The 57,671-nt window shown below is 35.7% G+C and carries 37 protein-coding genes (2 of these 37 running past the window's edge); 28 read left to right on the top strand and 9 right to left on the bottom strand.

Features of this window, described 5'->3' with window-relative positions; translation table 11 throughout:
- The 5 genes from efp to QM512_RS07310 all read left to right on the top strand — a co-directional run.
- On the top strand, positions 1-382 hold the 3' portion of the coding sequence (gene efp, locus QM512_RS07330) for an elongation factor P (RefSeq protein WP_282805073.1). Its footprint begins 191 nt before the window's first position; 382 of the gene's 573 nt are visible here — the last part of the coding sequence; its start codon lies off the left edge, out of view; the stop codon is at positions 380-382.
- A gap of 371 nt (positions 383-753) precedes the next feature.
- Positions 754-1,008 carry a YSIRK-type signal peptide-containing protein gene (locus tag QM512_RS07325; protein WP_282805072.1) on the top strand — a complete coding sequence of 85 codons (255 nt, stop codon included), beginning with the start codon at positions 754-756 and terminating at the stop codon, positions 1,006-1,008.
- Positions 1,009-1,103: 95 nt separating this feature from the next.
- Positions 1,104-10,007 (top strand): Rib/alpha-like domain-containing protein, encoded by an 8,904-nt coding sequence (locus QM512_RS07320; RefSeq protein WP_282805071.1) that lies wholly within the window; start codon positions 1,104-1,106, stop codon positions 10,005-10,007.
- A 379-nt stretch (positions 10,008-10,386) separates the two neighbouring features.
- On the top strand, positions 10,387-11,862 hold the full coding sequence (locus QM512_RS07315; protein ID WP_282805070.1) for a glycoside hydrolase family 1 protein: 1,476 nt from the start codon (positions 10,387-10,389) through the stop codon (positions 11,860-11,862).
- Positions 11,863-11,983: 121 nt separating this feature from the next.
- Positions 11,984-12,907, top strand: a complete 924-nt coding sequence (locus tag QM512_RS07310) for an EamA family transporter (RefSeq protein ID WP_282805069.1) — start codon at positions 11,984-11,986, stop codon at positions 12,905-12,907.
- A 63-nt stretch (positions 12,908-12,970) separates the two neighbouring features.
- On the opposite strand, the gene QM512_RS07305 is transcribed toward QM512_RS07310, so the two are convergent.
- Entirely contained in the window at positions 12,971-13,171 is a 201-nt protein-coding gene (locus QM512_RS07305) for a hypothetical protein (protein ID WP_282805068.1), read from the bottom strand.
- Positions 13,172-13,706: 535 nt separating this feature from the next.
- On the opposite strand from QM512_RS07305, the gene QM512_RS07300 reads away from it, so the two are divergent.
- The 7 genes from QM512_RS07300 to QM512_RS07270 all read left to right on the top strand — a co-directional run bounded on the left by QM512_RS07300 (position 13,707) and on the right by QM512_RS07270 (position 29,699).
- Complete coding sequence (locus tag QM512_RS07300; protein WP_282805067.1) at positions 13,707-15,464, top strand: oligopeptide ABC transporter substrate-binding protein; 1,758 nt, start codon at positions 13,707-13,709, stop codon at positions 15,462-15,464.
- Positions 15,465-15,754: 290 nt separating this feature from the next.
- A complete protein-coding gene (locus QM512_RS07295) occupies positions 15,755-16,675 on the top strand; it encodes a PTS mannose/fructose/sorbose transporter subunit IIAB (RefSeq protein WP_282805066.1) in 921 nt (306 codons plus the stop codon).
- Between the two features lie 10 nt (positions 16,676-16,685).
- A complete protein-coding gene (locus QM512_RS07290) occupies positions 16,686-17,495 on the top strand; it encodes a PTS mannose/fructose/sorbose/N-acetylgalactosamine transporter subunit IIC (protein ID WP_282805065.1) in 810 nt (269 codons plus the stop codon).
- Positions 17,485-18,288, top strand: coding sequence for a PTS system mannose/fructose/sorbose family transporter subunit IID (locus QM512_RS07285; protein ID WP_282805064.1), 804 nt, complete (start codon positions 17,485-17,487; stop codon positions 18,286-18,288). Before QM512_RS07290 ends, QM512_RS07285 begins: the two co-directional genes overlap by 11 nt.
- A 104-nt stretch (positions 18,289-18,392) precedes the next feature.
- The gene (locus tag QM512_RS07280; RefSeq protein WP_282805063.1) at positions 18,393-20,906 is read left to right on the top strand and encodes an excinuclease ABC subunit UvrA; all 2,514 of its coding nucleotides are present in this window, start codon (positions 18,393-18,395) and stop codon (positions 20,904-20,906) included.
- A 67-nt stretch (positions 20,907-20,973) separates the two neighbouring features.
- On the top strand, positions 20,974-21,375 hold the full coding sequence (locus QM512_RS07275) for a hypothetical protein (protein ID WP_282805062.1): 402 nt from the start codon (positions 20,974-20,976) through the stop codon (positions 21,373-21,375).
- Between the two features lie 227 nt (positions 21,376-21,602).
- Entirely contained in the window at positions 21,603-29,699 is an 8,097-nt protein-coding gene (locus QM512_RS07270) for a mucin-binding protein (RefSeq protein ID WP_282805061.1), read from the top strand.
- A 75-nt stretch (positions 29,700-29,774) separates the two neighbouring features.
- Here QM512_RS07270 and QM512_RS07265 read toward each other — a convergent pair whose 3' ends face one another.
- The 3 genes from QM512_RS07265 to QM512_RS07255 form a co-directional block, all read right to left on the bottom strand.
- On the bottom strand, positions 29,775-30,251 hold the full coding sequence (locus QM512_RS07265) for an S-ribosylhomocysteine lyase (RefSeq protein ID WP_282805060.1): 477 nt from the start codon (positions 30,249-30,251) through the stop codon (positions 29,775-29,777).
- A gap of 28 nt (positions 30,252-30,279) precedes the next feature.
- On the bottom strand, positions 30,280-31,380 hold the full coding sequence (locus QM512_RS07260; RefSeq protein WP_282805059.1) for a vitamin B12 independent methionine synthase: 1,101 nt from the start codon (positions 31,378-31,380) through the stop codon (positions 30,280-30,282).
- A gap of 515 nt (positions 31,381-31,895) precedes the next feature.
- Positions 31,896-33,284 (bottom strand): L-cystine transporter, encoded by a 1,389-nt coding sequence (locus tag QM512_RS07255; protein ID WP_282805058.1) that lies wholly within the window; start codon positions 33,282-33,284, stop codon positions 31,896-31,898.
- A 409-nt stretch (positions 33,285-33,693) separates the two neighbouring features.
- On the opposite strand from QM512_RS07255, the gene QM512_RS07250 reads away from it, so the two are divergent.
- The 6 genes from QM512_RS07250 to QM512_RS07225 all read left to right on the top strand — a co-directional run bounded on the left by QM512_RS07250 (position 33,694) and on the right by QM512_RS07225 (position 40,018).
- Positions 33,694-34,431 (top strand): PAS domain-containing protein, encoded by a 738-nt coding sequence (locus QM512_RS07250; protein WP_282805057.1) that lies wholly within the window; start codon positions 33,694-33,696, stop codon positions 34,429-34,431.
- A 390-nt stretch (positions 34,432-34,821) separates the two neighbouring features.
- Positions 34,822-36,165 (top strand): family 4 glycosyl hydrolase, encoded by a 1,344-nt coding sequence (locus tag QM512_RS07245; RefSeq protein ID WP_049149822.1) that lies wholly within the window; start codon positions 34,822-34,824, stop codon positions 36,163-36,165.
- Between the two features lie 85 nt (positions 36,166-36,250).
- Positions 36,251-38,137 (top strand): alpha-glucoside-specific PTS transporter subunit IIBC, encoded by a 1,887-nt coding sequence (locus QM512_RS07240; RefSeq protein WP_282805056.1) that lies wholly within the window; start codon positions 36,251-36,253, stop codon positions 38,135-38,137.
- A gap of 88 nt (positions 38,138-38,225) precedes the next feature.
- The gene (locus tag QM512_RS07235; RefSeq protein WP_282805055.1) at positions 38,226-39,035 is read left to right on the top strand and encodes a MurR/RpiR family transcriptional regulator; all 810 of its coding nucleotides are present in this window, start codon (positions 38,226-38,228) and stop codon (positions 39,033-39,035) included.
- Positions 39,013-39,522 (top strand): hypothetical protein, encoded by a 510-nt coding sequence (locus tag QM512_RS07230; RefSeq protein ID WP_282805054.1) that lies wholly within the window; start codon positions 39,013-39,015, stop codon positions 39,520-39,522. Before QM512_RS07235 ends, QM512_RS07230 begins: the two co-directional genes overlap by 23 nt.
- A gap of 4 nt (positions 39,523-39,526) precedes the next feature.
- Positions 39,527-40,018 (top strand): PTS sugar transporter subunit IIA, encoded by a 492-nt coding sequence (locus QM512_RS07225; protein ID WP_282805053.1) that lies wholly within the window; start codon positions 39,527-39,529, stop codon positions 40,016-40,018.
- Positions 40,019-40,087: 69 nt separating this feature from the next.
- Here the strand turns inward: QM512_RS07225 and QM512_RS07220 are convergent, their stop codons facing one another.
- From QM512_RS07220 to QM512_RS07210, 3 genes are all read right to left on the bottom strand, one after another.
- Complete coding sequence (locus QM512_RS07220; protein WP_282805052.1) at positions 40,088-40,924, bottom strand: Rpn family recombination-promoting nuclease/putative transposase; 837 nt, start codon at positions 40,922-40,924, stop codon at positions 40,088-40,090.
- 111 nt (positions 40,925-41,035) lie between these two features.
- The gene (mscL, locus tag QM512_RS07215) at positions 41,036-41,413 is read right to left on the bottom strand and encodes a large-conductance mechanosensitive channel protein MscL (RefSeq protein WP_282805051.1); all 378 of its coding nucleotides are present in this window, start codon (positions 41,411-41,413) and stop codon (positions 41,036-41,038) included.
- A gap of 130 nt (positions 41,414-41,543) precedes the next feature.
- Complete coding sequence (locus QM512_RS07210) at positions 41,544-45,752, bottom strand: mucin-binding protein (RefSeq protein ID WP_282805050.1); 4,209 nt, start codon at positions 45,750-45,752, stop codon at positions 41,544-41,546.
- 492 nt (positions 45,753-46,244) lie between these two features.
- Between QM512_RS07210 and pnuC the strand changes: the two genes are divergently transcribed.
- The 7 genes from pnuC (at position 46,245) to QM512_RS07175 (ending at position 51,852) form a co-directional block, all read left to right on the top strand.
- On the top strand, positions 46,245-47,015 hold the full coding sequence (gene pnuC, locus QM512_RS07205) for a nicotinamide riboside transporter PnuC (protein ID WP_282805049.1): 771 nt from the start codon (positions 46,245-46,247) through the stop codon (positions 47,013-47,015).
- A gap of 74 nt (positions 47,016-47,089) precedes the next feature.
- Entirely contained in the window at positions 47,090-47,626 is a 537-nt protein-coding gene (locus QM512_RS07200) for a PAS domain-containing protein (RefSeq protein ID WP_282805048.1), read from the top strand.
- A gap of 62 nt (positions 47,627-47,688) precedes the next feature.
- On the top strand, positions 47,689-48,963 hold the full coding sequence (gene pepT / locus QM512_RS07195; RefSeq protein ID WP_282805047.1) for a peptidase T: 1,275 nt from the start codon (positions 47,689-47,691) through the stop codon (positions 48,961-48,963).
- Between the two features lie 4 nt (positions 48,964-48,967).
- Entirely contained in the window at positions 48,968-49,417 is a 450-nt protein-coding gene (locus QM512_RS07190) for a DUF3290 domain-containing protein (RefSeq protein ID WP_282805046.1), read from the top strand.
- 7 nt (positions 49,418-49,424) lie between these two features.
- Complete coding sequence (locus QM512_RS07185) at positions 49,425-50,060, top strand: DUF421 domain-containing protein (RefSeq protein WP_282805045.1); 636 nt, start codon at positions 49,425-49,427, stop codon at positions 50,058-50,060.
- 16 nt (positions 50,061-50,076) lie between these two features.
- The gene (locus tag QM512_RS07180; RefSeq protein WP_282805044.1) at positions 50,077-50,886 is read left to right on the top strand and encodes an SIR2 family NAD-dependent protein deacylase; all 810 of its coding nucleotides are present in this window, start codon (positions 50,077-50,079) and stop codon (positions 50,884-50,886) included.
- 3 nt (positions 50,887-50,889) lie between these two features.
- A complete protein-coding gene (locus QM512_RS07175; RefSeq protein WP_282805043.1) occupies positions 50,890-51,852 on the top strand; it encodes an exonuclease domain-containing protein in 963 nt (320 codons plus the stop codon).
- A 20-nt stretch (positions 51,853-51,872) separates the two neighbouring features.
- On the opposite strand, the gene QM512_RS07170 is transcribed toward QM512_RS07175, so the two are convergent.
- Together QM512_RS07170 and QM512_RS07165 are read right to left on the bottom strand one after the other, a co-directional pair.
- Positions 51,873-52,997, bottom strand: a complete 1,125-nt coding sequence (locus QM512_RS07170; RefSeq protein ID WP_282805042.1) for a low temperature requirement protein A — start codon at positions 52,995-52,997, stop codon at positions 51,873-51,875.
- A gap of 20 nt (positions 52,998-53,017) precedes the next feature.
- Positions 53,018-53,842, bottom strand: coding sequence for an aldo/keto reductase (locus tag QM512_RS07165; protein WP_282805041.1), 825 nt, complete (start codon positions 53,840-53,842; stop codon positions 53,018-53,020).
- A gap of 140 nt (positions 53,843-53,982) precedes the next feature.
- Here QM512_RS07165 and QM512_RS07160 point away from each other — a divergent pair, with 140 nt between their 5' ends.
- The 3 genes from QM512_RS07160 to QM512_RS07150 form a co-directional block, all read left to right on the top strand.
- Positions 53,983-54,831 carry a DNA/RNA non-specific endonuclease gene (locus QM512_RS07160; RefSeq protein WP_282805040.1) on the top strand — a complete coding sequence of 283 codons (849 nt, stop codon included), beginning with the start codon at positions 53,983-53,985 and terminating at the stop codon, positions 54,829-54,831.
- Between the two features lie 23 nt (positions 54,832-54,854).
- Complete coding sequence (locus QM512_RS07155) at positions 54,855-56,288, top strand: C69 family dipeptidase (RefSeq protein WP_282805039.1); 1,434 nt, start codon at positions 54,855-54,857, stop codon at positions 56,286-56,288.
- A gap of 307 nt (positions 56,289-56,595) precedes the next feature.
- Positions 56,596-57,671, top strand: the 5' portion of a protein-coding gene (locus QM512_RS07150; protein WP_282805038.1) for an ABC transporter ATP-binding protein. Its footprint extends 10 nt past the window's final position; 1,076 of the gene's 1,086 nt are visible here — the first part of the coding sequence; the start codon lies at positions 56,596-56,598; its stop codon lies beyond the right edge, outside the window.

Raw genomic sequence — 57,671 nt, 5'->3', positions numbered from 1 at the left:
TGCTCTGAAGAAAGCACAATATCTCTATGATGATGACGCTAACTTTATCTTTATGGACACTGATACTTATGAACAATACTTAATTCCTAAGGAACATCTTGAAGCAGAAGCTAAATTCTTGATGCCAAATATTGATGTTGATCTTAAGTTTACTGACGAAGGTAAATTAATTGGAATTAACTTACCGTCAACTGTAAAGATGACTGTTAAAGAAACTCAACCAGAAATCAAAGGAGCCACTGCTGCTGGTGGTGGAAAACCCGCAACTATGGATACTGGTTTAGTTGTAACGGTGCCAGACTTTATTAAGGAAGGCGAAGAATTAATTATCGGGACTGAAAATGGCGACTATAAAGGTCGCGCTGATAGTATTAGTAGATAAGATAAAAAAGAGCTGCTTAGGTATAGCAGCTCTTTTTTATATAAGTGGTATTGACACAAAAATCTAAGGGGGGGGGTACAATAGGCTTGCATTTACCGTTATTTTAATATTAATATATGTAAATCCAAACTGCTGTTATGTAATATGAATTATAATTTATACTTTACGTTATATTATATATTAAGCATTCACTAAATAATGAATACTTATTAGCGATATATATAGAAAATAATAATTTCGCATATAAACATATCACATATGAATATTTATATTAATATTGTTATTTAATCTTTTATTTTCTTAAAAAAAGAACTATAATAAGGCTTATGAGGTAAATGTTATATTAGATTTACTAAAGGAGAAAGTAAATAATGCTATCAAAAAATAATTATAAAGAAAAACTTCGGAAAATGGAGCCAAGAAAAGAACGTTTCTCTATTAGAAAATTTTCTATTGGAGCTGCTTCTGTTTTAATTGGTTTTAGTTTTATGAGTATAGCTGGAAATCAAAAAGCTCAAGCTGCTGAGCAACAAGAAAAACCAGCAGTAGTGCAAAATGCAAAAGATAATGAGCAAAGCCAAAGTAGCGCTGGAGCTACTCTAGCAGACAAAATGGGGGGGGGGTAAGCTCAGCCACTACAGCTAATAAAACAGCTACTGATAGCAAACTTACTCAATCTCCTATTCAAGAATCTTCTAAAGATGTATCAGCTGATACTAAGATGGATTCAGACTCATCAAAAACTACCACTGCTAACGATAAGATAGAACAAACTAAGCATGAAGATGCTGGGGACAATAATGTAAGTACTCCTCAAACTACTACCCTAGCTATTAATAACACTAACACAAATGGTTCTCAATCTCGTGATAAAAAGGTAGATTCTCATACTACACTTTCTTCAAGTCTTGCAGCTGTTCCTACAGCTCATTCTAGCCAAGGTCAAACTCTAGAAGTATCCGACTGGAATTCATTTGGTGCAGCTTTAATTAATCCCAATGTTGGTAATATTGTTTTAACAAACAACATCACTGCTAATGGCAACGTGGCTAATGCTATTAAGGACAACTTCGGGGAATTGGATGTAACTGCATCTAATATTGCTCGTAAGCTGACAATTGATGGTCAAGGACAACATTCCATTGACTTTGGTACTAACTTTTTAGCATTTACCAATGCTAACCAAGGGACTAATAATTCTGCATGGGACTTAACTTTAAAAGGTATTACTGTTAATGGTGATGGTTATCAACGGACTATTTATGGTGGTGGATATGGTACTTTCTATTTTGGTAATGTAAGTACCGAGAACGGTCAAAAAGATACTATTACTTTAGATGGAGTTACTGCTAATATCAAGCAAGGACCATTTATTGCAGGTGATAGCCATAGAGTTGGTGGTGGTCATAACGCAGTGATTAATGTTGTCTTAAAGGGTGACAACACGATTAACAATAATGGGGTTAACGCAGATAACAGTCAATTAGTTAACTATGGTTCTACTATTCAAACTGGTACCTTAACAGTTGAATCTGGTACCACCACTATGAATGTTGGTACTTACAAGACTAACAATGTAGATAACTTTGGTGGTAACATGTTTGAAATCGACAGGGGTACCTTTACCATTAATGAAGGTGCTACCCTAAACCTAAATGCAGTTGCCTTAGATAAGGATGCTACAGTAACTGATGTTCGTGGTATCTGGACTAATGATAATCCTGCTAACACTACCCAATTTGGGTTAAACGGTACTGTTACGATTAATGGTAATCTTAATGCTAACATGGGTAATGGTCACTCCTCTGCTATTGTTACAGGTAATGTAGCCATTGGTAAGACTGGTGTCGTTAATATTAATACGAAGCAAGATAATAATGGTGTGGCTGTAGGTACTAACGGAGTAACAAACTTCAATGGTTACCACTATGCACCAATTTCAATTGCAGTTGGTAATGTCGGTAATATAGCAAGCCATGATGCTAGCTTAATTAACGAAGGTAGTTTAACAATTAAACGTGATACTACTGACGCCAGTGGCACCATCTTACCAGCAGCAGAACCACTAATTGCCTTTGGTTCTGGTGGTGCTAACAATAATACCTATATTGTTAAGGTTGGTGATGGCGCTACCTTAGACTTACAAGATAACGCAGCTGTACCTTCCGGTTGGGACTCTGTTGGTTTAAATAATCCTAAGATTTCCAAAGCTGGTTTAATTAGCCTCTTTGGGACAAGCAATGAAGCTGTCTTAGATATTACTAACCCTTATTACTTAAACTTCCAACGGGTAGGTAAGGATACTGTTGGTAACTTTATCCGCCTTGAAGGTACGGTTAACGGTGCCTACTTGAATTACAATGGTGTTAAAGTTAACAGCGATAAGAATAAGATCTCAGGAACTGCTTCAGGCCAATACAATACTCCAACTGCACAATGGGAACAAGGTAATACTAGCGATGCTCCATCATTTGTTTGGTACTTACAAAACTTGATGACAACCAATCAATGGGGAAACTACGCTGATGCTTATACTCCGGGTACTAGTAATCCTGCAGCTAAGCAAGGAACTGACAAGTTAATAAACTCTAATACTAATGGCGTTACTCTTGGTAAGAACCAAGGTGGTCAAAGTGTTACTACAGGTATTGATTTGAGTAACTTATCTGATAAGACAGTTCAAATGCTTTACTTAAACCAATTGCTCAACAACTTCAGCTGGTGGCAACCACAGCGTTTAGCAATGGGTACTAAGTTGAACCAAGATAAAAACATTAAGGATAATATTAAGTATCAACCAACAGTAAAAGAAATTGATACTAATACGCAACATAAGTTAACTGATTTTACAGTTAAAGATGGTATTGAAAATATTCAAGGACCAAATGGTATTGTTGCAGATGCTTTGGACAACAATAAGACGGTAGATTGGACAAAAACTCACTGGTACGACGCTACTACCGATGGCGCTGAATTCACCAACCAATACAAGAATTATCCATTAATTCAACCAAAATCGGTTCCAACAAGTAGTAATGGTAATTTTGAAGTAACTGGTGATACTCCAGCACATCAAACTGCAACAATTGTTTATGCTGATGGTTCAATTGACTTTGTTGATGTTCCATTTGTTGTAACCAATCAGATTGATGCAAACCTTTACACACCATCATATAAGCCAGTAAATGTTGAACAAGGTCAATCTGCTACTGATGATCCAGCATTTACTGATCAAGATGGTAAGGATATTACTGCGCCAACTGGAACTACATTTACTACAGGTACTGATACCCCTGATTGGGCAACCATTGATCCATCAAATGGTACTGTAACTATTGAACCAAATACCGATGTAACTCCAGGTGCTTACAATATTCCAGTAACTGTAACTTACCCAGACAAGAGTACTGATGAAACTACTGTGCCAGTAATTGTTACTAAGGCAGGACAAACTATAACTTGGGGTGATAATGGTGCAGTTGTAACTACTGTTGATACTTCTAAACTTAACGCTCACGAAACTACTGAAAATTCACAAGTACTTTCTCCAGCAACTGTTGTAACTGCAGAAGGCTACGAATTAACAGATGGTAAGATTTCAACTACTGCTACGCCAATTACGATTGATCCATCAACTGTTAGCTGGACTACAACTCCAGATACTAATGTTGATACAGCAACTGCAGCTGGTAAGCAAATTGAAAATAATACTATTAAGATTGACCTCACTAACAATGATGCCGCTAATAACATCCTAGGCTCAAAGAATGGTGTTGTAACTACTAACCCATTTACCATTGATGCTAAAGGTGCTGGTGCTAAGGCTGTAACTGCTCCAGTTGATATTAAACTTGGCTCAGATTTGACTAGTGAACAATTTGGACAATTAGTAGAAAACAATATTCCAACTGACGAAATTGCAACTACTACTTGGGCAACTAAACCTGATGAACAAGGTCAAGGCGGCGTAATTAAGATCACCTTTACTGATAAGGATACTAATGGTAATCCAACTTACTTGAACGTTAACATTCCAGCAAATTCAATCAAGGTAACTACTGATGCAGAAAACCATAATCCACAAGGGCAAGATGTTTCAACTAAGGTTGGAGAAGTTCCTGATGCTAAAAAGGGCATTAAGAATCCAGATACTTTACCAAGTGGTACAACTTATACTTGGGAAAATACTCCAGATACAAATACTCCAGGTAAGAAACCAGCAGTTATTGTAGTAACTTACCCAGATGGTTCTAAGGACGAAGTTCCAACTAATGTAGTTGTTAATGCTAAGCCAGAGATTAAATCAATTACTACTACTGTTGGCGGTAATCCAGCTGCCACTGAAGGAATTGCCAACTTGAATAATGGTGGTACTACTCCAGTTGACGGTTATCCATCAGCTGCAACTTGGACTACTAAACCAGATACTTCAAAGCCTGGTGCAACTACTGGTACGGCAACTGTAACTTATCCAGATGGTACTACTGAAACAGTAACAATTCCGGTTGCTGTAAATGGTCAAGGAGATGTTACTGTTATCGATAATGGTCATGTCTTCAGTCTACATGCTAATGATGTAGTAACTCACAAGACCTCAGATAAGAACATTATCGGTGAACCAGTAATTGAAAACTTCAAGTTAAGTTATTACCAAGGTGGTCAAAACTACAGCAAGCCATACATTTACACTTTGAATGCCGACAAGACTGTATATGTTCTTACCCAAACTGGTGATAATCCGGCTGGTGTAACTATTAATGCTCCACAAACTATTAATGCTAGTGACATTAAGATTAGTTGGACTGAAGCAGGCAAGGTTCTATTCAATAATGCATTAGGTGCAATCGAAGGTAATGGTCAACCATCAAGCTTAGTATCAGACAACAATGGTGGAACCAAGACGATTACTTATACTAACTGGGTCAATAATCAATTTGGTTATCCTAAGTATTCAGCTGTTGTTAACAGCTCAAGTGTAAACTGGCCAATTTATGGAAAAGGTCCAGTATCAACTTATCCATTCCCATCAGTTTACATTTATGGTGCAGAAGCTAATGGTACTATTCCAAGCGTTAACTCCGACGTTAGCGATTTGAAGACTGCTTTAGGAGATGCTTCCAAGCTTGTAAATACTAATGATTTAACTGCTGATCATAATTCTGAAATTAGTTCAGTTAACTGGCAAACTTTACCAAGTCTTGCTGAAGCTAATGCTAAGGCTCCTGCAACAGTACGAATTAACTTCACTGATGGTAGTTATCTTGATGTTCCAGTAGCTGTAAATGTAATCAAGGTTGATCAAGGTGTTGATGATAAGACTAACCACGACATTTATCGTGATATTACTCGTACGATTAATGTTGAAGGCGAAAGTACTCCAGTTGTTCAACACGTAATTTACAGTCGTGCTAAGATAACTGATCTTTCTAAGCCAGCAGATCAACAAATCAGTTACACTGATTGGGCAGCTTCTAAGAATAGTGAAGGTCAAGCAGTAACGAACTTCCCACAATATGAAGTAACTAAACCTGGCTACACTGCTACTGCAACTGGTGCAACTATTGAAACTGTTAATGGTAAGCAATATGTTCCAGCTTCAGCAACAATTACTCCAGATTCATCAAATGAAACTGTTAATGTAACTTACACTGCTAACGAACATACTTTAGTAATTAATTATGTTGATGGTAATGGTACTGTAGTAGGTACTTACAATGTTCCTGGTAAGACTGATGAAACTGTTAATGTTGATGTACCTGGACATGTTCCAACTAACTGGAAATTAGTTCCAAAGCAACAAGTTATCGGATCTTACAAGTTCGGTTCAAATGATCCACAACCTGTAGACTACAAAGTTGAACACGGTACTAAAGTCGTTCCTGTTGACAAGAATAACAAAGATACTTACCGGAAGATTACCCAAACCATCCAAGAAGTACCAGCTGGCAAGACTAATGCCGATATGCATGTTGTAAGAACTGCTTCAGTTGAATTTGAACGTACTGGTGTGAAGGACTTAGTAACTGGTGATATTGCTTGGAATGCATGGAATTCAAACAGTGAAACTTTCCCAGTTTACAACATTAAAGAACAAAAGGGCTATGACAGCTATGTAAATGGTGTTAAGGCAACCGAAGTAGCAGCAGTAACAGTAAATCCGGATTCAAGCAATATTACTGATAGCATTACTTATGTAAAACAAGCTGCAACTCCAGTGCCATATGATCCTTCAAACAAGGATATGAATAAGTCAGTAACCCGTACCATTAACTACGAAGTACCAGCAGGACATGAAGCAATTGCCCCTGTAACACAAACTGTAGAATACACTCGTGATGTTAACGGTGTCGCAGGTTACCAGGATCCAGTGACTGGTGAGATTACTTGGAACCCATGGCACGTTAAGAGTGGTAAAGCAGAATTTGCTTCAGCTAGTGTAGAACAAATTAAAGGTTATGATTCATATGTAGATGGTACAAAGTCAACCGAAGTACCAGCAGCTGCAGTAACAGAAAAAGATGGCGAACCACAAAATGGTGCAAACGTCACAGTAAGTTACCAAAAGCAAGCTGATACTCCAGTACCATATGATCCTTCAAATAAGGATATGAATAAGTCAGTAACCCGTACCATTAACTACGAAGTACCAGCAGGACATGAAGCAATTGCCCCAGTAACGCAAACCGTAGACTACACTCGTGATGTTAATGGCGTCGCAGGTTACCAGGATCCAGTGACTGGCGAGATTACTTGGAACGCATGGCACGTTAAGAGTGGTAAAGCAGAATTTGCTTCAACTAGTGTAGAACAAATTAAAGGTTACGATTCATACGTAGATGGTACAAAGTCAACCGAAGTACCAGCAGCTGCAGTAACAGAAAAAGATGGCGAACCACAAAATGGTGCAAACGTCACAGTAAGTTACCAAAAGCAAGCTGATACTCCAGTACCATACAAGCCAGGTCAAGAAGGCGTAAACGATGACATGAACCAGTACGTAACTCGTACGATTGTGGTTCATGAACCAGGTCAAGATCCAGTAAGTCATGAGCAAACCGTTCACTTTACTCGTGAAGATGCTCAAGGTAATGCCGGTTACACTGATCCAGTGACTGGCAAGATTACTTGGAACGCATGGCATGTGGCAGGTGAACTTAACCAAGCAAATGGTACTTGGGCAGAATTTAATGCACCAACTGTTAAAGGGTACACTCCAAGTCAAGCTAAAGTAGCAGCTGAAGAAGTTACTGCTGAAACTAAGAATGTCACTGTTGACATTAAATATGCTCCAGTAGCTCCAACTGGTCAAAATGTAACTACTAAGGTCGGTGAAGTACCAGATGCAAACCAAGGTATTGCCAACAAAGATGATTTACCAGATGGTACTAAGTACTCATGGAAGACAACACCAGATGTATCTACTGAAGGTGAAAAACCAGCTGTAGTTATTGTAACTTACCCAGATGGCTCACCTGTTGAAGTACCAGTTACCGTAACTGTAACTAAGAACCCAACCGATGCAGACAAGTACACTCCAGAAGGCCAAGACGTAAATACTAAGACTGGCGTTGTACCAAATCCAGCAGAAGGTATCAAGAACAAGAGTGACTTACCAGATGGTACTAAGTACACTTGGAAGGACACCCCAGATGTAACTACTGCAGGAGACAAGCCAGCAACTGTTGTTGTAAGCTACCCAGATGGCTCAAAGGACGAAGTCCCAGTAACCATCCACGTAACCAACCCAGCAACCGATGCAGACAAGTACACTCCAGAAGGCCAAGACGTAAATACTAAGACTGGCGTTGTACCAAATCCAGCAGAAGGTATCAAGAACAAGAGTGACTTACCAGATGGCACTAAATACACTTGGAAGGACACTCCAGATGTAACTAAGCCAGGTGAAAGTACTGGTGTGATTGTAGTAACTTACCCAGACGGTTCAAAGGACGAAGTCCCAGTAACCATCCACGTAACCAACCCAGCAACCGATGCAGACAAGTACACTCCAGAAGGCCAAGACGTAAATACTAAGACTGGCGTTGTACCAGATCCAGCAGAAGGCATCAAGAACAAGAGTGACTTACCAGATGGTACTAAGTACACTTGGAAGGACACCCCAGATGTAACTACTGCAGGAGACAAGCCAGCAACTGTTGTTGTAAGCTACCCAGATGGCTCAAAGGACGAAGTCCCAGTAACCATCCACGTAACCAACCCAGCAACCGATGCAGACAAGTACACTCCAGAAGGCCAAGACGTAAATACTAAGACTGGCGTTGTACCAGATCCAGCAGAAGGCATCAAGAACAAGAGTGACTTACCAGATGGCACTAAGTACACATGGAAAGACACCCCAGATGTAACTACAGCAGGAGACAAGCCAGCAACTGTTGTTGTAAGCTACCCAGATGGCTCAAAGGACGAAGTCCCAGTAACCATCCACGTAACTAACCCAGCAACCGATGCAGACAAGTACACTCCAGAAGGACAAGATGTGAACACTAAGACTGGCGTTGTACCAGATCCAGCAGAAGGCATCAAGAACAAGAGTGACTTACCAGATGGCACTAAGTACACATGGAAAGACACCCCAGATGTAACTACAGCAGGAGACAAGCCAGCAACTGTTGTTGTAAGCTACCCAGATGGCTCAAAGGACGAAGTCCCAGTAACCATCCACGTAACCAACCCAGCAACCGATGCAGACAAGTACACTCCAGAAGGACAAGACGTAGACACTAAGACTGGCGTTGTACCAAATCCAGCAGAAGGTATCAAGAACAAGAGTGACTTACCAGATGGCACTAAGTACACTTGGAAGGACACTCCAGATGTAACTAAGCCAGGTGAAAGTACTGGTGTGATTGTAGTAACTTACCCAGACGGTTCAAAGGACGAAGTCCCAGTAACCATCCACGTAACCAATCCAGCAACCGATGCAGACAAGTACACTCCAGAAGGACAAGACGTAGACACTAAGACTGGCGTTGTACCAAATCCAGCAGAAGGCATCAAGAACAAGAGTGACTTACCAGATGGCACTAAGTACACATGGGAGAAGACCCCAGATGTAACTAAGCCAGGTGAAAGTACTGGTGTGATTGTAGTAACTTACCCAGATGGTTCAAAGGATGAAGTAACTGTGAAGGTAGTTGTTAATACAAACAATGTAACACCAGAAACACAGCCAATTCACACTACTCCAGGCGTTCTTCCAAACCCAGCAGATGCTATTAAGAACAAGGATGAAATGCCAGCAGGTACTAAGTACACTTGGAAAGAAGTACCAAATGTCAATACAGTCGGTGAACACACTGGTGTCATTACGGTAACTTATCCAGATGGTTCAAGCGTAGACTTAACAGTTAAGGTATATGTCGATGCTGTCGCCAAGGAAAACAATAGCAACAATACTGCTAAAGTTATCACTAAGCATGTTGCAGAAACTAATGAAAAGAAGGCTTCTGCAACTCCAGCACAACAAATTAAGCATTCTGAAAAAGCTACTTTGCCACAAACAGGTGCTAAGTCAGAAAATGCAGCTGGTGTATTAGGTTTAGCTATTGCGGCAGTAAGTAGTTTATTCGGACTAGGTGCAAGTAAGAAGCGTAGAAATAAGTAAACATTATAAAATTTTAATTCTAAGTATAGACGAAAAAGAAGAGAGTAAAGGTCTCTTCTTTTTTTGTTGTATAAGTACTGTAAATGAGCATATTGTTGATGTGTTCAGGGCTGAGATCCTACAAAAGGTAATTTGTAGGATAATATTTCTTAAAAAATTTAATAATAGTCCAGTCTTGATTCGAGAATAACTATTCAAGGGCTATGAGCTAGTTAAATTTGATATTAATGAAATCTAGTTTAAGGTTAAAGTAGACCGAGAAATTTTATACGTAATGTGTTAGTTAGGAAGCAACTAATGAAAAATCATAAACCACTTAGAAAATGTAATCGATTTCATATATAATGAAAATGATTAGTGTAAAAAAGGAGAGATATAAATGACATTTCCGAAGAATTTTTTATGGGGCGGAGCTACTGCTGCAAATCAAATTGAAGGTGCATATGATGAAGATGGTAAAGGCTTATCAGTAACGGATATTACAACCGCTGGTAGCTTAAGTGCGCCAAGAATGCTTACCTATAAATTAAATGGTAAGTTAGAAGAGACACCGGCAATGCCTGGTGCAGGTTTACCAGAAGGGGCAGTTGGTGCGATTGATCCAAATGCTTATTATCCAAATCATGTGGCAATTGATTTTTATCACCACTATAAAGAAGATATTAAGATGTTTGCCGAGATGGGCTTTAAGACTTTCCGTCTTTCAATTGCTTGGACTAGAATTTTTCCAAAAGGTGACGAAGAAAAACCAAATCAAGCCGGATTAGACTTTTATCGTCGAGTTTTTGAAGAATGTAAAAAATACGGTATTGAGCCTTTAGTTACTATTTCTCATTATGAAGATCCTTTATATCTTAGTGAAAAGTATCATGACTGGGGCGATCGTAAGATGATCGACATGTATGTTAAATATGCAACAACCTTGTTTGAAGAATACAGAGGTTTAGTTAAGTACTGGCTTACATTTAATGAAATTAATTCAACACTTTTGATGCTTAGTTCATTTGGTAATAATGTAACTGACGATAAGGTATACCAACACGCTTATCAAAAATTGCACTACCAATTTGTTGCTAGTGCTCGTGCAGTTAAAATTGCTCATGCACTAGATCCAAATTATGTTGTTGGAAATATGATTTGTGGTATTGTGGATTACCCATTAACGCCTGATCCAAAGGATATTTTAGCTAACCGTCATATGTGGGAACAAAATATTTTCTATTGCGGTGATGTTCAAGCTAAAGGTAAGTACCCAACTTATGCTAAGCGTTTATGGGATGAACACAATGTTCACTTAGACATTACTGATCAAGATCGAAAGGATTTGCTTGAAGGAAAAGTCGATATTTATACTTTTTCATACTACATGAGTAACGTTGTAACAACTCATGAAGTAAAAGATAAGATGAGTGGTAACTTTGCTGCAGGTGCTAAGAACCCATACCTTAACTATTCTGAATGGGGCTGGGCAACAGATCCAGATGGACTTCAATACTATCTTGAAGTAATGTATGACCGATATGATATTCCAATGATGGTTGTTGAAAATGGTCTTGGCGCAGTTGACAAAATTAGTGATGACGGTAAGATTCATGATGACTACCGCATTGATTACTTAAGAATGCACATTAAGGCGATGAAGAGGGCGATTGATGATGGTGTTGATTTAATCGGCTACACTACTTGGGGTTGTATTGACTTAGTTTCTGCTGGTACCGGTCAAATGAGTAAGCGTTACGGGTTCATCTATGTTGACCGCGATGATGAAGGTAAAGGTACTTTAAAGAGAATGCCTAAGGATTCATTCTATTGGTATAAGAAAGTTATTGAATCTGATGGTAAGGATTTAGATTAATATAAGATTTAAAAATACTGCTCAGCTTTGAGCAGTATTTTTTGTTATGTTATGAATAATTGAAAGAAGTGGTATGTTATGATGATTTAGATTGATTTTGATTTGTGGGGAGAAAGGTTAGATGAGCAAGCAAGCTAAAAGTAGATTGTGGACGATTTTGGCAGCTTTAGCTGCTGTAATGTGGGGAATTTCAGGTTTATTTGCGGAGTCACTTTTTAAAATTAGTTCAAAAATTACTCCGATTTGGCTAACGCAAACTAGATTAATTATTTCTGGAATTGTTTTATTAATTATTGCTTCAGTTTTACGTCAAAAGCCTATTTCAGTTTTAAAAGATAAGAAAAATACATTGCATATTATCGCCTATGGACTCTTTGGGTTACTGCCAGTACAGATTTTTTATTTTATAGTAATTGAAATGGCTAATGCTTCTATTGCTACGATTTTGCAGTTTATTGGACCATTTTTTGTACTTGCATATTTAGCCTTCACTCATCAGCAAGTTTTAAGAAAGTTAGATATTTTAGCAGCATTGATGGCTTTTGTTGGAGTGTTTTTGCTATCGACTCATGGAAATTTTAATCATTTAGCAATTACTCCCATAGCATTATTTTTTGGTCTATTGTCTGCTCTAGGTGAAGCAAGTTACACTTTAATCCCAGTTAAAATTGTTAAGCGAATTTCAAGTTTAGTTTTAACAGGTTGGGGGATGATTTTTGCAGGACTTGGCTTGGTAATTGTTCATCCAAGTTTTCCTGCTGTTCCAAATACGCCAAAAGTTTGGCTTTGGGTAGGAGCAATCATTATCCTAGGAACAATCTTGCCATTTCAGATAATGGCGAACGCCTTACGCTATGTTAAGCCATCAACTGTTAGCTTGCTGGATGCCTTTGAGCCTTTATCAGCTACAGTTGGTTCAGTTTTGATTTTTGGCTTAGTAATGTCAGGGATGGATTGGTTAGGTACAACCTTAGTAATTGTGGCAGTTTTGGCTTTGAATTTTACGCCTAAAAGAAAAATTAAAATAGCGTCTGGAAATAAATAATAAAAAAAGCTGATAATATCTTCGTTTGAAATGAAAATATTATCAGCTTTTTTGGTGAGGTTTTTATAGTTCATTTAAGATCATTTCTTGCTCAATAAATTTATCAAAGTGAGGAAGCAAGAAACTTACATAGCCATAACCATCTGGTTTAATTACTTGGTCATCTATTAATTTTCTGCGATAAACAGCTAAATAATTTGCACTTTTATTCATTATTTTACCAATTTCTTGACCTTTAACTTTAGTTTTTCCTACTTTTACCATTGTTTGCACGAACTCTTTTTCTTTGAAAGATAGATCATTATAGACTTTGAAATAGACATTTCGATTTAAATCACTTAAATAAATATCTAATATTTCATCTATTAAGGAGATGGAAATAGTATTTTTATTCTGATCTGTAGCGTATCTCCAGACATGAGAGTAGTTTTTCCAGACCCTCTTTGACCGTAAATGAGTGAAGTTTGAAATGGAGAATTTTCTCTATTTAATTCGTTGATTATTCTTTGAGATAAACTACCACGTTTAAGAAAGATACTTGGCGTTTTACCAAAACTAGGATTGAAAGGATTATTGTTCATACGTATCACTTTTTATTTTTTATAACTTTTTATAACTTTTGGAAATTTTTATAACTAGTAGATTACTTTCTTAAAGAAAACAAATGTATTGAGGCTCGCTTTTTTAATAAAATACAAATTTAATAGAAAAATATTTTAATTTTATATTGTTTTTTTCATTTTAATATCATATAATCAAAAACAAGAAATTTAAGCCATCTCATAAAGGGGGAGAAAATATGAAAAAAGTTAAGTGGTTAGGAGCAATTACTGTTTTGTCTGGAGCGGCATTAACTTTAACTGCTTGTGGGAATAACAACAATAACAATAATGCTAGTGATAAGAAAGTTAGCTTTAAGGAAGCAGTTCCTAAGAAACAAGTTAAAAAAGGCGGAACATTAAAATATGCTATTGAAAGTGACTCACCTTTCACAGGTATTTTCTTACCAGAATTATCTGATACTGCTACTGACACAGAAATTCAAGCACCAGGCTTAGAATCACTCTTTAGTGTTAATGACAGCTATAAGATTAACAATAAGGGTGCAGCTACTTTTAAGTTAGACAAGGACGCTAAGACTATTACCATTGAAGTCAAAGACGGCGTTAAGTGGTCAGATGGTAAGCAAGTAACCGCTAAGGACCTTGAATATGCTTACGAAATTGTTGGTAATCCTAAGACTAAGACTTCAAGATATACAGATTCTTTAGCTAACCTTGTTGGGTTAGAAGAATACCACAAGGGAAAGAGCGACAAGATTTCTGGTATCGAAATGCCAAATGGTGAAAATGGGCGAAAAGTCGTTCTTCATTTTAAGGAAATGAAACCAGGTATGCTTCAATCTGGTAATGGTTACTTCCTTGAAAGTGCAGAACCATACCACTACTTGAAAGACGTTCCATTTGATAAACTTTTATCAGATGATAAGGTTCGTAAACAACCACTTTTCTTTGGTCCATACAAGGTTCAAAAAGTTGTTCGTGGTCAATCAGTTACTTATGTACCAAATGAACATTACTGGCGTGGTAAGCCAAACTTAGACAAGATTACTATGGAAGTAATCGGAACTAACTCTGTTTCTCAAGCTATTAAGAGCCACAAGTTTGATATTACTGGTGTGCTTAACGCTCAATGGAACAATGTTAAGGATACTAAGGGCGTTAACTTCGTTGGTAAGATTCCGCTATCTTACAACTACTTAGGCTTTAAGGTAGGTAAGTTTGACAAGAAGACTGGCAAGAACGTTGAGGATAAGAACGCTAAGATGAACAATGTCTCATTACGTAAGGCGATGGCTTATGCAATGAACATTGACGCCGTTACCAAGCGTTACAGCAATGGCTTGACTTTCCGTATTAATACTTTAATCCCTGCACAATTTGGAGATTTCTCCGACAAGAGTATCAAGGGCTACCCATACAACTTGAAGAAGGCCAATGAATTGTTAGACAAGGCTGGATACAAGAAGCGTAAGGGTGAAAAATACCGTCGTCAACCAAATGGCAAGAAGTTAACTATTAACGTTGCTGTTCGTGGTACACAACCAAACGCTGAAAAGATCTGGACTAACTACATCCAACAATGGCAAAAGATTGGCTTAGATGCTAAATTTGTTGGTGGTCGTCCAATGGAATTCAACTCTTGGGTACAAGATGTTCAAGCAGATAGTCCTAAGATTGATGTCTTTGAAGGTGGTTGGAGTTTATCATCTGAACCATCACCAATGGACCTTTATAGTGAAGGTGCTCCATACAACATGGCTCGTTTTGTTTCTCCAACTCAATCTAAACTTCTTACTAACATTGACTCAACTAAGGCCTTCAACCACAAGTACCGTGTACAAGCCTTTGATAAGTGGCAACAATGGATGTACGACAATGCCTACGTTGTACCTACTACAAACAGTTGGTCAGTAACTGCTGTTAACGACAAGGTAACTGGCTGGTCACTTAAGCCATCAGCAAACTCATGGTATGATGTTGGCTTTACAAAATAATTTAGATATTTAATTTTCCATAATCCTCATATATCAATATAAATCACACAAATTCTTAAATAATATTTCCTTAAATTAATTTTTCATAGTTATATTCCTTCAGAAGGCTCTACTTTGCTTAAGTAGGGTCTTCTTTTTGTATAAACAATGGTAACGATTACAGAGTGCTTTATTTTAATTGAACTATACCAATATTTTCAAAATAGAGTGTTATCGGTGCTATGTTAAGCTTTAATTTATATACCAATTGGGATAAAATATAAACATTGTGAATTCTGGAGGAATTAAATGTGGATAACTTTTTAATAGTTAGTCATGGTGAATATGCTAAGGCAACTTTAGCTAGCTGTGAAATGATCGCAGGGAAGTTGTCGAATGTAAAGGCAATTGCTTTTAAACAAACAATGAACCAGGACGATTTACTTAATGAGATTGAAAAAGTTGCAGAAAGCTTTGACAAAAAGCCGACAATAATTGTGGATATTGCTGGAGGGACTCCCGCAAATGCATCTTTGCGCTATCACAAAAAGCACCCCGAAGTAAAGGTATATAGCGGATTATGCTTACCGCTTTTACTGGCTGCTGTTATGGGAACGCCAATGGAGGAAGCAATTAAGCAAGCTAAAGAAAACATTGCTCCCGTCGGAGCAGATCTAGATGAAAAGAAGACTTCATCTAAAGTTGCAACTACAAAAAAAGCAGAACCAAATGAAAATGCAGAAGTTGAACCACAGACGATGCACAATGTGCGAATTGATGAACGACTTATCCACGGACAAGTTGCTACGATGTGGACAAATGCACTTCATTTAACGCGAATTATGGTGGTTGGGGATGACATTGTGAAAAATGACATCCAAAAAACAGCACTCAAGACAGCTTGTCCACATGGCGTTCACTTGAGTATTTTAACTGCTAAGGGAGCAGCGCGAAGAATTAATTCAGATAAGTATCAAGGTCAAACGGTGCTAGTTTTGGTTAAAAATCCTGCTGTCCTACGTCAAATGGTTGATAATGGCGTGAAGTTGCCTGAGATTAACGTTGGCAATATGTCGACTAAAAGCGATTCACGTCAGGTTGCTAAGAGCGTGGCTGTTACTGCTGAAGATGTTGACGACTTTAATTACTTAAATAAGCAAGGCTGCCATCTATATCATCAAATGGTACCCGCAGAAGATAAAGAAGACTTCATGAAATTATTAGAGAAATAGAGGAAAAATAATGACAATACAATGGTGGCAGATTTTACTGCTGACAGGATTAGCTTTTTGGGCAATTATTGACCAGCTTACTGTAGCTGTGTTGAATAATCCATTGGCAATTGGGATGATTTCTGGAATTATCATGGGAGACATTACGACTGGATTAGCAGTTGGTGCAACCCTCCAGTTAATGGTGTTGGGTGTTTCTACTTATGGCGGAGCTTCAATGCCAGATTTTATGACTGGTGCAATTGTTGGTACTGTTTATGCTGTGATTTCTGGAAAAGGCGTTCAGTTTGCAATCGGCTTAGCTGTTCCAGTAGGACTATTAATGGTTCAGCTAGATGTTTTAGCTCGGTTTGCAAATACAATTTTCCAACATCGTATTGATACTTTTATTAAAGAAAACAAGCCAAATGCAGCAGCACGTAATGCTTTGTGGGGAACTTTTACTTGGGGATTTTCACGTGCATTACCTGTGTTTATCTTACTTGTGGTTGGAAATGATGTTGTAAAAGCAATTTTACGAGTTATTCCTGCTTGGTTAACTGATGGTTTAAAAGTTTCAGGACATATCTTGCCGATTGTTGGTATTGCAATTTTACTTAGATATTTGCCGACTAAGAGATTCATTTCATATCTAGCAATCGGGTTTATTGCGGCGGCTTATTTAAAGATGCCAATGCTTGGAGTTGCACTTCTTGGGGCAGCGTTAGCTTATATTCACTATACTCGTGAAGTGGAAAAGTTAGAAATGAAGCAGACAAGTTCAGAAAAGCAAACTGAAGATGAAGAGTATACGAATGATGAGGGAGAGTATGAAAATTAGTTCAAGTAAGTTAACGAAGAAAGACCTATTTCGCGCTAATTGGCGCTGGCTTTGGGCAAGTCAGTTGTCGTGGAACTATGAAAAAATGATGGCACCTGGTTATTTTTATACTGTTTTGCCATTTTTGAAGCGGTGGTATAAAGATGATGAATTAGTTGAAATGATGCAGATGCAATCGCAATTCTTCAACGTTAATGCCTTTGATGGAAACTTTATTATTGGGATGGATTTAGCAATTGAAGAAAAGCAAGGTAGTAAGGCTAAAGATACAATTGCTGGATTAAAGACTGGTTTGATGGGACCTTTAGCGGGAGTTGGAGATACGATCTTTGGTGCAATCATTCCAACAATCTGTGGATCAATTGGGGCATATATGGGGTTAAGAGGAAATCCATTTGGCGCATTTCTGTGGATAATTGTTAACTTGATTATTTTATTCACAAGATTTAGCTTTTTAAACTTGGGTTATTCACAGGGGGCAAAGCTAATTGATTCTGCTTCAGGTAAATTAAATGCAATTACAGATTCCGCCATTTTACTTGGGGTAACTGTTGTTGGAGCTTTAGTTCCGACAGTAGTAAACGTCAAGGTTCCCTTTGTTTATCGAGCAGGTAAGGTCACTTTGAAGATGCAGAGTATTTTGAACCAAATTATGCCATCACTTGTGCCGGTTTTACTGGTTGCTTTAGTTTACTGGCTCTTAGGTAAGAAACATGTTACTTCTACTAAGATGATTTGGTTTGTATTAATTTTGGGAATTGTCTTAAGTTACTTCCATATTTTGAGTGCATAAGTTAATAGTCAGTCAATCACATGAATTTGGGTGGTGGGCTGACTATTTTTTATATTAGTAATTGTTGTAAGATAGTAGTTGATAAAAAGTAAGGAGGAATAGCTTTGACTGAAAAATTGCCGACTCAGATTGAGGTACGCGGAGGACGTGTTCATAATCTGAAAAATATTGATGTTAATATTCCACTTCATAAATTTGTCGCAATTTCTGGTTTATCAGGATCAGGAAAATCTTCTTTAGCCATGGGAATCCTATATGAAGAAGGATCAAGACGCTATCTCGATGCTCTGTCTACTTATATGCGTAGACGAATTAAGCAAGGAAATCAAGCTAGTGTTACTAGCGTCAAGCATATTCCTTCAGCATTAGCCCTAAGGCAACGTCCAACTATCCCATCTGAACGAGCAACTGTTGGGACAATGAGTGAGACATTTAATATTCTGCGTTTGATTTTTTCTAGATTAGGTTCACCTGTTTGTCCTAATGGACATCGCTTGAAGCCTAGTTTAGAAATTGCTGAAGCAATGGCAAAATCAGGTGAAAAAATGGGGCAACTTACTTGTCCAGTTTGCGGAGTTAAATTTTATGCACCTAGTGCTGAACAATTTGCTTTTAATTCTGATGGTGCTTGCGAAGAGTGTGGTGGAACGGGGAAAGTGCGCCAGCTTGATGAAAGTAAGTTAATTGCAGATCCTAATCTTTCAATTAGGGATGGGGCCGTTGCTTCCTGGTCCTTGCCCGGAAGAAATTTTATGCCAAGTGTAGCTGAACATGCTGGTGTTAGAATCGATATTCCTTATAAAGACTTAACTGATAAGGAAAAGGATTTTGTTTTAAATGGTCCTGAAAAGAAGTATAAGATGGACTTTTTGTCAGGAACGGGAAGAGTTTTTCACGACTTTAATGCGCTATATGAAAATGCTCACCAAGCTGTTCTACGCTCGGCAAAAACTAGTAAGAGCGAACGGGCACAGAAGCGAATTTCAGAATTTTTCTCATATCAGACTTGTCCAGTATGTCATGGTTCAAGGTTAAAGCCAGAATTGTTGAAGCAATTAGTGGGTGGATTAAATATTAACGAAGTTTCTGAAATGCCGTTAGGTGATTTGGTAGCTTGGAAGGAGCAGGTGCTAAAGAGCTTGCCATCTGATATGCATAAAATGGCCAGTGCTTTATTCACTGAATTTGTGGAGAACTTGCAGCCACTTCTCGATTTGGGTTTAGATTATTTAACAATGGCTCGAAATGGAAACACCTTATCCACAGGTGAATTGCAACGAATTCAATTAGCCCGTACTTTGAGAACAGAAACAACTGGCGTCTTATATGTTTTAGATGAGCCATCAATCGGACTTCATCCTGCAAATGTAGATGGTTTAATTAAGGTTTTGCACAAGTTAGTAGCGCAGGGTAATTCGTTAGTAGTTGTGGATCACAATGTGGATATTATTAAAGCTGCTGATGAAATAATTGAAATTGGACCAGGCTCGGGTGAGCAAGGCGGCGAGATTTTGGATCAAGGCAGTGTTGCTCAAATTAAGCAAGATAAACAGTCTTTAATCCGGCCATACATTGATGGCAGTGCAGAATTAATGGCTAGAGAGCGAGCAGAGAAACCTAATTCTGTAAAGGTTTCATTTGATGTGGATCACTATTTCAACCTACAAGATGTTCATGCAGATATACCAATTAAACAATTAACTGCTGTAACTGGATTTTCTGGGGCAGGTAAAACCAGCTTGATTTTGGATAGTTTGGTGCCAGCAATTCAGGCGCAAGCTAAAGGTGAGTCCTTGCCTAAGCAAGTAAAAAATTTTGAATCGCCAATTAATCAAGTAGTTAGCGTTGATGCTTCACCTATTGGTAAAAGTAATAGATCGACGGTTGCAACTTATACTTCTATTATGGATAATTTACGTAAATTATTTGCTAGACAGCCATTAGCCAAAGAGAACCATTATACCCCAACTTACTTTTCTTATAATAATAAACAAGGTGCTTGCCCAACTTGTGGAGGAACCGGAATTGTAACTTTAGATATTCAATTCTTGCCTGATATGCAACAGACTTGTCCAACCTGTGAAGGTAATCGTTACAACCAAGAAGTACAAAAAGTGAAGTGGAATGGATATTCAATCGTTGATATTTTGAATCTGGATATCAATGAAGCTCTTCCTATCTTTAAGAAAGAATCCAAAATTGAACGTGACTTACTTTTATTAAAAGAGGTAGGACTGGATTATCTTCACTTAGGTGAAAGTACCCCAACTTTATCTGGCGGGGAGGCGCAACGTCTAAAACTAGTAACACACTTAAGTCATAAACAAGACAATACTTTATTTGTATTTGATGAGCCGACAATCGGATTGCATCCATTAGATGTAAAAGTTTTAGTTCAGGTAATGCAAAAACTATTGGATCAAGGTGCAACTATCATTACGATTACGCATGACCTAAATATGATAGTTAATGCCGATAATATTCTTGATTTAGGACCACGCGGTGGCAAGAATGGTGGGAAAGTTGTGGCTACAGGACAAACTAAAGCTTTAATTAAGCATCCAGTAAGTTTGACGACAAAATATCTTGCTAGTTATTGTAGTCATTTTAAGAAGTAAGGCTTTTAAATAAGAAAATATTCTATAATTTACATTGGAGAGAAAAAAGTAGAAAGAGCGGAAAAGCATGAATGAGAAGGAAAAAGAGAAAAATACAGTTGTAGGACAGTTGCTTATCTTAGATCTATTTTCAATTCTTATTGGATATTATTTTATTACTACTCTTGATGAGTTCGTTAAACAAAATGAATGGTGGTATGACTTATTAGTTTTACTCATTGTAATTTGTGAAGTGGTCTATAACTGGATTCAGTTAATGAAGGTTAAGAATAAAATTTCAAAATTACCTTTGATTTTATCAATGATAACTTTAAGTGCAGTTCTTAGTGGAACATACTTTAGTGTAATTTGGAATAAAATTCAAAGTGGAAAAGATTATCGGAATACTGTGTTCTTAACTATTTTTTGGATATTACTGTTGATAATTTGGAATGCATTTTTGTGGAAAAGATATAAAAAGAATAATTAGGATAAAAATATACTTGTTGACTAGATAAGTTGCAGTTAACCTCCAAAGTGGGACATAAAAGTTCAATTTTGGAGGTTTTTGTTTTGAAATAATTCAATGTCTTGAATGGATTGGATTATCAAATTTAAATAACAAAAAACATATTAAGACTGCTACTAATTAAAGATAGATGTTAAAATATAAAATATTATTGATTACAATAAATGCTTATGAGGAGATTGAAATAGATGAATAAGAAAAAGTATATTAAGGATAGTGTCAATGCAAGGCAACGCTTTAGTATTCGTAAACTTACCATCGGGACAGCATCTGTTTTATTAGGAACAGTTTTCTATTTAGGAACAAGTCAAGCAACAGTGAAGGCTGCAAATACGGATGCTAATGAAAAAGAAGTACAAACTGTAAATAGCTCTCCAATTTCTAAAAATAACATGACTGAAATAGGTCAGACTTCAGAAAATTCAAGTGACAGTTCTGTAGTTCAAACTAAAGATACAAAAGTAGTACAAACAAGTGTAAATAGTAAAGTAGATAAACCTGGTGTACAAGCTACAGAAGGTACTGTAAATAAAAGAGAAGACAAATCAGCAAAGGCTGAAAATATATTACAAAATACTCAAACTTTAGATACATTAAAGACAGTACCAACAAATACTAATCACCTCACTGAGAGTAAAGCAGAGAATAGGTATACTAATCTCACTGTTGATAAGGATAAGGTGGGAGTGTCAAAAAATAGTGAATATTCTTCAAATGCGTCAGATAATACTCTTATTGGTCTTCAATCTGATATCAATAATGAGAACTTACAAGTAGAAGCTTCACTTAGTGGCACTGAATATAATCCAAGTCAAAATAAAACTATCCAAATGACTTTACAAGTCTCTAATAATAAAGCTGGAGACAGATTTAGAGTCCACTTTGAATCAGGCGCTTATATGGTCACGCCTACGGCTCTTCCAGCTGCTTTTGGAACAATGGATAAGGTACAAAATTCAGATGGTAGTTATGATGTAATTTATTCTTTAACTAAAAATGCAACTATTAATCAGACTATCTCAATAGGTTTTCTTAATGAAGCCGTTGCTAAGGCGCTTCCTTATAATGCAGGGAGCGAATTAAAAAATATTCAAGTTTATTACAATGAAGAGTCGCAGCCTGTTAAAACTTTGACTTTTAATCAAATCGTTGTTCCTCAAATTAATCCAAAATGGTATAGACTTAGTCCAAGTTCAAAGGCAGTAAAAAAATTATTCCCTAATTATGACTATGAATGGCAATTAAATTTGGGACAAAAAACAGGAATAGATGGGTCCTATTCCTCTAGTGGAACTAGTGGCCCTAGTCCATTAATTAATCATGAAACAACTATTACAATACCTGTCCCAGAAACCTTTGTTTTAAATTCTGAAAAGACTATAGCCCAAAATTCTTCTTTAGCTACTTTTACCCAGGCTGGAAAGGGAAAAGATGTTATTGTCAAATTAGCTAATGCAATGCCTTCTAGCTCTTTTATCTATCTATGGGGACATTTTGACATGGATCAACCTATAGAAGATACAACTATATCTGGTTCAAAAGAAATAGTGGTTAGCGAGGACGTCGGAACAAGCCAACCATTAATTGGAAATGCAGGTATTTTTAAAGAAATAATACAAGGCTCGAATACTCATATGCCAGACGGTGAAGCTCTTCAAGGATACATTGGTGGAGCTTATAACGGATATGATGGCCCCTATAAAGAAGGCCAAATTCCATACACTGTCTCTCATAAAGAAATTGTATTATATAACTATTCTGTAGGAAATTTACAGGCTCGCCCAGTTGATAATGTACATCTAAAGATTACAGTTCCAGATGGAGTCACGGCTACAAAACTAGTTGGAACAGGTATCAAAGAGTATGGCTATCAAATTAATTATATTGATAATTCAGTAAAGTCAGGAACAGTTTCAAATGGAGAATCTGTACCAATAGAAAATGGCACAAATATTAGCGATATTGTGTTAACAATTCCTAAATTAGAAATTGATAGTTTAAACCCCGTAGGATTTACTTGGGGACAAGGAATTGATGCTGGCTTTTCTCTTTATGGATTCGTTAGTGATAATTATCGTGATGGCAAAAAAGTGAATTTAGGTGATACATTAAATTCCGCCCTATATCCATACTTTGATGCACCAAGTAAAAATGGGTATTATAATGCTTCTCAATCAGTTGTGGCTGAACAGAAGGATAGTATTAATATTAACTTTAAAACCACTAATTATAGTTACGAACCAGGAAAATTTGGTGGAAATGTTTCTGTTAGCGGGTGGTATGCTAAGAAAGCAGTTGATCCAATTTTCTATTTTGTAGTGCCAGCTAATGGTGAGGCATCTATACCACTTTCATCTTTTAAATTTGGAGAAAATCAGCCAAAAGTTTCTAGTTTTTTAGTAAATGGCTATCAAGTTGTTAAAGTGGACTACACTGGAATAAAAAGTACTGGTGGTGATATTGTACTTAATATTAAAAACTTACCAGATTCAAGTAGTGTAACTACAAATAATGGACATGTTTATTTATATGCTCCGTCAAATATAGTAAAAGATTATTCGTTGAATGAATATTCTACTGTAAAGGATTCTGATTTAAAGTATGTCGAGGGGAAGACGGCAGCTATTGATTTAGGTTCCTTTAATTGGATTACGCAATTAGGTCAAGGGTTGACTTCAGTAGAATTAGCACAAGGTAATGAAGATGGTAATTTAGAATTAAGCGGCAAGTCCGATGATAAGAAATCTGAAGCAATGACTTATACAGTTTCAGTTATCAATGGTCAAAAATATGATATAAAGAATGCACATGCTTTAATAAACTTGCCAGCAGATTCCAGTACATCATTTAACTTTGTTTTAAATGAAAATAATCCAGTTAAAATAATAGACTTGAATACGCAACAAGTAGTAGCAGGTAAAGTATCTTATTATAGTAATTTTGCAGATTTGAAAAATCATACTGTAACTGGACTTGTAGATAATGCCAAGAATGCCAAGAGTATTTTAGTTGATATAGATAACATTCCAGCAAATCATTCATACCGTATTGTTTTAAGTGGAATTGATCCCACTTTGGGATATGATGCTGGAAAGACTGGCATTTTGTCTTCCGTAATTTGGTCAAATCATACTCAATCCTTAAAAGCTCTTTCTATTGATTTAAGTAGCGATAATGCTTCTAGAATTACAGTTTCTGGTAATTCAATTGTTAAAGTTGTCTTTAAATATAAAGATTCAACAGGCAAAGATATTTATGTACAAGCTGATACGCTAAAACTTAATAATAACCAAGATAAATTAAGTTATAGAGAAAAAAATGTATTAGATAATTTGAAGAGACTCCAAGACAAAAAAGAGATTCCAGAAGATTATGTAGTAAAGGATGCAAGTAAACCTCAAGAAATAATTAACTCTGAGCATGGTGATTATTCATCAGGTATTAAGAATGAGAAAGCAGAGTTTAATCAAACCGTTAAAGTTTATTTTGATGGTGATACTTTAGTTTACGATCTAGTTCCAAATATTCAAACAGCTATTTTACGCTTTTACGATGATACTGATAATAAGTTTATTGAAGCCACTCCAAATATTAAAGTAACAGATAAAAGTAATAGGGATATTAATTTTGAAATTCCAGCAAGTTATGATTTCTCTAAGTATCAATTTATGATGGTGGCAAAAGGAAATGATCCAACACAGACTTATCCTAGACTTGATGGAAATCAGTTATCGGAAGTAAATTATGGAAAATTTGATAATGATATTAATCAAGATCAGTTTTTCATAGCCCACTTTACTCATAAGATTGCACCAATTAAGGATACAAAGACAATAACTGAAACGGTTCATTACATTTATGAAAATGGTAAAACTGCCAGTCCAGATTTAGCTGGAACTCCAGTAATTTTCACTCGTGATGGAGAACATGACGAAGTAACTAATGAGGATAATTGGAAGAACTGGACAACTGAGAAAGACAGTTTCGATGAGGTGAAATCTCCAATAATTTCAGGTTATACTCCAGATCTAGCTACTGTAGAAAAAATCACAGTAAAACCAGAAGATTCAGATATTGTAAAGACAGTAACGTATAAAGCTGATGATCAAAAGATCATCGTGAACTATATAGATGACACAACTGGAAAGACTTTATCAACAAAAGAACTTGATGGTAAGTCTGATGAAAATTCAGGTTATACAACCAAAGACTCAATTGATGGTTATAAAGCTCAACATTATGATTTAGTTTCTGATGACACAAAAGGTGCTGAATTGATCTTTGATCATGACGATAATGCGGATCAAGTTTACAACGTTCATTTGACCCATCATATGACGCCGATCAATGATAAGAAGACGATCAACGAGACTATCCATTACGTATATGAAGATGGTAAAACTGCTAGTCCAGATGTAGCTGGAACTCCAGTAATTTTCACTCGTGATGGAAAACATGACGAAGTAACTAGTGAAGATAATTGGAACGATTGGACAACTGAAAAAGACAGTTTCGATGAGGTTAAATCTCCAACGATTTCAGGTTACACTCCAGATCTAGCTGCTGTAGAAAAAATCACAGTAAAACCAGAAGATTCAGATATCGTAAAGACAGTAACGTATAAAGCCGACGATCAAAAGGCTAAGTTGAGATTTTATGATGATACTGATCATAATTTTATTGAATTAGCGCCAGACATTAATACGATAGGTAAGAGTGTCGAAAGTATTAATTTTGATATTCCATATGATTTTTCAAACTATAACTTTATAGAAGTTGATAGTGCTAATGATCCAACTGATAAATCGCAGAAATTATCTGGTGATACTTTAGATAAAGTAGATTACGGTAATTTTGATAAGGACAAAGATACTGATCAAGTCTTTATTGCTCACTTTATTCACAAGACTGCACCCGTTAAGGATACTAAAGTGGTAACTGAAACCATTCATTATGTTTACGAAGACGGAACAAAAGCTCATGATGATGTTGAACAAGAGGTAACATTCACTAAGACTGGAACAAAAGACTTAGTAACTGGTGAAGAGACGAGCAGTTGGAATGGTCCACAGGTAATTGACGAAGTACTTTCTCCAGAAATAGCAGGTTATACACCAGATCAAGAAAAGATTAATTCTATCACGGTTTCACATGATTCAACTGATATTGAAAAGACAGTAACGTATAAAGCAAATCCACAAAAGATCACAGTAAACTATATTGATGATATGACGGGAAAGACTTTATCAACAAAAGAACTTAATGGTAAATCTGATGAAAATTCAGGTTATACAACAGAAAGTTCAATTGATGGTTATAAAGCTCAACATTATGATTTAGTGTCCGATGACACAAATGGTGATGAACTAGTCTTTGATCATGATGACAAAGTAGATCAAGTTTATAATGTACATTTGACCCATCATATGACGCCGATCAATGATACGAAGACGATCAACGAAACTATTCATTACGTATATGAAGATGGTAAAACTGCTAGTCCAGATGTAGCTGGAACTCCAGTAATTTTCACTCGTGATGGACAACGTGATGAAGTAACTAAGGAAAATAAGTGGAACGACTGGACAACTGAAAAAGATAATTTTGATTTAGTTCAATCGCCAGAAGTAGCTGGATATACCCCTAATGTTGATGCGGTTCCTGAAATAAAGGTAGAGCCAACTGACTCTGATGTTATTAGGACTGTAACTTATAGGGCCGACGATCAAAAAGCCAAGTTGCGTTTTTATGATGATACTGATCAGAAGTTTATTGAATTTGCACCAGATATTAATGCGACCGGTAAGAGTGTTGAAAGTATCAATTTTGATATTCCTTATGATTTCTCAAACTATAGTTTCATTGAGGTTGATAGCAGCAATGATCCAGCAGATAATTCTGAAAAATTGAATGGTAATAGTTTAGATAAGGTAAACTACGGCAACTTTGATAAGGACAAAACTACCGATCAAATTTTCATAGCTCACTTTACTCACAGGACTGAATCAGTTAAGGACACTAAGACAGTAGTTGAAACTATTCATTATGTATATGAAGATGGCACAAAGGCTCATGATGATGTGCAAAAAGAAGTAACATTCACTAAGACTGGAACTAAGGATTTAGTAACTGGGGATGAGAAGAGTAGCTGGAGCGATCCGCAAGAATTTGAAGAGGTAGTTTCTCCAAAAATTTCAGGCTATACTCCAGATCAAGAAAAGATTGATCCTGTCACAGTTTCACATGATTCAAAAGATATTGTAAAAACAGTAACTTACAAAGCAAATCCACAAAAGATCATAGTTAACTATATTGACGATACAACCGGTAAGACTTTATCAACAAAAGAACTTAATGGTAAATCTAATGAAAACTCGGGTTATACAACAGAAGGCTCGATTCATGATTATAAGGCTCAACATTATGATTTAGTTTCTGATGACACAAATGGTGGTGAATTAGTCTTTGATCATGATGACAAAGTGGACCAAGTTTATAACGTTCATTTGACCCATCATATGACTCCGATTAATGATACGAAGACGATCAATGAGACTGTTCATTACATTTATGAAGATGGCAAGACTGCCAGTCCAGATGTAGCTGGAACACCAGTAGTCTTTACTCGTGATGGACAACGTGATGAAGTAACTAATGAAGATAATTGGAACGATTGGACATCTGAAAAGAATAATTTTGATGAAGTTAAGTCGCCAGAAATAGTGGGGTATACACCTAACGTTGATGCTATTCCTGAAATAATGGTAAAACCAACAGATTCAGATATTGTTAGAACCATAACTTATAAGGCTGATGATCAAAAAGCTAAGCTACGCTTCTACGATGATACTGATCAGAAGTTTATTGAATTAGCACCAGATATTAATGCGACCGGTAAGAGTGTCGAAAGTATCAATTTTGATATTCCTTATGATTTCTCAAATTACAACTTTATTGAAGTTGATAGTGGCAATGATCCAGTGGACAAGACCAATAAATTGAGTGGTAATACCTTAGATAAGGTAAACTATGGCAACTTTGATAAGGATAAGAATGCAGATCAAGTATTTATTGCCCACTTTATTCACAAGACTGAACCAGTTACGGATACTAAGGTAGTAACTGAAACTGTTCATTATGTATATGAAGACGGTACAAAGGCTCATGATGATGTACAAAAAGAAGTGACATTCACTAAGACTGGAACAAAAGACTTAGTAACTGGTGAAGAAAAGAGCAGCTGGAGCAATCCACAGGTATTTGAAGAAGTAATTTCTCCAGAAATATCAAATTACATTCCTGATAAAGAGAAGATTAGTTCTGAGACTGTTTCTCATGATTCGAATGACATTGAAAGAATAGTAACTTATAAGGCTAAGCCAGTTGAGCCTGAGAAACCAACAAAGCCGGAAGAGCCGACAACACCGGACAAGCCGGTTGAGCCTGAGAAGCCAACAAAGCCGGAAGAGCCGACAACACCGGACAAGCCGGTTGAGCCTGAAAAGCCAACGCAACCAGAAGAGCCGACAACACCGGCTAAGCCAGTTGAGCCTGAGAAACCAACAAAGCCGGAAGAGCCGACAACACCGGACAAGCCGGTTGAGCCTGAGAAGCCAACGCAACCAGAAGAGCCGACAACACCAGCCAAGCCAGTTGAGCCTGAGAAACCGACGCAACCAGAAGAGCCGACAACACCAGCTAAGCCGGTTGAGCCTGAGAAACCAACGAAGCCCGAGGAGCCAACAACACCGGACAAGCCGGTTGAGCCTGAGAAACCGGCGCAACCAGAAGAGCCGACAACACCAGCTAAGCCAGTTGAGCCGGAGAAACCAACAAAGCCGAAAGAGCCGACAACACCGGACAAGCCGGTTGAGCCTGAGAAGCCAACGCAACCAGAAGAGCCGACAACACCAGCCAAGCCAGTTGAGCCGGAGAAACCGGCGCAACCAGAAGAGCCGACAACACCAGCTAAGCCGGTTGAGCCTGAGAAACCGGCACAACCAGAAGAGCCAACAACACCGGCTAAGCCAATTGAGACGCAACCACCTAAGATGCCTGAACAAGTTGACAAGTTAGATGATTCTAAGAATACTGGTACTTCAAGAATTTCTACAATTAAAATTTCGAGAAATACTCCAGTAGCTAAACGAATTAATCGAGCAAAAACGCTCCCGCAAACTGGTAGTCGAAACACTGATCTATCATTAGCAGGATTAGCATTGGCTTCAGCTGGAGCTTTGATTGGGTTAATTGGTAGTAAAGAAAGGAAAAGAAGAAAAAGATAAAAATTAAATAGATACAAAAAGGCGCATATTTACTGTTTTAAGCAGTAATATGCACCTTTTTTCTTATCAAAAAAATTATTCTACAATATTTCTTTCAAATGGATCGTTGGAAATTCCCTTTTCTAAAATATCTTTTGACCATTGTTTAGCAGAAAATAAGGAGTGATCACGGTAATTGCCGCAAGATTCAATAGTAGTACCAGGAACGTCTTCCCATTGAATCTTGTCGCGAATTTCTTCAAGTGATTCTTTAAGCGCCTTAGCAACTTCTGTAGTTGATGGTGTACCCCAAACTAAGAGATGGAAACCTGTTCGGCAACCAAATGGGGAGCAATCAATGTAGCCATCAATGCGATCACGTAACAATCCAGCTAATAAGTGCTCAATAGTATGCAAGCCACCAGTAGGGATGGCATTTTCATTCGGCTGAACTAAACGAAGATCAAAATTGCTGATTTTATCTCCTTTGTGTCCTTCTTCAACAGTAATTAAACGAACGTAAGGTGCTTTAACCTTAGTGTGATCTAATTCAAAACTTTCAACTTTACCCATAATAAATTTTCTCCTTATAAAATCTTTTTTATTTCCAAATTTTATTAGCAGTATCAACCACTAGTTTTATCTTTTTCCACTGGTCAGCTTCGGTTAAAATATTGCCTTCTTCGGTTGAAGCAAAGCCGCATTGTGTACTAAGAGCTAAATTAGTTAAAGGAACCAATTCAGCCGCTTCATTGACTCTTTGAATAATTGTATTAGGATCTTCTAGTTGACCATTTTTTGATGTAATTAATCCCAAAACAATTGTGACATTATTGCGATTGTTCCAGATCTTTTTGATTGGTTCTAAATCTCCAGAACGATCATTGTCATATTCTAAGAAAAAGCGATCATAATTTAATTGACCTAGATACTTGGCAATTGGCTCATATCCACCTGAAAAAAGAAATGTAGATTTAAAGTTACCACGGCAGATGTGTGTAGCAATGGTCAGATCATCTGGCAGATTTTCTAGTGTTTTATTGATTACGCAAACTGAATCTTCTGCTAACTGAACGTATTTTTCATGTTCTTTAGGGTTATTTTCAGTCTCATTCAACTTACTAATTAAGAAAGCCCATGTTGTGTCATCAATTTGAAGATAACGACAGCCTAGATCATAAAATTGCTTGATTGTTTTATGATATGCCTTTGCTAGATCATTAAGATAATCTTGTTTATTCTCATAAAAGTTAGGCCAGTTGTCTGAACGATTATCTCTAAAAAGTAGGGTAGGTGAAGGAATCGTTTGCTTGGGAGTTACGTTAGTATGTTCCTTAACAAACTCAAATGCTTTAAAGAATGGATGCTCGGGATTATAAGATACTTTACCAGCTAATTCCGCATTGTCTGTTCTAGTCTTAGCACCATGGAACTTATAGCTTTCTTGGTAATCGTATTTTGCGACGCCATTTAAGCCCCATAAGAAATCCAGATGCCACCAGCTACGACGGAATTCTCCATCCGTTACAGCCTTTAATCCTAAATCTTCTTCTGTATGGATTAATTTTTCAATTTCTTGATTTTCTATTTGAGTTAATTCAGCTTGCGAAATATCTCCGTGACTAAATTTATCTCTAGCCTGTTTTAATTCTTCTGGTCTTAAAAAACTGCCAACAATATCGAAATGTGCTAATTCTGTCATAGTAATCTACCCCTTAATTTTAACTAAATTTTTCGTTTAAATGTTCTTTGAGGATCCACTAATACGAGGGATCATATTCAAGTAGCACATTCGATTAAATACCCGTTCGTTAAAAAGAATATTCCTATTTTTCATAATGATCCCTCCTTTGATAAAAAATAAATAAGCAAAAGAAAAAGCGTCCCTAGCATAGCTATACACTACACTAGGGACGCTTATCACGTGTTACCACCCTGTATTCAAACTGACTTTACAATCAGTTCCTCATTAAGTACTCCAAAATATGGAAGACTCAGACGTGATAACGGACGTCAATCGTAAATTGCTTACTTAATTAGCTCGCATTTTATTCTAAATCCAAGACCATATTCATCACTCTAGTAACATCGGCTTCCACCAATTCCGACTCTCTGTGAGATACTTTAAGCAATTACTCATCTCTTCTAAGTTTTAATTAATTTTGTTGCCATAATACTACAACGTCTAAAAATTAATGTCAAGAATATTTAGAAAAATTATTCAACTTCAGTATCTACATCATCTTTTTGATTATTAAAAATACCCCAGTCTAATTCTCCAGTTCGCTTAGCGGTAATCACACCAGCAACCATTGAATCGTTAACGTTAAGAGCAGTTCTTGCCATATCAACGATTGGGTCGATAGCGATTAAAACTCCAAGAACTGTTACTGGTAAGTTAAGTGCACCAAGTACCATTAAGGTAGTAAATGTTGCACCACCACCAACGCCGGCAACACCGAAACTTGAAATAACATCAATTACAACCAAAGTTAGGACAAATTGCCATGAGAAAATGTTAACTCCAACAAGTGGGGCAGTGATTGCTGCAACCATTGATGGATAAATACCTGCACATCCGTTTTGACCTATAGTTAGACCAAAACTAGCTGCAAAATCAACAATTGTATCGCTAACGCCCATTGATTCACGTTGAGTACGAACGTTAAGTGGCAAGCTACCACCGCTAGTTCTAGAAGTGAAGGCAAAAACTAAAACTGGCCATGCCTTCTTGAAGTAAGTAATAGGATTAATTCCATTAATTAGAAGTAAAACAGCGTGAACAATGAACATAACTGCAATTGCAACATAAGCGGCAACGATAAAGACTAATAATTTACTCATTGTTGCGAAACTGTTAGTTGCTGTAGTTCTAGCAATTAAAGCAAAGATTCCATATGGAGTGAGTTCAAGTACAATTTTAACTATACGCATGATAATTGCGCGTAATGCCTGGATGCCACGTGCGAAAGTTGTAGCAGCTTCAGCTTTTTCTTTCTTGATTTGTAAGAATGCAATTCCAACAAAAATAGAGAAGATTACGACTGCAATCGTGCTAGTTGAACGCATTCCTGCAAAGTCTGCAAAAATATTTTGTGGGAAAAACGAAGTAATTTGTTGTGGTAAAGTTAGACCTTTCAACTGTTCTTGATGGTCCTTAATTGCACTAAGGGCACTTGAAGAAGCAGACATTCCTTTAGCAAAACCAGCTCCGCCTAAATTAAAGATTGCAACACTACTAAAGCCTAAGAATGAAGCAACAGCAGTGGTTCCTAATAAGATAGCTAAGACGTTAGTCGCAATTTTTCTAATCTTAGTTGTAACCTTCAACTGAGTGAAAGCACCAACTAGTGAAACGAAGATTAGTGGAATAACTAACATTTGTAATAATGAAACATAGCCATCCCCAACGATTGAAAGCCAATCAATACTATTTTTAACAATATCGCTTTTGGCACCAAACATTAATTGAATGGAAACCCCAAAGACAATTCCGATGACTAATGAGAGAAATACTAGCTTAGTAAATCCCCAATTTTTTCTATGTAAGTAGGCCATGCCAGCTAAGATAGCGATGGCCATTAAAACAACGAGGGTAGTTTGCACTTTCTTCAACTCCAATTCTAAGCAAACAAAAAAGAGCCATTGGCCTATGCCAACAGCTCTTGAGAAAAATCATAGTTATAACTTTGAAAAGCTAGTTTCTAACTAGAGAAATTCCTGAAGTGAACTAATGACTGTACGCCAAATAATTGCCAATTTTTTTGACAATTACAACAACAAGAATTTGCTTGACGTACATTAAACATAATCATTAGCTCCTTTCTTACTTTTCACAAGTTATAATATCTTATAACTTACTTTTAGTCAACAATTAATTTTGCAAAATCCTATATTCCGTAAATATATATTATGAAAATTCTGTATATAACAAAATATATACTTGCATTGCAAGCCCTTTCTCTAATGAGTATAATCAAATTAAAGAGATATCGGTTATATGAGGTGAAGTAAAATGGCAGAACCTAAGTGGCTAAAAGACTTAAAAGAAGAAGATTATATTAAAGAAGATTTCGATGCAACTGGAAAATCACGCTATACTGTTGAAGGTGTAGACAAGAATGATCCAGATTGGTTGGATAAGGCAGCCAAGAAAGTAAATGCTGCTGAAGGTGACGACTACGTAAAGCTTGATGCTGGACTTCTTACAGTTAACCAAATTAACTGGATGCTTCGTCGTGCATTTGGTGAATTAACTTATGTAGATGATAATAACCAATTCTTATGGTATAACAAGCCAACTGATCCAGATAAGAAGATGCTTGCTGGTCGTACACCAGATCAAGTTGGTGATACTATGGGTGCAGTTCACCCTAATATCCGTAATGTTATTCCTGAAGCTAAGAAAGTTATCTATGCTTTAAGAAATAAGATTGACGGTCATGATGAAGTTAAAATGCCAGTGCCAAATGGTAATCGTCATAAGTTGATTTTGCATGATTACAAAAGAATTGAAGATGAAGAGGGAAACTACATGGGAACTTATGAATGGGTACAAGATATTTATCCATTTGTAAAATATTTCTGTGAGACTACTGGTCAAAAACTTGTAGATGATCCTGATGCTACTACAGGTGCAACTTACAAGAAAGATGAAGTTGATACTGCAACTGGTGCTTCTAAGCATGAAGAACATGTAGAAGAAAAGAAAGAAGAAAATCCTGATACAAATTCTGGTGCTTCAGAATATTAATTGAAAATCTTTGAGATGTTAAAAAGCCTACTTTTTTGAAGTAGGCTTTTTTGTTGTGGGATGGTAAAAAATAATAATTAAATCTGATTTATATATTTCATTGATTTACATAATGAAATATTGCATCAATGGTTAATACCAATTTATAAGATCATTTTTTTATAAATCTGATATCTCTCACTAGAGACGAGATAAATAGATGAAATATATTTCAGAAGTTGACAAGAATTTTTGAATAAATGGAATAGAATTCTTAATGTTTGAAATCGCTTTCTTTAAAAGACGAGAAGGGGTATAAATAATGTGTAAGCTAGCTGAGAGGAAAAACAAGGAAAAGTTTTTCGAGATATATCTTAATAAAAGAGAATCACAAAAGGGAGTAGAAACTGTATGACTAAAGATAACCGTAAGTTTTCAGTTGTTATTGCTGGTGGTGGTAGTACATTTACACCAGGATTTGTACTGAACTTATTACAGAATCAAGATAGATTTCCATTAAGAAAATTAAAATTTTACGATAATGACGCAGAACGTCAGAAGAAAATTGGGGATGCAGTAGCAATTATCATGAAAGAAAGAGCTCCAGAAATCGAGTTCGAGTATACTACTGATCCTAAAGAAGCATTTACTGATGTTGATTTCGTTATGGGATCAATTCGGGTTGGTAAATATCACATGCGTAGTTTAGATGAAAAAATTCCATTGAGATATGGAGTTAATGGACAGGAAACTACAGGACCCGGAGGAATGGCATACGGTCTTCGTTCTATTCCAGCAATCATTCAAATTATTGACTGGATGGAAGAATATTCACCTAATGCTTGGATGATTAACTACTCTAACACTATTGCCATTGTTGCTGAAGCATGTCGTCGTCTTCGCCCACATTCAAAAGTTATTAATATTTGTGATATGCCAATTGATATCATGACTAGGATGGCACAAATTTGTGGTTTGAAAGACTATCATGACTTAGATTTCAATTACTATGGTTTAAACCACTTTGGCTGGTGGAAAGGCGTTTGGGATAAGAAGACTGGTAAAGATTTAATGCCCGAACTTAAGAAATATGTTTCAAAGAATGGTTACTGGGTAGGCGGTGATTTTGATAAAGATACTGAGCCTAGCTGGGAAGCAACATTTAAGAAAGCAGCGGATTGCTACGCTCTAGAACCAAACACTTTACCAAATACTTACATGCAATATTATTACTATCCACAATATGAGGTTAAGAATGCCGATCCACATCATACTCGTACTGATGAAATTCGGGAATATCGTCAAAAAATTGTATTTGGTGAGTGTGAACGAATTGTTAAAGAAGGTACTGCAGAAAATAATATGTGGGACCGCAACGCAACTCACTCAGAATATATTGTTGATATCTGTCACGCGATTGCTTATAACACCGGTGAGAAATTCTTAGCAAATATTCCAAATAATGGTGCCATTTCAAATATGGATCCTGATTCAATAGTTGAAGTTCCTTGTTTATTTACCTCACATGGTGTTGAACCAATGGCAACTGGTAAAGCTGGAATCTTCCAAAGAGGCTTGATGATGGAACAACAAACTTGTGAAAAATTAGTTGTTGATGCATATGAACAACACTCATACGAAAAGATGTGGGAAGCATTTGCACTTAATAAGACTGTTCCAGATGCACTTGTTGCTAAGAAAATACTTGATGATATGATTCCAGAAAACAAGCCTTACTGGCCGGAACTAAAATAGAAATTTAATAGATAAACGATTTATTAAAGGAGGACTTGTTAATACTGTGGTTTAATAAGTCCTTTTTTTGTGAGGTGAATGAATTATGATGCAGAAACTACAAAGATTTGGAGCGGCCATGTTCGTGCCCGTCTTGCTTTTCTCGTTTGCCGGTATTGTGGTAGCTTTAGGAAGCTTATTTAACAATGCAACAATTTTTGGATCATTAGCTAATCCTACGACTGGTTGGTATAAAGTTTGGGATACAATTTCTGCTGGTGGTTGGACTGTATTTAATCAAGAATGTCTATTATTTGTTGTTGGATTGCCGATTGGCCTAGCAAATAAATCACGTGGCCGTGCTGCGATGGAAGCTCTTATTACTTACTTGACTTTCAACTACTTTGTTGGGGCTATGTTAAGTCATTGGGGTTCCTTCTTTGGAGTACCAAACTTTAATAAGATTCAAATTACTGCTAATGCGACTAACGGTGGTTTAACTGAAATTGCTGGTATTAAGACACTAGATACTAATATTGTCTTCTCATTAATTATTGCTGGTATTGTTGTTTATCTCCATAATCATTATTTTGATAAAAAATTACCAGAATGGCTAGGTACTTTCCAGGGTTCAACTTATGTTTACTTCTTAGGTTTCTTTGTGATGATCCCAGTTGCATTTTTAACCTGTTTGATTTGGCCTAAAGTTCAATTAGGTATTAATAGTATGCAACACTTTATTGTAAGCAGTGGTTTTGTCGGAGTTTGGATTTATTCATTCTTGAACCGTGTATTAATTCCTACTGGACTTCACCACCTAGTATATATTCCATTCCAGTTTGGTCCAGCTGTAGTCGCTGGAGGACTTCAGCCATATTGGTTAAAGCACTTAACAGAATATGCTGCAAGCACGAAACCTTTATCACAAATTGCTTCTGTAGAAGGATTCCAACTTTATGGTAATGAAAAAGTCTTCTTAGTACCATTTATTTGTTGGGCTTTCTATGCAACCGCTAAGAAGAATAAAAAGAAACAAACCTCAGCATTACTTATTCCAGCTGCATTAACTTCTGTTTTTGCGGGTATTACTGAACCTATTGACTTCACTTACTTGTTTGCTGCCCCAGTACTTTGGATTGTATATTCAGTTATGGCTGCTACTATGAATACGGTTATGTGGTGTTTTGGTTTAAGAGGACTTATGTCGGATGGTGCAATTGGTATTGCGTCAATGAACTGGCTGCCACTTTGGGCAAATCACTGGCACATTTATGTAATGCAATTCATTGTCGGAATTGTATTTGGTCTTCTTACTTACTTTATTTTTAAGATAATGATTGAAAAATTTAACTACGTAACTCCAGGGCGAGAAGCTGATGATGAAGATGTTAAATTAATTAATAAGAAAGAATATAAAGAAAAGATGGCTCAACAAAAGGCTGCTCAACAAGCAACTGGTGTCGATGCTTCTGATCCATATATTGCTAGAGCGCAAGCTTATCTAGAATTATTAGGTGGACCAAGTAATATTGAAGAATTATCGTCATGCGCTACTAGATTACGTGTAACTGTGAAGGATCCAGATAAGTTAGGATCAGATGCCCAATTTAGAGCTAATAAAGCTGTTAATGTTGTTCACCATGGTAAAGCTATTCAAGTTATTGTTGGTCTTGATGTTGCACAAGTCTTAGAAAGAATGCAAACATTAATTGAAAAAGCTGGTCATAATACAAAGGTAAGTCAAGAACAAGATCCAGAGGTTACACAAGCTATTGGATTTATTGACTTACTTGGTGGTCGCGACAATATTAAGAAATTGATATCATGCTCAACTAGAATTAGAGTGGAAGTCTATGATTTATCTAAAGTTGCAGATGATGCTCATTTTAAAGATTTAGGAGCACATGAAGTGACTCGTAGAGACAATGAAATTGATATTGTTATTGGCCTAAACGCAGACAGTATTGTTGATAAAATGAAAGAAAATATGTAGTATTCCAAACGCTTTTTAGACTAGTCTTATGTTATTCTAGTAATGTAATTATGATAGTGTTTACATTGCTGGGGAGATTAATGTAACAATGACTGACTTGAAAAGACGCGTCTGGGAAAAAAACGGAGAATTAAGTGAATCTGAGAAAGAAATTGTTAGATTTCTATTTTCAAATTCAACATTATGTAGCCATTTGAGCTTAGCAAAATTAGCCAAAAAATTATATGTTTCAGAATCTTCGATTTTTAGACTTTGCAAAAAAATAGGTTTATCAGGTTACAGTGAATTACGATTTGAATTATCAGATTTAACTCATGAAAAGAAAATGAATACGATTGATGTTGCAACTGAAGTAAAAAATGCAAGTCAAGAAGTGCTGAATTACTGTAATACGTTAAAATTAGAAAAGATTTTTTCTAATATTGAGCAGGCAAATACAATTTATTTATATTCAACAGGTTGGTCTCAAGAATTAATAGCAAAGTATTTGGCTCACGAGTTATTCATAATTGGAAAAAGAGCTGTAATTCTTCCATCGGCAATTGAAGAACTAAGAATTGTAAGTAGGCGGGCCGTAGAGGGAGATATGCTTTTTATCATTTCTTATAGTGGTGATAATATTCAAATCCGCGACGAAATAAGTAAGATAAAACTTTTGAATAACAGAATAACGACAGTATCATTTACAACTTTGCGCCCAGCAGAGTTAATCTCATTAGTAGATTATAGTTTCTTCTTTCGTACCTTAAAGTTTAAAAATTTTTCTGGGGGGGGAGAAGAGTCTATTAACGACGCCTTTAGTCCAGCATATACCTTCATTGACCTTTTAATTGCTAAGTACTATCAGTGGGAGGAACAAAAAGGAGAGTTAGACAATGTGGACTATGACGAAGAATAAAGTAACTGATTTTTGTGATCAGATTATGGAACGACTACGTTTGAATACACGTTCTATTTTAAAGTGGTACTCAATTATTCTATTTGTTGCTCCACTACTTTTTGGAGGACTGCTTGAATTTAGAGTTGTAATGATGAAAATAAGTTTGGCAGATATGCTTCATAGTCAACCCACAATAGCTATTTCTGTTATTATTGCCATTACTGATTTTCTTTTAGGATATTACTGCTGGATAAAGAAAGATAAGTTGATCGATAGTACTCAAGAACTAAGAATTTTCTGGATTTGTCAGTGTTTCTGTCAGTTGTTAGTAGGTAATATTATTTGTTTTCTATTAAGCCTTTTTGGCTTACGTGCTTTGCATAATTTTAAAGCTACAGATAGAGCAGTGGCGTATTTTAAGGTAACTATTATCATCAGTACGGTATTGTATGTTTTGTGTATTCTTTTGCTGAGTTTAATTGGATTAAAAGGTTTAAGAGGTTAGAGAAATGTTTAATTTTTTCAAAAAGAAAAATAAAGGCTTAGAAGTAGATGCCGCCGTTGATGGTGAATTGATACCAATTACCGAAGTAAAAGATGATGTATTTTCTACTAAGATGTTAGGTGATGGATATGCTATTAAGCCTACTAGTGGAGAAATTCATTCGCCGGTAGAAGGCGACATATCTACTTTGTTTCCTACTAAACACGCTATTGGTATTAAGACTAAAGAAGGATTAGAGATTCTTGTACACTTAGGAATTGATACAGTGGAATTAAATGGGGCACCTTTTGAGATGAAAATTCAAAAAGGTGATCATGTTATTGCTGGTCAATTGCTTGGAACAATGGACTTAAAACAAGTTACTGATAGTGGTCGCGATGATTCTGTAATTGTTGTTTATACTAATATGGATTTAATTGAATCCATTACTCCCGTTCAAAAAGGTTCTATTAGTTCTGATGAAAAGGTACAAACAATTACATTTAAGAAAAATTAACCTTTGTTTTAAATAAAAAGACACTCATGACTTAATTTTTAATAGAGTCATGGGTGTCTTTTTGAATACCTAATTATTTTTAATAAATTGCTTCAATTCTTCTTGAGAAAAATCATTCCCATAATCCTGGGTTAAGAGACTTAAGATTTTTTCATCATTAGCGCTGAATTGACGATAGCGTCGAATCATCTTCTTAATGGCATCAATTCGTTCTTCTTCTTTACCGGTTTTTTCGCCGACATATCGCATGTCATCAAGTTTCATTTGATAATCCATGAGTTCTTTCCTTCTTTCTGGATTAGTTTTATATTTCTCAACGTCGCTTTGTAGCTTTTGAATAAAGCTATCATTTGTATTAATTTTACCACGCATTAGATCGAAAAATCCTTGTAGACGGGGCGTGATTTTTCCTTTTGTCCCACTTGCATTGAGTAAAATTAATTTTTGACCAATATTTAGCGGATCATACTTGAATCCCTTGGTGCTCCAAGTCGTATCATACCGATACTGATCAAGACCGAGAGGATCAGTTGGCAGAATTAAAATTAAGTATGTAGTAGGCAAATTGCGATAATTTTCACCTTGCATAAACAGACTTTGATCCATCATTGAAAAATAATACCGCATTCGCTTTCCTAAAAAGTCTGGCAGAGTCATTTGTAATTCAATATCAAAGACTCGTCCCTTGTCGTCTGTAGCGTAGATATCTGGAATAATGCCATGCATAGCAGGGTGAAATTTCAATCTTTTTTGCGTTTCAAAATTAGCAGTTTGAATATGCAATTCAGGTGCAATTGCCCGCAAAAGGTCGCGGCAATTAGTTCCTTGTTCCATAACCCAGCTAAAAATTGGATCAGCAGTGATATCTGCTTCATCAACGCGCTTTTCAAGCTCATTTTTGTTCATAGAACGCTCCTTTAAGTGTATTAGAGAAAGATCTCTAATTTTAATTACGCAAAAAGGAGTTTTATTTTTTAGAAAAGAAGCATCCCTCAAACATTTAAGGGATGCAGTAATCTATTTAGTTTTTTCTTGTAATAAATCACGAATTTGACGAAGATATATTTCCTCATTAGTTGGTGTAGGATCGTCTTCTTCAGTTTCTTTTTTAGGCATCATTTTATTGACTAATTTAATTAAGCAGAAGACAACCAATGCGATGATTAAAAAGTTAATGATGGCATTTAAAAAGCTGCCGTATTTGAATGTAGCTTCACCAACAGTGAATTTTAAATTTGATAAATCAATTTTACCAATAAATAATCCGATGAGTGGATTAATTAAGTCTTTAACTAATGAATTTACAATTGCGGTAAATGCAGCACCGATAATAACCCCAACAGCTAAGTCCATCATGTTACCACGAGCGATAAACTCTTTGAATTCTTTAATCATTGTTTTTTCCTTTCTGAAAAATAGCTATTAATTAAAAATTATACCGAAAGTAGCTAACTTCTCACTAGAAAAATGCTTTTAGAACGAAAAAAACGTTAGAATTTAATCTAACGTTTTTAGTAAAAAGAAATTAATTCTTCTTCTTTCGTTTAAGTTCACTGCCAACTAGGCCAAGTAAGAATGATGTAGCACCAAAGGCTAAACCAATTAGACTAGTATTGTTTGACTTGACACCAGTTTGAGGTAAGGTGTTTTTCTTAGCTTCATTGGTAGTAGCTTTTGATGGAAGAGCTGGCTTAGAAGTCTTTATCTCGTTTTTCTTTTTCAATAGCGGTGTGATTGTTGTTTCAACTGGCTTAGTAGGTTTAACCGAAATCATAGGTTGAATAGGCTTAGTAGGTTCAGCAGGAGTCACCGGTTGAGCTGGCTTAGTAGGCTCAGCCGGAGTCGCAGGTTGAACAGGTTTAGTAGGCTCAGCCGGAGTTACAGACTGAACAGGTTTAGTAGGCTCAGCCGGAGTCGCAGGTTGAACAGGTTTAGTAGGTTCAGCCGGAGTTACAGGTTGAACAGGTTTAGTAGGCTCAGCCGGAGTTACAGACTGAACAGGTTTAGTAGGCTCAGCCGGAGTTACAGGTTGCACCGGCTTAGTAGGCTCAGCCGGAGTCGCAGGTTGAACAGGTTTAGTAGGTTCAGCCGGAGTTACAGGTTGAACAGGTTTAGTAGGCTCAGCCGGAGTTACAGGTTGCACCGGCTTAGTAGGCTCAGCCGGAGTCGCAGGTTGAACAGGTTTAGTAGGTTCAGCCGGAGTTACAGGTTGAACAGGTTTAGTAGGTTCAGCCGGAGTTACAGGCTGAACAGGCTTAGTAGGTTCAACTGGAACAGCAGTGTAAATAACTTGGAATGAAAGATCGCTACTATTTGGCTGAACTGCTTGAGCATCAATTTGTTTTTGATCAGCAGTGTAGTTATTAATGATTGGTGAAACAACTGGTGCAAAGGTATTAGTAATTGGAGTCCAGTCATTTAATTTTTCATCCTTAGTCATCAAGTCGATTGTTCCGGTTTGAGTGAAGTTTACAGAAGTAGTATATGTTGGTGCAGCTTCTTTACCATTGTCATAAATATATCTAATAGTTTCTCTGACAACCCTAGAATTGGTGATCTCTTTAGTAGCATGCTTAAGGTGAACAACATAGTTTTGATTATCTGGAACTTCATCATTATCAAAGAAAATATCTTTTTGATTAGTTGAATCACTGACTAAAACATAATTCTTAGCTAAGTACTTATCAATAGTATCCTTAGTTGAGTACTTAGAGTCCGCATTAGGATTGCCTGATAAGGATTTAGTTTCTAAAGTTTTACCAGTTGTATCATCAATGTAAGTTACTTTGATATTTTCGGTTAATGCATAAGGAACTCTAACTATGAAAGTCTTATTGTCACTTAAAGAAGTAATTACTTCTTGATCTTTATCTGTGCTGAAAGAAAGTGGAGAAATAATATTATTATTAATTTCGAATTTCTTTGTATCTAGAGCAGTTTGAGTAATGCGATCAGGATCAAGCTTGTAAACATTAGAGATTGCTTCAGGTAAGACGAAGTTTTTAGTTTGATTTGTAATATTCCACTTATTCCAAGTTGTTACACCTGTAACTAAGTCTTTTTGTCCATTTCTAGAGAAATCAATATTACCTAAGTCGATATTCTTAAATTCTTGTCCAGTCTTAGGACCATTTTCAGGGTAAAGAATAGCTTTTTCGAAAATAGATTTACTGTCGTTAAGGTTAATTATGCCATGTTTGAAATGAACTTCGTAGTTTTGATTATCTGGAACTTCATCATTATCAAAGAAAATATCTTTTTGATTAGTTGGATCACTGACTAAAACATAATTCTTAGCTAAGTACTTATCAATACTATCCTTAGTTGAGTACTTAGAGTCCGCATTAGGATTGCCTGATAAGGATTTAGTTTCTAAAGTTTTACCAGTCGTATCATCAATGTAAGTTACTTGAACATTTTCAGTTAAAGTATATGGAACAGTAATATTGAAATTAATTGTTTGGTTATTCTTTAATTCTGATGATTCGAATGGAAGCTTGAGTGCAGAGTAATTGAAATCTTGTCCATTCTTTGTAGCAGCAATTTGCTTTGAGTCTAATGAATAAACTTTTGCTTGATTATCAAGACCACTAACTTTTTCAGGTAAGTTAAAGTCTGCAATCAAGTTTTTATCAGCTATCCAATTAGACCATTCAGTATTTTGTCCTGAAGGATCATCAACGAGATCAATCGTCCTGGATCTGGTATAGGTGATGATTTGACTGATTGGAGAAGTTGCGGCATCAACAACAGTTTCATCTGCATGAGGTCCATTTTCATAGATATAGTTAACGTGTTCTGTAACTGTGGCATTTTCAGTTTGAGTGTCAGTGTCATGATAAAGGTAGACGTAATATTGAGGTGAGGTATCAGTAACTTGAAGTTTGTAACTGTTGTAACTATTGTTTAAAGCGTCTGTTTTAAAATTTTGTTTACTTATATCGTAATTTTTTAAATTCTTACTGTAATCGCTAATTTCTCCTAAAGTTGCTTTTTCATCTAAGAGATAATGTTGTGCTTCAAGATTTTCGACAATACTATTAGCTGGATTATCAATAGAAGAGTTAGTTTTGGTGATAGTAGTGCTTAGTGTATCTGGGATTTCTGTGTCAGTATTTTCATCAATAAAGTGGATTCTAACAACTCTATCGACTGTAGGATCAAACTTAAAGTCAGTATAAGTTTGAGTAGAAGAATTAGTTGTAGCTCCTGAACCAGAATGTTGCCAATCTCTTTCATTAACAATTGGAGTAGTAATTGAAGGACCAACACCTGAATTTGGGTGACTAGCCCAATCTGCAATATCGTTAGGGTTCAATAAAGTATCTAATTGGATAAAGTAAGGACCCATGTGAGAATAATCTACACCATTTACTGTAAAATTACCCTTTTGGTCAATCTTAATTTGTTTTTTATCGTCAGAAATTGAGTCTCTTAAAAGTTTTTCAAAGTTGGTATCTTCAGGAAGCGTTGCAAGCTTATTGTAGTAATCATTGATCGGAACTCTTTGACCATCAGAATCAACAACTTCCATATCAGCTGGGATCTTAAACGCCTTGATAGTAGATGGAAGAATTTCTTGTCCTTTATTAAAGGTGATGTTAACCAAAACATCCATTAGTGGATCTAAACTTGGATCCTTAGCAGAACCATAATTCCATTCAAGAGCGTATTGCATTAGACGAGCAGATTTTTGTTTATCAGCAGGAACATCTGCTGCTGCACTTGGTTCTGGTCCATAATAAGTTGCACCATTTTCTGTATAAGAACCATTTTCACCTGGATAGCCATCTTGACCTGGGGTACCAATTAATCTTGGACCAGTGATAAAACCATGAAGAATTTCTTTAGTTACAACTGGATCTTTATATGGTGTAATTTTGATTGGTAAATTTTGAGTAAATACTAGATTATTAGGTAAGGTTACAGTAACGGGTAAATTGAAGTCAGGATAGGTGCCGTGGTCAGTATAGTATTGCTTAGTTGCTTCATTATCGGCAGTAAAAGTAAATGTTGAATCAAATCCTGATAAGATTCCGTCATCGTTACCTGTATAAGTGAAAGTAAATGTTTTATTAGCATTTGTTTGAGCTGCGGTTATCTCAAAATAGTTACTCTTAGAAGGAGTGCTGCCAAAACGTAGTAAATTATTAGTATCACTAATTGAAACTGTAACTTTTTGTCCATTATTAATAGTAATTGGATTCTTTTTCTCCGTATTAACATGAACGTTTATTGAGCCTTGAGTAACATTAGCCATCATGGACTTGTTAGGCTCAGCTCCTGTAATAGTTACGGCTGTAGCTTGCGTGTCATTAGTAGCTTGAACTTTTTCTTCAAGAATATTTGCTTGAGTAGCTTTATTATTTTGAGTTTCTGATTTGGTAGCTAATACGTTAAGCTCTCGATTATTAGTTTCGCTATTTTTATTAGTCTGACTCGCAGATGTTTGTTCTTGAGTGGGTAAAGCTTTTACGTCATTTTTATTGTCTTTGCTAGTATTATTTTTTTGAATATTTAAAGTACTTGATTTAGTAGATTCGGAAATATTTTCTTGGCTAGCAATATTTTGATTTGAAGCATCTGTTTCAGCTGCTCGAACAGTATGAGAACTTTCTAAGAAGAAAGTGGTACCTAAAGCAACAGTAACTAATCCAACTGAAAGTTTCCTAAAGCTAAACTTTTGCTTCCCATTAAGTTTAGCGATAAAAGATAAATCATTCTTATGCGACATTTTTTCTTTCCTCGATTACAATTATTTTATATATAAAATAACAATTTTACTTTCTAAAAAAATTATAACTCAACTTTAAATAATGAAATTAGAAAAATAAATTAATCTATATATTTTTATTTATTCAATAAAAGGCTAGCTATAAATGGTAAAAGATAAGTATCTATAAATTTTTACAGATAGCAAAATAAGCAAGTAATTAAAAAACGTTATTAAAAAATTGGCTTTAAAATAAATTATCGATGAACTTGGGTAGAAAATTGAAATTTAAAAATAAAAAAAGATTTTCTAATCTTTTAGAAAGACTAATTACTAAAGGTAGAAAGCGCTTTTTTAAATTAAGATAACGATGTACCGCATATTTGTCTAAAGATGTAAACTCTTGTTTTGAAATTTTTAACTACTATACTAGATACAGATGCTTTTTGAAGAAAAGAGCGGATAAGGCACAATATATTGTGTGACCTAAAATAGAGAAAGAGGAGTTAATGGATGGATAATTCAACATCATTACAAGAAGATCATAAGGAAAGAAAGGATAACTACTTCGTTTGGTTATTTAAGCAATTGCACGGCTGGCCAGTTCAAAACTATATGCTTTGGTTCTTTGCTTTTGGTTTTCAATTAGCCATTTTGATTCAAAATAAGATTACTACTTTAACAGTGATTACTTTTATTGGTACTCTACTTGGAACCTTATGTGTGCTAGCAATCAATGCTACTAAGGCAATTAATGGTTGGCTTGGTTTGATTTCTGCAGCTTGTTTTATCTATGCAGGCTTAGCTGCTAAAAACTACTTATCAATTTTTGAACAAATTGCTTATATTTTAACTTTAGATTTGCCAGTTATTATTTCAGTTAGATCTTGGAATGATGATACTAAGAACCACTTACGTAAGTTCGGTGCAAAAGAATGGATTATTGCCATTGTTGGTACCTTAGTTGTTTACGCAGTTTCTGGCTACTTAATTGGTAAATTTACTAATGATCCACGTCCTTGGATTGATGCAATTAGTTTCGCTATTTCATTAACTGCTGGAATTATGTGCTTCTTGCGCTACAATAACCAATACTTCTGGTGGACTGCCAGTGGAATTTTCCAATTAATTCTTTGGGGCGTAACATACGCACAAGGAGATGCAACTTTAGCAATGGCTGTTAACTCCTTAATTTATGTTGTTAATGACGTTTTAGCCTTTACTGTTTCACCATGGTTTAATATGGGAAGAAAACGTGAAGGATTAAAAGCTATTAAAGACTAATAGAAATCAAATAAGTTAAAATTAGCATGTCGAATTCGGCATGCTTTTTTTGTTTATGAGGTGTGAAAGATAAGATGAATGAAAATTGGAAAAAGAATTTGAATCATGCAGCTAGCAATGAAGACTATGTGAAGTTAAACGCGGGATTGATGAAAGTAGATGAATTGAATGACTATCTTTCTTCTTTTCCCAGCAACTTTCTTGCTTTTAATAAGCTTGGAGAATTTACTTATTATAAGCAAATACCAGGGATGAATTATAATCCGCCGGAGCTTGGAAAAGATATTACTTCTTTGGGTAAAACAGAACAAGAAAAGAAACAATTAGAAAAAATATTCCACAAGTTAAGCACAGGTGAGGAAAAAGAATTGCACTTTTCTGATCAAACTAATACACAAAAGCGATTTATGGTGGATACTTACCGCGCTATTTATGATCAAAAACATCAATTTGCAGGTATTAATGAGAGTATTCAGGATATTTATCCACTTGTGGAATATTATTTAAAAGAAACTGGGCAAAAATTAGTTGATGATCCGGATAACCCGAAGGGTGCGATTTATCGTAAAAATCAAGAGATTGACGCTGAAAGTGGAGCTTCTGAACTATAGAAAATTGACAAGAAATCATTTTTTCTTAAAATATAATTAAAAATAGTTAGGAAGTGGCACTAATGACTGAAATTGATCAAGCATACATTCAAGATAAATTTATTGAATATTGTAAGGTAAATACGCGTTCAGACGAACACAGCCAAAGCGTACCTACTACGCCAGGACAAATTACGCTATTAAAGATTATTGAACAAGAGTTAAAAAAACTTGGTCTAGATAAAGTTTCTTTTTCTGAAAAAGACTCATATCTTGTTGGTAGATTGCCAGCTACAAGTAACTTAGAAACTACGCCAATTGGTTTTGTAGCCCATGTGGACACTGCTGATTTCAATGCAGACAATGTTCAACCGCAAGTACATCCAAATTACGATGGAACAGATATTTTACTAAAAGCAGGACGTATTTTATCAACAAGTGAATTTCCTAGTTTAAAAAAGCACCTAGGTGAAACTTTAATTACTGCTGATGGAACTACTTTACTTGGAGCAGACGATAAGGCTGGAATTGCGGGCTTATTAGGAATGCTTAAGTATTTGAGTGAAAACTCTGATATCGCTCATGGTGAGATTTGGGTGGCTTTTGGTCCAGATGAAGAAATAGGCAAAGGAGCTGCTCGCTTTGATGTTCAACGTTTTCCTGTTGAGTTTGCTTACACTTTAGACAATGGCGATCCAGGCGATATTGCTTTTGAAACTTTTAATGCGGCAGCTGCTATAATAGCTTTTCATGGTACTGTAGTTCATCCCGGTGAAGCATATGGCTTAATGGTCAATGCTGCCTTGATGGCTAGTGAATTCATTCAAGGTTTACCAGCAAATGAAGTTCCAGAAAATAGTAAAGATTTTGATGGCTATTTCATGGTTTTATCAAATAACGGCAATGTAGATCATGCACAAATTCAGTTAATTATCAGAGATTTTGATACAGATAGTTTTGAACAAAAGAAAAACTTAGTCACAGACCTAGTGGATAAGTTAAATAAGAAATATGGAGAAGATCGCGTAGTTTTAGAGATGCATGATCAATACCGTAGCCCTGGTGATTTAATCAAGAAACATCCTTATGTTGTAAATTTAGTCTTGCATGCATATGATGCTCTGGGATTAAAGCCAAAAGTTATTCCATTTCGTGGCGGAACTGATGGAGATTTTATTTCAGAAAAAGGCATTCCTACACCTAACTTGTTTAATGGTGGTGCGAACTTCCACGGTCCATATGAATATGTAACAACTGAGAGTATGGCCTTACTTTCTAGAACTTTAATTGAAATTGTTCAGCAACATGTTCTATTAAATAATAATCGCGATAATCGTCCTTTAAAGAGAAAGTATTAGTTAAATGAATTTTTATACTATAAATTATATTCAAAGCCATCAAAATACTGATCGGACAGCCTTATATATCTTAATGATTGTAGCAGCTAGTGCGATGATTATCTTTACGAGTTTATATTTGAGAGATCGGTTTAATACTAGATACCGAGATTTAGGAATTATTGCACTTTTATTTTTAGTATTATTTGCTGGCACTCAATATGAAAAATATGTGCAAAACAATGAGCAAAAGTCAAAGGCGGCTCAGATCGTTCCTTTTATTAAGTCGATTGCTGATGATGCTAATGTTAAAGAAAGCGATGTAATGATCAGCTCAACTAGTTTGCAAGATGGGATGATTGTCCGAATTGATTCAAAAAATGAAGATTATCAATTGAACTTAAATGAAGATAATAACAGTTACACTTTAAATCGTGCTCACGTCATTGATCACCATGTATATGTGCAAAAGTAGGTAAAAGATGGATTATACACAATTATTTATCAAGTTTTCTTTAGGAATATTAACTTTAATTATTCAAATCAATGTGTTTGGTAAGAGCAATCTAGCTCCAACTACTGCATTAGATCAATTACAAAATTATGTTCTTGGTGGGATCATTGGCGGATTAATTTACAATTCTAGTATTACAATTTTGCAGTTTCTCCTTGTCTTAGTTGTGTGGACATTGGTAGTTTTTATCTTAAAATTTGGACGTGAACGTAGCAATTGGGTACGCAATTTAATTGATGGAAAACCAGTTCAAGTAATAAAGAACGGACATGTTTTAGTTGGAAACTGTATGAAAGCAGGTATCTCTGCTAATGAATTAATGTTTAGACTCAGAAGTCGCGGAATATACTCAGTTGAAAAAGTAAAAAATTGTATTTTCGAACAAAACGGACAATTGACTATCATCGAAAATGATGAAGACAATATTCGCTTTCCCATTATTAGTGATGGTCAAATTAATGAGGACGTTTTAGATTTAATTCATAAATCTAATGCTTGGCTTGAACAAGAAGTAGCTAAAGCTGGTTATAATAGTACTGATGATATCTTTTTAGGAGAATATATTAAGGGACAACTACGTTTGGTTGGATATTCTGAAAAATAAAAAGGAAGAAAAGATCATGAAAGATTTTAAAGAAATACAAAGATGGCTAGCTGAAGCAGATGCAATAATCGTCACAGCTGGTAACGGTTTTGCACAAATGGAAGGGCTTGATATGTTTGATGATGCAGCCTTTCCAATTGAATATAAAAAAGTTAGCGAAAAATATCATGTCAAAACCATTGCGGATGCTTTAGATAAAGATTTTGATTCTTGGGATGAGAAGTGGCGATTCTGGAGTCAGTTAATTAATGAATATTCAGTTGAGTATGAGCCAAGTAAGGCTATGCAGCAATTGAAGGAACTTTTAAGCGGTAAAAATTACTTTATTGCGACCAGTACTTTTGGCCATTTTTTTGAAAAGGCTGGATTTGATCAGAATAAAATTTTTGATGTTTTCGGCGATTGGACTAGAATGCAATGTTCTAGTGGATTAAATCATGGTACTTACTCTGATTTGTCCGTTGTAAAAAGATATATTAATGGTCAAGGTGAAATACCTCGCTGCGAGGACTGTGATTCGCCAATGGAAATTCATATGCCACTTAATGCTCACTTCTTCCCAGATGAAGATGCAAATACTAGATTTCGTTGGTTTTTAACTAGAAAGCAAACTGAGAAGGTTGTGGTGTTGGAGTTAGGAGTTGATCCAACCAGTCCACAACTACTTGACCCGATGGTAAAATTAGTAGAACAGTTTAAAGATTGGCATTATGTAGCAGCAGATTTAAGTCAAGATGACTTACCTGATGACATTCAAAAAAGAAGTGCCGGCTTAGAGATGGCACTTCCAGAAGTAATTGAAAAAATTTCTAAAAATGAAGGGTAAAAAATGAGTATTTCAGTTATTCAAGGCGTTTTAAGAATTCCAGCGGCTCAAGATAAAATACGGCAAAAAGGAATTGAAAAACCAGGTTTTCCAGAGAATTATACTTTAATCGATGTAGAAACTACTGGCCTTAGTCCATATCGAGATCGAATTACAGAAATGGGCGGCTTGAAGGTGCGTCATGGAGAAGTGATAGCAACTTTTTCAGAATTAGTAAAGTTTCCTGACAGTAATAAGGTGCCTGCCTTTATTACTAAATTGAACGGAATTGATGAAGCCGCAATTGAAGAAAAGGGACTACCAGTTCAAGAGGCAATTAAAAAGTATCGCGAATTTATTGGGAGCGATCCAATTGTTGGATATAATGTTAATTTTGATTTGAATTTTGTTTACGATTTAGCTGAAAAATATCATTTAACTGTTTTAAATAATGATTATGTTGACGTTTATCGCTTAGCACGTAGTTTTTATCCACAAGAACGGCATAATCGACTTCTTGATTGCATGCATCGAATGAATATTGCGGAAAATCAAGAACACCGCGGTTTAGATGATTGTTTAGATACTAAAAAGGTTTTTGATGAATTTCATAAATTATTTAGACAAGAGCATATGCTTAGAGCGCAAGAAGCAGTTAAAACATTAGATTTGACTAATGAATGGCCTGACATTGTTAAGCAGTCGCAAGCATTTCGTAGTCCATTTGCTCATAAAAATGTTGTAATTGCTGGTGATTTAGATCTAGATGAGTATGAATTAGCTAACGCGGTAAAGAATCTTGGCGGATCTATTCAAGAAGAAGTGGGACAAGACACTGATTATGTTTTAGTCGGTGACCATGATTTCTTTAGGACTGATATTACTGAATTAAATAAGGCAAGAGCCTTAAAGAAGCAGGGACAAAACATTAGGACTTGGTCAGAGAAATTCTTCTTAAATGTGCTTGATAATTGGGCACGTAGTTAAAGAAAATGAAAAAAGGAATCCTACAAGAGGATTCCTTTTTTGATATGGGGAAGATTTACATGAACTAACCAACTAATATTAATGGCCACAATTACAAAGGTTAGAATTACAATGACTTCAAAACTTGACCAGATAAGACAGGAAATAGTTCCGATTAAAGTCGTAGTTAGGAAAATTGTAATTGTAGATTTTTTTAATTTAAATTGCAACTTATTATAGCGTGTTGCAAATAATAATCCTAAGTAAAACAATCCGATTCCACAATATAAACATAACACAGCAAACCATGAGTTAGCATCAGCTTCATGGATAAATTTAATACTTACAGTTATTAAGCTGATTCCGAAAATAATCAGATAATGAAGATAAATTAGGACGTTTCCCGTAACATCATCTTGATCTTCATTAGTCAGCTTATCAAATTGTAGAGCGTAAGTGAAAAATAATAGGGCAACTGTTAAGAAAATAAGAATTGAATAAAGTGAAAAAGTCTTAGGGCGGAAGTAATCCGCGATTCCAATTATTGTTTCACCAAAAATGATAATTACTAAGAGATTTAGTCTTTCAAGCAGATGGGGAAAAATAATAGGGTGTTTAATAGTATATTTTGCAGTTAAGGTAGGCATGAGCCAACTGAAAATAATTCCAATAACTGCTAACACAAAGCCAGGGACATTATCTAATAGTCCACCAATAATTAGAGCGATTGATCTGAAAATCAAAATTAGAAAAAATGCCCGGGAAATATTTTGATCAATTTTACTTGTTGTCTGAAAATAATTAATTAAGTAATGACTTGCTAGAGTTAACGACAATAATCCAGCAGAAATAAATAGAATTTTCATTTCGGTTAGATTATTAGTATCAAAGGAATTGGACATATATAGCAAGATCATCATATCAATAAAATAAAATGCAATGTCAGCCCAGCTACCAATACCATAGCGATTAGTAAAAACTGTTTGTACCATCCATGAATTAATAAAAATAATAACTATTAATGCAAATAAGGCAAAAGAGGTTGGGGAAACAAGTCCATGTTCAAGATGGTGAAGTATCTCTGTTGTTTTAGAGATCATGTAGACAAAAACGAGATCATAAAATAGAGCAATTTTTGAAACTCGTTTATTTAGAATTGCTTGCATGAAGATTGTACCTGCTTTCCTTAGAATTCTTCGTGCTCATTAGGATCAAACCGACGAGCAGATTCTTTATCTAAGTTGATTAAGCTTTGAACTTCTGCATCAGTTAATTTGAAGTCAAATATATTTAAATTGCTTAATTGATGTTCATAGGAACTAGCCTTAGGAATTGGGACAACATTAATTTGTGTTTCCCAGCGTAAAATTATTTGAGCAGGGGATTTATGATATTTTTGAGCTAATTCAATAATTTCTTTTTCTTGAAAGGCTTCACCGCCACGTTGGAGCGGACTCCAGGCTTCCGTAATGATATGGTGCTCATCATCGTATTTGCGAACTCTTTGACTTGACCAATAAGGGTGAAGCTCTATTTGATTGACAGCAGGCATCACGCCAGTTTCGCGATATAAGTGATTAATATGTTCTGGTTCAAAATTAGATACACCGACTGAACGAATTAAACCAAATCTTTGTGCGTCAATCATGGCTTGCCAAGCTTCAAGATAATGATTTTCTTTTGGATTTGGCCAGTGAATTAAATATAAATCGTAGTAGTCAAGATCCGCAGAGTAAAGTGACTCTTGAATTTGCTCCAGGGCTTCTTGATATTTGTGATGGCGTCCCGGTAATTTAGAAGTTACGAAAATTTTATCGCGACTTACATGACTGTTTTTAATTGCTCGACCAACCGCACCTTCATTTTCATAATTAACAGCAGAATCTAGGAGACGATAACCATTCTTTAAAGCAGCTTGAATGGCAAAAACGCCACGTGAGCCGTTTAATTTATATGTTCCGAAACCAATCTTAGGAATTCGATTACCATCATTTAGGTTGAAATATTCCATTTTTCTTCTTCTTTCTATTTGTTTCTTGATAGATCGTTCATGTTTATTGTAGCAGTCTAAATACATAAAAACTTATTAATTACATTGCAAACGTACGTTCAAATATCTATACTGAAAGAAATAAGATTAGGGGAAAATAAATGGCAAAAAGAAGAAAGTATCGAAGAAGGAAGAAAAATACAGTAGCAAGTTGGATTGTAGCTCTCATAATCATTATTTGGGGTGGATGGTTCAAGCTTAATTCTTCAAATCAAAATTCAAATCAAACTCAAACATCAAATAGTTCTCAGCAAGTAGTGAATAACGCTACAACGGCTGATACTAACTATGGTGGTCTATCTAATACAGATTATCAAAAATTAGCTAATTTAGATTTCAAAAGTGGCGACAAGACTTATGTTTACGTGAATAATAATAAGTCAACGCTTATTAAGAATGCATGGAAAGTGAATAAAGTAATTTATTCTAATTTGGATAATTTAAATCGAACTTCGCATTCTAATACAGCATTTTTAGAGCCGAGAAACGTTGCGAATGATTCTCTTAGAGTGCGGCAATTTATTAATCCTACTGCATGGCACTCAAATCGTGAAAATGGAACGCAAATCTATAACCGTGGACACTTGATTGCTTACTCAATTTCAGCGGGTATTGATCAGGATGGAAACTATAATCCTAACAATCAATCAGGTGATCAAAATAATCCTAAGAATTTGTTTACGCAGACAGCTTTTTCTAATCAAAAAATTCAAACAATCTTTGAAAGCAAAGTGCGCAACTCATTAAAACAAGGAAATAAGATTATTTTTCAAGCAACGCCAATTTTTAGAGGAAATGAATTAATGGCACGCGGGATTAATTTACAAGCAATCAGCTTAACTAGTAATTTAAACTTTAATGTTTATCTTTTTAATGTGCAGCCTGATTATGTGTTTGATTATAATAATGGTAGGGCTAAAATAGATCGTAATATGGTGGTTAATCAATAATTGATTTTTTATGGGAGAAAATAATGAATAAAAGCAAAGATAACTGTACGGCAATGATTGTCGGAAAAAAAGCTACAATTGACGGTTCAACTATTATTGCGCGTGATGAAGACGGTTATGGTGGTATTAACGAAAAGCTTTTTGTTGTTCATGAAGCTAAAGATTACGATGAAGATTATGTTTCAAAATATAATGGCTTGAAGCTTCACTTAGAAGGACACGGCTGCAAGTGGACTGCTACTCCAACTGCAGATGAGTCAGAAGGCCGTTGGGATGAACAAGGAATTAATGAGTATAACGTCGCAATGTCTGCAACTGAAACCGAAGCAACTAATGCTCGCTGCTTGGGCCATGATCCATTAGTTGAAAATGGTGTAGATGAAGATTCAATGGTTTATCTTGTTTTACCATTTGTAAAAACTGCACGCGAAGGTGTAGAACGTTTAGGTAAGCTAATTGAAAAGTATGGTACTGGTGAGAGCAATGGGATTGCCTTTTCTGATCATGATGAGGTTTGGTATTTTGAAACCGGTGCTGGCCATCAATGGGTTGCACAAAGAGTTCCAGAAGACTCTTATGCAATTTGTCCTAATATTATGGTTATTCAAGATATCGATTTTGATGATCATGATAACTTTATGTATGCTTCAACTATTAGAGACTTTGTAGAGAAGAATCATTTGAATCCAAGTACTGATGGTAAATGGAGTTTTAGAGATATTTTTGGCACTAAAGCTGAAGCTGATAGCTACTACAACACTCCAAGAACCTGGTATGGTCAAAGATTGTTCAATCCAAGTATTGAACAAGATCCTTTGAGTCAAGAAATGCCATTTATTAGAAAGCCTGAAAAGAAAATTGGCGTTGAAGACGTAGAATTTTTCTTATCAAGTCACTATAACGGAACTGAATATGATCCAATGGGTTCTTTTGCTTCTGGGGATGATAAGAAGCAAAAAATGTTTAGATCAATTGCCTTAGATAGAAACCAATCTAGTTGTATTTTGCAAATTAGAAATGATGTTCCTAAAGAAATGGCTGGTATTCAATGGATTAACTTTGGCTTTTACGCATATAGTCCTTATGTACCTTTCTACACAAATATTGATGACACACCACTTAATTATCAAAAGGCTAGTCATATGGTTACGCCAGAATCGAGTGCTTACTGGCTTTACAAGAGTTTGCAAGTATTAGTAGAGCCAAGATATCATCAATTTATTTACCAAATTGATAACTTCAGAGACGAATGTCAAAGCTATGCCGTAGGCCGTGTTTCAGCCACTGATGAGAAGGCAAAAGAGATGTCTGGAAAAGAACAGACTAAATATTTAACAGCTGCTAATGCAGAAACAGCCGGCTATATTACTAATGAAACTAAGAAATTGATGAGTGATTTAACTAGACAAGCATTAAATTCTTCCAAATTCCAGTTTGAACGTGGCGATAATTTATAATTTTTTGGAAAACACTGCACAAGATGTAGTGTTTTTTTATTGTTCGACTTTCTCTATATTGTATATTAATAAACTTGATTCCTAGACTAGATCCTAAAAATATGAGCAGTAAAACACGATCTATTGTATAGGGTTATAGATACATAGTTCTTAAAATAATATTATTATCCACATCTTATCCACAAAAAAGCAGCAAAATTTCACAAACTACGAATAATTTATAAAAAAATATTTGTGATTTTGTTGCTTTTATCATAAAATTTGTGATGTAATATGATTTAAATCTAAATGTAGTAGTGGGAGATATATGAGCGAAGATAAATTCATTCAGGTAAATAACCTAGAAAAAACTTATGAGAATGGATACCAAGCAATTAAATCTGTTAGCTTTTCTGTAAAGAAAGGCGATTTGGTATGTTTATTAGGACCTAGTGGTTGTGGAAAAACGACAACTTTGAATATGATTGCTGGATTATTGAATCCGACTGGAGGAGACATCATTGTAAATGGTAAGTCTCTTCTTAATGTTGCGCCTAAGGACCGTAACATTGGATATGTTTTCCAAAATTATGCACTCTATCCTCACATGACGGTCTTACAAAACGTAATGTTCCCAATGACTGTTGGAAAGAATAAAAAGCCAAAGGATGAGGCAGAAAAAATTGCTCAAAAATTTATGAAGTTAACTCATATTGAAGAGTTAGCTGACCAAAAGCCAGGTAACCTTTCTGGTGGACAACAGCAACGTGTTTCAATTGCACGTGCTTTAGTGCAAGAACCACAGATTTTGTTAATGGATGAACCATTAAGTAACTTAGATGCACGTTTGCGTTTAAAGATTCGTGAAGAAATTCGTAATTTGGTTAAAGAAGTAGGTATTACTACTTTATTTGTTACACACGATCAAGAAGAAGCCTTATCAATCGGTGATAAGATTATTCTTTTCCATAATGGAGTAATTCAACAAGATGATGAGGGACAAGATCTTTACCTAGAGCCTAACAATCAATTTGTAGCTAACTTCATTGGTAATCCTGTAATTGATAATTTTGACGTTAAAGTATCAGACGATAAAATTATTGGTTCAGATTTTGAAATCCCAGTTGAAAAATTAAATAGTTCAAAATTTAGAAGTGAATTAGTAGATGGAGATTACACATTAAGTATTCGTCCAGAAAATTTAAAGTTAGCTAATGATGGTGAACTTTCTGAAGTAATTGATGACATTGAATTAATTGGACGTGAGCGAGTATTAAAATTCACTCATGCTGGAAGCAGCCAACGTGCATTAATTGATTTAGAACAAGAAGTAAAACGCGGAGATAAGGTTAAGTTTAAGATGAACTTAGACCGCGTGTACTTATTTAAGCCAGATGGGGAGCG

The organism is Lactobacillus isalae, from assembly GCF_947539375.1.
Taxonomy (GTDB): domain Bacteria; phylum Bacillota; class Bacilli; order Lactobacillales; family Lactobacillaceae; genus Lactobacillus; species Lactobacillus isalae.
This window is presented reverse-complemented; position numbering and strand designations above follow the sequence as displayed.

Coding starts and splice junctions, on each gene's coding strand:
- QM512_RS07290 (WP_282805065.1), top strand. CDS start 16,686: ATGACAATACAATGGTGGCAGATTTTACTGCTGACAGGATTAGCTTTT.
- QM512_RS07210 (WP_282805050.1), bottom strand. CDS start 45,752: ATGTCGCATAAGAATGATTTATCTTTTATCGCTAAACTTAATGGGAAG.
- QM512_RS07235 (WP_282805055.1), top strand. CDS start 38,226: ATGACTGACTTGAAAAGACGCGTCTGGGAAAAAAACGGAGAATTAAGT.
- QM512_RS07155 (WP_282805039.1), top strand. CDS start 54,855: ATGAATAAAAGCAAAGATAACTGTACGGCAATGATTGTCGGAAAAAAA.
- QM512_RS07185 (WP_282805045.1), top strand. CDS start 49,425: ATGGATTATACACAATTATTTATCAAGTTTTCTTTAGGAATATTAACT.
- QM512_RS07175 (WP_282805043.1), top strand. CDS start 50,890: ATGAGTATTTCAGTTATTCAAGGCGTTTTAAGAATTCCAGCGGCTCAA.
- QM512_RS07260 (WP_282805059.1), bottom strand. CDS start 31,380: ATGACAGAATTAGCACATTTCGATATTGTTGGCAGTTTTTTAAGACCA.
- pepT (WP_282805047.1), top strand. CDS start 47,689: ATGACTGAAATTGATCAAGCATACATTCAAGATAAATTTATTGAATAT.
- QM512_RS07170 (WP_282805042.1), bottom strand. CDS start 52,997: ATGCAAGCAATTCTAAATAAACGAGTTTCAAAAATTGCTCTATTTTAT.
- QM512_RS07300 (WP_282805067.1), top strand. CDS start 13,707: ATGAAAAAAGTTAAGTGGTTAGGAGCAATTACTGTTTTGTCTGGAGCG.
- QM512_RS07320 (WP_282805071.1), top strand. CDS start 1,104: ATGGATTCAGACTCATCAAAAACTACCACTGCTAACGATAAGATAGAA.
- QM512_RS07245 (WP_049149822.1), top strand. CDS start 34,822: ATGACTAAAGATAACCGTAAGTTTTCAGTTGTTATTGCTGGTGGTGGT.
- QM512_RS07270 (WP_282805061.1), top strand. CDS start 21,603: ATGAATAAGAAAAAGTATATTAAGGATAGTGTCAATGCAAGGCAACGC.
- QM512_RS07275 (WP_282805062.1), top strand. CDS start 20,974: ATGAATGAGAAGGAAAAAGAGAAAAATACAGTTGTAGGACAGTTGCTT.
- QM512_RS07265 (WP_282805060.1), bottom strand. CDS start 30,251: ATGGGTAAAGTTGAAAGTTTTGAATTAGATCACACTAAGGTTAAAGCA.
- QM512_RS07180 (WP_282805044.1), top strand. CDS start 50,077: ATGAAAGATTTTAAAGAAATACAAAGATGGCTAGCTGAAGCAGATGCA.
- QM512_RS07190 (WP_282805046.1), top strand. CDS start 48,968: ATGAATTTTTATACTATAAATTATATTCAAAGCCATCAAAATACTGAT.
- QM512_RS07310 (WP_282805069.1), top strand. CDS start 11,984: ATGAGCAAGCAAGCTAAAAGTAGATTGTGGACGATTTTGGCAGCTTTA.
- QM512_RS07315 (WP_282805070.1), top strand. CDS start 10,387: ATGACATTTCCGAAGAATTTTTTATGGGGCGGAGCTACTGCTGCAAAT.
- QM512_RS07305 (WP_282805068.1), bottom strand. CDS start 13,171: ATGGTAAAAGTAGGAAAAACTAAAGTTAAAGGTCAAGAAATTGGTAAA.
- QM512_RS07220 (WP_282805052.1), bottom strand. CDS start 40,924: ATGAACAAAAATGAGCTTGAAAAGCGCGTTGATGAAGCAGATATCACT.
- QM512_RS07325 (WP_282805072.1), top strand. CDS start 754: ATGCTATCAAAAAATAATTATAAAGAAAAACTTCGGAAAATGGAGCCA.
- QM512_RS07285 (WP_282805064.1), top strand. CDS start 17,485: ATGAAAATTAGTTCAAGTAAGTTAACGAAGAAAGACCTATTTCGCGCT.
- QM512_RS07200 (WP_282805048.1), top strand. CDS start 47,090: ATGAATGAAAATTGGAAAAAGAATTTGAATCATGCAGCTAGCAATGAA.
- QM512_RS07230 (WP_282805054.1), top strand. CDS start 39,013: ATGTGGACTATGACGAAGAATAAAGTAACTGATTTTTGTGATCAGATT.
- QM512_RS07225 (WP_282805053.1), top strand. CDS start 39,527: ATGTTTAATTTTTTCAAAAAGAAAAATAAAGGCTTAGAAGTAGATGCC.
- QM512_RS07165 (WP_282805041.1), bottom strand. CDS start 53,842: ATGGAATATTTCAACCTAAATGATGGTAATCGAATTCCTAAGATTGGT.
- QM512_RS07160 (WP_282805040.1), top strand. CDS start 53,983: ATGGCAAAAAGAAGAAAGTATCGAAGAAGGAAGAAAAATACAGTAGCA.
- QM512_RS07250 (WP_282805057.1), top strand. CDS start 33,694: ATGGCAGAACCTAAGTGGCTAAAAGACTTAAAAGAAGAAGATTATATT.
- QM512_RS07240 (WP_282805056.1), top strand. CDS start 36,251: ATGATGCAGAAACTACAAAGATTTGGAGCGGCCATGTTCGTGCCCGTC.
- mscL (WP_282805051.1), bottom strand. CDS start 41,413: ATGATTAAAGAATTCAAAGAGTTTATCGCTCGTGGTAACATGATGGAC.
- pnuC (WP_282805049.1), top strand. CDS start 46,245: ATGGATAATTCAACATCATTACAAGAAGATCATAAGGAAAGAAAGGAT.